Annotated in this window: 57 protein-coding genes, 2 tRNA genes, 4 pseudogenes and 1 riboswitch (1 of these 64 running past the window's edge); of the genes and pseudogenes, 40 read left to right on the top strand and 23 right to left on the bottom strand. The window is 41.7% G+C overall.

Annotated features, from left to right (window positions below; all coding sequences use genetic code 11):
• The 4 genes from V6D41_RS18880 to V6D41_RS18865 all read left to right on the top strand — a co-directional run.
• Positions 1-10, top strand: the 3' portion of a protein-coding gene (locus V6D41_RS18880; protein ID WP_442893085.1) for an ArsR/SmtB family transcription factor. 305 nt of this gene lie to the left of the window's left edge; 10 of the gene's 315 nt are visible here — the last part of the coding sequence; the start codon falls outside the window, past its left edge; it ends in the stop codon at positions 8-10.
• Between the two features lie 12 nt (positions 11-22).
• A complete protein-coding gene (locus tag V6D41_RS18875) occupies positions 23-1,321 on the top strand; it encodes an arsenic transporter (RefSeq protein WP_333519298.1) in 1,299 nt (432 codons plus the stop codon).
• 24 nt (positions 1,322-1,345) lie between these two features.
• Entirely contained in the window at positions 1,346-1,771 is a 426-nt protein-coding gene (gene arsC / locus V6D41_RS18870) for an arsenate reductase (thioredoxin) (protein WP_333519297.1), read from the top strand.
• Between the two features lie 187 nt (positions 1,772-1,958).
• A complete protein-coding gene (locus V6D41_RS18865; RefSeq protein WP_333519296.1) occupies positions 1,959-2,741 on the top strand; it encodes a GNAT family N-acetyltransferase in 783 nt (260 codons plus the stop codon).
• A gap of 71 nt (positions 2,742-2,812) precedes the next feature.
• On the opposite strand, the pseudogene V6D41_RS18860 reads toward V6D41_RS18865, so the two are convergent.
• Both V6D41_RS18860 and V6D41_RS18855 read right to left on the bottom strand, forming a co-directional pair.
• Positions 2,813-3,080 (bottom strand): annotated as a pseudogene (locus V6D41_RS18860) (LytR family transcriptional regulator); the annotation flags it as partial.
• A 46-nt stretch (positions 3,081-3,126) separates the two neighbouring features.
• Positions 3,127-4,029: a DMT family transporter gene (locus tag V6D41_RS18855; protein WP_333519295.1), complete on the bottom strand. Its 903-nt coding sequence runs from the start codon at positions 4,027-4,029 to the stop codon at positions 3,127-3,129.
• Between the two features lie 133 nt (positions 4,030-4,162).
• Between V6D41_RS18855 and V6D41_RS18850 the strand changes: the two genes are divergently transcribed.
• Positions 4,163-5,611 (top strand): aminotransferase-like domain-containing protein, encoded by a 1,449-nt coding sequence (locus tag V6D41_RS18850; RefSeq protein ID WP_333519294.1) that lies wholly within the window; start codon positions 4,163-4,165, stop codon positions 5,609-5,611.
• 107 nt (positions 5,612-5,718) lie between these two features.
• Here the strand turns inward: V6D41_RS18850 and V6D41_RS18845 are convergent, their stop codons facing one another.
• Complete coding sequence (locus V6D41_RS18845; protein ID WP_333519293.1) at positions 5,719-6,342, bottom strand: flavin reductase family protein; 624 nt, start codon at positions 6,340-6,342, stop codon at positions 5,719-5,721.
• An 89-nt stretch (positions 6,343-6,431) separates the two neighbouring features.
• Here V6D41_RS18845 and V6D41_RS18840 point away from each other — a divergent pair, with 89 nt between their 5' ends.
• A complete protein-coding gene (locus V6D41_RS18840) occupies positions 6,432-7,118 on the top strand; it encodes an ArsR/SmtB family transcription factor (protein WP_333519292.1) in 687 nt (228 codons plus the stop codon).
• Between the two features lie 42 nt (positions 7,119-7,160).
• Here the strand turns inward: V6D41_RS18840 and V6D41_RS18835 are convergent, their stop codons facing one another.
• From V6D41_RS18835 to V6D41_RS18825, 3 genes are all read right to left on the bottom strand, one after another.
• Positions 7,161-7,604, bottom strand: a complete 444-nt coding sequence (locus V6D41_RS18835; protein ID WP_333519291.1) for a carboxymuconolactone decarboxylase family protein — start codon at positions 7,602-7,604, stop codon at positions 7,161-7,163.
• 85 nt (positions 7,605-7,689) lie between these two features.
• Complete coding sequence (locus V6D41_RS18830; protein ID WP_333519290.1) at positions 7,690-7,869, bottom strand: hypothetical protein; 180 nt, start codon at positions 7,867-7,869, stop codon at positions 7,690-7,692.
• On the bottom strand, positions 7,866-8,003 hold the full coding sequence (locus V6D41_RS18825; RefSeq protein ID WP_333519289.1) for a hypothetical protein: 138 nt from the start codon (positions 8,001-8,003) through the stop codon (positions 7,866-7,868). The genes V6D41_RS18830 and V6D41_RS18825 overlap by 4 nt, the downstream gene beginning before the upstream one ends.
• Before the next feature lie 272 nt (positions 8,004-8,275).
• Between V6D41_RS18825 and V6D41_RS18820 the strand changes: the two genes are divergently transcribed.
• From V6D41_RS18820 to V6D41_RS18805, 4 genes are all read left to right on the top strand, one after another.
• The gene (locus V6D41_RS18820) at positions 8,276-9,499 is read left to right on the top strand and encodes a sensor histidine kinase (RefSeq protein ID WP_333519288.1); all 1,224 of its coding nucleotides are present in this window, start codon (positions 8,276-8,278) and stop codon (positions 9,497-9,499) included.
• Positions 9,492-10,133 carry a response regulator transcription factor gene (locus V6D41_RS18815; RefSeq protein WP_333519287.1) on the top strand — a complete coding sequence of 214 codons (642 nt, stop codon included), beginning with the start codon at positions 9,492-9,494 and terminating at the stop codon, positions 10,131-10,133. Before V6D41_RS18820 ends, V6D41_RS18815 begins: the two co-directional genes overlap by 8 nt.
• A gap of 112 nt (positions 10,134-10,245) precedes the next feature.
• Entirely contained in the window at positions 10,246-12,417 is a 2,172-nt protein-coding gene (locus V6D41_RS18810; RefSeq protein ID WP_333519286.1) for an MMPL family transporter, read from the top strand.
• 135 nt (positions 12,418-12,552) lie between these two features.
• Positions 12,553-13,257 carry an HAD hydrolase-like protein gene (locus V6D41_RS18805; RefSeq protein ID WP_333519285.1) on the top strand — a complete coding sequence of 235 codons (705 nt, stop codon included), beginning with the start codon at positions 12,553-12,555 and terminating at the stop codon, positions 13,255-13,257.
• A gap of 99 nt (positions 13,258-13,356) precedes the next feature.
• Here V6D41_RS18805 and V6D41_RS18800 read toward each other — a convergent pair whose 3' ends face one another.
• Complete coding sequence (locus V6D41_RS18800; RefSeq protein ID WP_326222568.1) at positions 13,357-14,745, bottom strand: aminotransferase-like domain-containing protein; 1,389 nt, start codon at positions 14,743-14,745, stop codon at positions 13,357-13,359.
• A 141-nt stretch (positions 14,746-14,886) separates the two neighbouring features.
• On the opposite strand from V6D41_RS18800, the gene azlC reads away from it, so the two are divergent.
• The 4 genes from azlC to V6D41_RS18780 all read left to right on the top strand — a co-directional run bounded on the left by azlC (position 14,887) and on the right by V6D41_RS18780 (position 18,222).
• Entirely contained in the window at positions 14,887-15,618 is a 732-nt protein-coding gene (azlC, locus tag V6D41_RS18795; RefSeq protein ID WP_166854157.1) for an azaleucine resistance protein AzlC, read from the top strand.
• Positions 15,615-15,947 (top strand): branched-chain amino acid transporter permease, encoded by a 333-nt coding sequence (locus V6D41_RS18790; protein ID WP_072565804.1) that lies wholly within the window; start codon positions 15,615-15,617, stop codon positions 15,945-15,947. Before azlC ends, V6D41_RS18790 begins: the two co-directional genes overlap by 4 nt.
• Positions 15,948-16,301: 354 nt before the next feature.
• Positions 16,302-17,624, top strand: coding sequence for a branched-chain amino acid transport system II carrier protein (gene brnQ / locus V6D41_RS18785; RefSeq protein WP_333519284.1), 1,323 nt, complete (start codon positions 16,302-16,304; stop codon positions 17,622-17,624).
• Positions 17,625-17,775: 151 nt separating this feature from the next.
• A complete protein-coding gene (locus V6D41_RS18780) occupies positions 17,776-18,222 on the top strand; it encodes a Rok-like winged helix domain-containing protein (RefSeq protein ID WP_333519283.1) in 447 nt (148 codons plus the stop codon).
• A 360-nt stretch (positions 18,223-18,582) separates the two neighbouring features.
• Here the strand turns inward: V6D41_RS18780 and V6D41_RS18775 are convergent, their stop codons facing one another.
• The 3 genes from V6D41_RS18775 to mneP all read right to left on the bottom strand — a co-directional run bounded on the left by V6D41_RS18775 (position 18,583) and on the right by mneP (position 21,277).
• Complete coding sequence (locus V6D41_RS18775) at positions 18,583-19,272, bottom strand: DUF554 domain-containing protein (RefSeq protein WP_333519282.1); 690 nt, start codon at positions 19,270-19,272, stop codon at positions 18,583-18,585.
• A gap of 82 nt (positions 19,273-19,354) precedes the next feature.
• Positions 19,355-20,176: a MerR family transcriptional regulator gene (locus tag V6D41_RS18770; RefSeq protein WP_333519281.1), complete on the bottom strand. Its 822-nt coding sequence runs from the start codon at positions 20,174-20,176 to the stop codon at positions 19,355-19,357.
• A 207-nt stretch (positions 20,177-20,383) separates the two neighbouring features.
• Positions 20,384-21,277, bottom strand: a complete 894-nt coding sequence (mneP, locus tag V6D41_RS18765) for a manganese transporter MneP (RefSeq protein WP_333519280.1) — start codon at positions 21,275-21,277, stop codon at positions 20,384-20,386.
• Positions 21,278-21,750: 473 nt separating this feature from the next.
• Here mneP and V6D41_RS18760 point away from each other — a divergent pair, with 473 nt between their 5' ends.
• The 4 genes from V6D41_RS18760 (at position 21,751) to V6D41_RS18745 (ending at position 24,376) form a co-directional block, all read left to right on the top strand.
• The gene (locus V6D41_RS18760) at positions 21,751-22,371 is read left to right on the top strand and encodes a nitroreductase family protein (RefSeq protein ID WP_333519279.1); all 621 of its coding nucleotides are present in this window, start codon (positions 21,751-21,753) and stop codon (positions 22,369-22,371) included.
• Positions 22,372-22,397: 26 nt separating this feature from the next.
• Positions 22,398-23,336 carry a ring-cleaving dioxygenase gene (locus V6D41_RS18755; protein ID WP_333519278.1) on the top strand — a complete coding sequence of 313 codons (939 nt, stop codon included), beginning with the start codon at positions 22,398-22,400 and terminating at the stop codon, positions 23,334-23,336.
• A gap of 138 nt (positions 23,337-23,474) precedes the next feature.
• The gene (locus V6D41_RS18750) at positions 23,475-23,864 is read left to right on the top strand and encodes a DoxX family protein (RefSeq protein WP_333519277.1); all 390 of its coding nucleotides are present in this window, start codon (positions 23,475-23,477) and stop codon (positions 23,862-23,864) included.
• 173 nt (positions 23,865-24,037) lie between these two features.
• On the top strand, positions 24,038-24,376 hold the full coding sequence (locus V6D41_RS18745; RefSeq protein ID WP_333519276.1) for a thioredoxin family protein: 339 nt from the start codon (positions 24,038-24,040) through the stop codon (positions 24,374-24,376).
• Positions 24,377-24,496: 120 nt separating this feature from the next.
• On the opposite strand, the gene V6D41_RS18740 is transcribed toward V6D41_RS18745, so the two are convergent.
• Positions 24,497-24,796, bottom strand: coding sequence for an HIT domain-containing protein (locus V6D41_RS18740; RefSeq protein ID WP_333519275.1), 300 nt, complete (start codon positions 24,794-24,796; stop codon positions 24,497-24,499).
• Between the two features lie 413 nt (positions 24,797-25,209).
• On the opposite strand from V6D41_RS18740, the gene V6D41_RS18735 reads away from it, so the two are divergent.
• Positions 25,210-26,388 (top strand): MFS transporter, encoded by a 1,179-nt coding sequence (locus V6D41_RS18735; protein ID WP_333519274.1) that lies wholly within the window; start codon positions 25,210-25,212, stop codon positions 26,386-26,388.
• 22 nt (positions 26,389-26,410) lie between these two features.
• Positions 26,411-26,977: a TetR/AcrR family transcriptional regulator gene (locus tag V6D41_RS18730; RefSeq protein ID WP_333519273.1), complete on the top strand. Its 567-nt coding sequence runs from the start codon at positions 26,411-26,413 to the stop codon at positions 26,975-26,977.
• Between the two features lie 38 nt (positions 26,978-27,015).
• Here the strand turns inward: V6D41_RS18730 and vmlR are convergent, their stop codons facing one another.
• The 3 genes from vmlR to dinB form a co-directional block, all read right to left on the bottom strand.
• Positions 27,016-28,650, bottom strand: a complete 1,635-nt coding sequence (gene vmlR, locus V6D41_RS18725) for an ABC-F type ribosomal protection protein VmlR (protein WP_333519271.1) — start codon at positions 28,648-28,650, stop codon at positions 27,016-27,018.
• A gap of 328 nt (positions 28,651-28,978) precedes the next feature.
• On the bottom strand, positions 28,979-30,355 hold the full coding sequence (locus V6D41_RS18720) for an amino acid permease (RefSeq protein ID WP_087993573.1): 1,377 nt from the start codon (positions 30,353-30,355) through the stop codon (positions 28,979-28,981).
• 171 nt (positions 30,356-30,526) lie between these two features.
• Entirely contained in the window at positions 30,527-31,045 is a 519-nt protein-coding gene (gene dinB / locus V6D41_RS18715; RefSeq protein WP_333519270.1) for a damage-inducible protein DinB, read from the bottom strand.
• A gap of 164 nt (positions 31,046-31,209) precedes the next feature.
• Here dinB and V6D41_RS18710 point away from each other — a divergent pair, with 164 nt between their 5' ends.
• Together V6D41_RS18710 and V6D41_RS18705 are read left to right on the top strand one after the other, a co-directional pair.
• Positions 31,210-31,668: a MarR family transcriptional regulator gene (locus V6D41_RS18710; protein WP_333519269.1), complete on the top strand. Its 459-nt coding sequence runs from the start codon at positions 31,210-31,212 to the stop codon at positions 31,666-31,668.
• Positions 31,665-34,322, top strand: a pseudogene (locus V6D41_RS18705) (MMPL family transporter). The gene V6D41_RS18710 and the pseudogene V6D41_RS18705 overlap by 4 nt, the downstream one beginning before the upstream one ends.
• A 165-nt stretch (positions 34,323-34,487) precedes the next feature.
• Here V6D41_RS18705 and V6D41_RS18700 read toward each other — a convergent pair.
• The 3 genes from V6D41_RS18700 to V6D41_RS18690 all read right to left on the bottom strand — a co-directional run bounded on the left by V6D41_RS18700 (position 34,488) and on the right by V6D41_RS18690 (position 36,268).
• Complete coding sequence (locus V6D41_RS18700; RefSeq protein WP_333519268.1) at positions 34,488-35,117, bottom strand: nitroreductase family protein; 630 nt, start codon at positions 35,115-35,117, stop codon at positions 34,488-34,490.
• Positions 35,118-35,132: 15 nt separating this feature from the next.
• Positions 35,133-35,627, bottom strand: a complete 495-nt coding sequence (locus V6D41_RS18695; protein WP_333519267.1) for a MarR family transcriptional regulator — start codon at positions 35,625-35,627, stop codon at positions 35,133-35,135.
• A gap of 83 nt (positions 35,628-35,710) precedes the next feature.
• Positions 35,711-36,268 (bottom strand): helix-turn-helix domain-containing protein, encoded by a 558-nt coding sequence (locus tag V6D41_RS18690; RefSeq protein ID WP_333519266.1) that lies wholly within the window; start codon positions 36,266-36,268, stop codon positions 35,711-35,713.
• A 122-nt stretch (positions 36,269-36,390) separates the two neighbouring features.
• On the opposite strand from V6D41_RS18690, the gene V6D41_RS18685 reads away from it, so the two are divergent.
• The 3 genes from V6D41_RS18685 to V6D41_RS18675 all read left to right on the top strand — a co-directional run bounded on the left by V6D41_RS18685 (position 36,391) and on the right by V6D41_RS18675 (position 38,834).
• Entirely contained in the window at positions 36,391-37,116 is a 726-nt protein-coding gene (locus V6D41_RS18685) for an AzlC family ABC transporter permease (RefSeq protein ID WP_148964502.1), read from the top strand.
• On the top strand, positions 37,113-37,436 hold the full coding sequence (locus V6D41_RS18680; RefSeq protein WP_333519265.1) for an AzlD domain-containing protein: 324 nt from the start codon (positions 37,113-37,115) through the stop codon (positions 37,434-37,436). Before V6D41_RS18685 ends, V6D41_RS18680 begins: the two co-directional genes overlap by 4 nt.
• A gap of 189 nt (positions 37,437-37,625) precedes the next feature.
• Entirely contained in the window at positions 37,626-38,834 is a 1,209-nt protein-coding gene (locus tag V6D41_RS18675) for an MFS transporter (protein WP_333519264.1), read from the top strand.
• 25 nt (positions 38,835-38,859) lie between these two features.
• Here V6D41_RS18675 and V6D41_RS18670 read toward each other — a convergent pair whose 3' ends face one another.
• Positions 38,860-39,597, bottom strand: coding sequence for a sulfite exporter TauE/SafE family protein (locus tag V6D41_RS18670; RefSeq protein WP_087993582.1), 738 nt, complete (start codon positions 39,595-39,597; stop codon positions 38,860-38,862).
• Between the two features lie 248 nt (positions 39,598-39,845).
• Here V6D41_RS18670 and V6D41_RS18665 point away from each other — a divergent pair, with 248 nt between their 5' ends.
• The 3 genes from V6D41_RS18665 to V6D41_RS18655 all read left to right on the top strand — a co-directional run bounded on the left by V6D41_RS18665 (position 39,846) and on the right by V6D41_RS18655 (position 43,243).
• Positions 39,846-40,520: a GntR family transcriptional regulator gene (locus V6D41_RS18665; RefSeq protein ID WP_333519263.1), complete on the top strand. Its 675-nt coding sequence runs from the start codon at positions 39,846-39,848 to the stop codon at positions 40,518-40,520.
• Positions 40,521-40,644: 124 nt separating this feature from the next.
• Positions 40,645-41,907 carry a glycoside hydrolase family 18 protein gene (locus V6D41_RS18660; protein ID WP_333519262.1) on the top strand — a complete coding sequence of 421 codons (1,263 nt, stop codon included), beginning with the start codon at positions 40,645-40,647 and terminating at the stop codon, positions 41,905-41,907.
• Positions 41,908-42,055: 148 nt separating this feature from the next.
• Entirely contained in the window at positions 42,056-43,243 is a 1,188-nt protein-coding gene (locus tag V6D41_RS18655) for a glycosyltransferase (protein ID WP_333519261.1), read from the top strand.
• 37 nt (positions 43,244-43,280) lie between these two features.
• On the opposite strand, the gene V6D41_RS18650 is transcribed toward V6D41_RS18655, so the two are convergent.
• From V6D41_RS18650 to V6D41_RS18635, 4 genes and pseudogenes are all read right to left on the bottom strand, one after another.
• Positions 43,281-43,991: a DUF4352 domain-containing protein gene (locus tag V6D41_RS18650; protein ID WP_333519260.1), complete on the bottom strand. Its 711-nt coding sequence runs from the start codon at positions 43,989-43,991 to the stop codon at positions 43,281-43,283.
• A 65-nt stretch (positions 43,992-44,056) separates the two neighbouring features.
• Entirely contained in the window at positions 44,057-45,445 is a 1,389-nt protein-coding gene (locus V6D41_RS18645; RefSeq protein WP_333519259.1) for an alkaline phosphatase, read from the bottom strand.
• 257 nt (positions 45,446-45,702) lie between these two features.
• The gene (locus tag V6D41_RS18640; protein WP_333519258.1) at positions 45,703-46,191 is read right to left on the bottom strand and encodes a DUF4944 domain-containing protein; all 489 of its coding nucleotides are present in this window, start codon (positions 46,189-46,191) and stop codon (positions 45,703-45,705) included.
• Between the two features lie 29 nt (positions 46,192-46,220).
• A pseudogene (locus V6D41_RS18635) lies at positions 46,221-46,452 on the bottom strand (GNAT family N-acetyltransferase); the annotation flags it as partial.
• A gap of 36 nt (positions 46,453-46,488) precedes the next feature.
• On the opposite strand from V6D41_RS18635, the gene V6D41_RS18630 reads away from it, so the two are divergent.
• On the top strand, positions 46,489-47,466 hold the full coding sequence (locus V6D41_RS18630) for an HD domain-containing protein (RefSeq protein ID WP_333519257.1): 978 nt from the start codon (positions 46,489-46,491) through the stop codon (positions 47,464-47,466).
• A 162-nt stretch (positions 47,467-47,628) separates the two neighbouring features.
• A pseudogene (locus V6D41_RS18625) lies at positions 47,629-48,248 on the top strand (YdhK family protein).
• A 12-nt stretch (positions 48,249-48,260) separates the two neighbouring features.
• On the opposite strand, the gene pbuE reads toward V6D41_RS18625, so the two are convergent.
• The gene (gene pbuE / locus V6D41_RS18620) at positions 48,261-49,427 is read right to left on the bottom strand and encodes a purine transporter PbuE (RefSeq protein ID WP_333519255.1); all 1,167 of its coding nucleotides are present in this window, start codon (positions 49,425-49,427) and stop codon (positions 48,261-48,263) included.
• Between the two features lie 54 nt (positions 49,428-49,481).
• Positions 49,482-49,581: riboswitch (purine riboswitch) on the bottom strand.
• Positions 49,582-49,756: 175 nt separating this feature from the next.
• On the opposite strand from pbuE, the gene V6D41_RS18615 reads away from it, so the two are divergent.
• The 10 genes from V6D41_RS18615 (at position 49,757) to V6D41_RS18570 (ending at position 57,534) form a co-directional block, all read left to right on the top strand.
• Positions 49,757-50,068, top strand: a complete 312-nt coding sequence (locus V6D41_RS18615; protein WP_333519254.1) for a PTS sugar transporter subunit IIB — start codon at positions 49,757-49,759, stop codon at positions 50,066-50,068.
• The gene (locus tag V6D41_RS18610) at positions 50,068-50,400 is read left to right on the top strand and encodes a PTS lactose/cellobiose transporter subunit IIA (RefSeq protein ID WP_333519253.1); all 333 of its coding nucleotides are present in this window, start codon (positions 50,068-50,070) and stop codon (positions 50,398-50,400) included. Before V6D41_RS18615 ends, V6D41_RS18610 begins: the two co-directional genes overlap by 1 nt.
• An 18-nt stretch (positions 50,401-50,418) precedes the next feature.
• Positions 50,419-51,747 carry a PTS cellobiose transporter subunit IIC gene (gene celB, locus V6D41_RS18605; RefSeq protein WP_148964488.1) on the top strand — a complete coding sequence of 443 codons (1,329 nt, stop codon included), beginning with the start codon at positions 50,419-50,421 and terminating at the stop codon, positions 51,745-51,747.
• A gap of 17 nt (positions 51,748-51,764) precedes the next feature.
• Positions 51,765-53,162, top strand: a complete 1,398-nt coding sequence (gene gmuD / locus V6D41_RS18600; protein ID WP_333519252.1) for a 6-phospho-beta-glucosidase GmuD — start codon at positions 51,765-51,767, stop codon at positions 53,160-53,162.
• Between the two features lie 138 nt (positions 53,163-53,300).
• On the top strand, positions 53,301-54,014 hold the full coding sequence (gene gmuR, locus V6D41_RS18595; RefSeq protein WP_148964486.1) for a transcriptional regulator GmuR: 714 nt from the start codon (positions 53,301-53,303) through the stop codon (positions 54,012-54,014).
• A gap of 28 nt (positions 54,015-54,042) precedes the next feature.
• A complete protein-coding gene (locus tag V6D41_RS18590; RefSeq protein WP_333519251.1) occupies positions 54,043-54,942 on the top strand; it encodes an ROK family protein in 900 nt (299 codons plus the stop codon).
• The gene (manA, locus tag V6D41_RS18585; protein WP_333519250.1) at positions 54,939-55,886 is read left to right on the top strand and encodes a mannose-6-phosphate isomerase, class I; all 948 of its coding nucleotides are present in this window, start codon (positions 54,939-54,941) and stop codon (positions 55,884-55,886) included. The genes V6D41_RS18590 and manA overlap by 4 nt, the downstream gene beginning before the upstream one ends.
• Positions 55,887-55,903: 17 nt before the next feature.
• Positions 55,904-56,992 (top strand): glycoside hydrolase family 26 protein, encoded by a 1,089-nt coding sequence (locus V6D41_RS18580; RefSeq protein WP_333519249.1) that lies wholly within the window; start codon positions 55,904-55,906, stop codon positions 56,990-56,992.
• A gap of 377 nt (positions 56,993-57,369) precedes the next feature.
• Positions 57,370-57,446 (top strand) — tRNA-Arg (locus V6D41_RS18575).
• Positions 57,447-57,460: 14 nt separating this feature from the next.
• A tRNA-Gly gene (locus V6D41_RS18570) sits at positions 57,461-57,534 on the top strand.
• The last annotated feature ends 137 nt before the right edge of the window (positions 57,535-57,671 follow it).

Below are 57,671 nucleotides of genomic sequence, written 5' to 3'. Positions count from 1 at the left end.
TTGCCAATAAGGAGGTATTAGATTGACTTCAGTCATTTTGGCGTTATCCATATTTTTATTAACTTTAGTATTGGTCATATGGCAGCCGAGAAACTTGTCTATCGGGTGGTCAGCCTGTGGAGGAGCTGTTTTGGCTCTAATAGCCGGAGTTGTCAATTTTCATGATGTGTTAACTGTGACAGGTATTGTTTGGAATGCGACATTGGCTTTTGTGGCCATCATTATTATATCGTTAATCCTTGATAACATCGGTTTCTTTGAATGGGCAGCGCTTCATATGGCAAAGGCTGCAAAAGGAAACGGTGTGCGCATGTTCATTTATGTATCTATATTAGGAGCTATCGTCGCCGCATTATTTGCAAACGACGGTGCCGCCCTTATATTGACACCGATTGTATTAGCGATGGTCAGAGCATTACATTTCAATGAAAAATTAGTTTTTCCTTTTATCATTGCCAGCGGGTTTATTGCAGATACGACTTCGCTTCCGTTAGTTGTGAGCAATTTGGTCAACATCGTTTCAGCGGACTATTTTGATATTACATTTATTGATTATGCATCCAGAATGATTGTCCCTAACTTGTTCTCATTACTGGCGAGTATCATTGTGCTTTACCTTTTCTTCAGAAAAAGCATACCAAAACGTTATGATTTGACTGAGGTTAAAAGACCTGCAGAAGCAATAAAAGATCAAAATATGTTCAAACTATCATGGTATATCTTAGGACTGCTCTTAATCGGATATTTTGCAAGTGAATTTTTCTCTATTCCCGTATCAGTGGTAGCGGGCATCATTGCCATCTTTTTCTTAATTGCTGCACAAAAGAGCCCAGCCGTTCATACAAAAAAAGTGCTGAAAGGAGCGCCTTGGGCTATCGTGTTCTTTTCAATCGGCATGTACGTTGTTGTGTACGGGGTCCGTAATGCTGGATTGACAGATGTCCTTTCAGATGTGATTCAAGCCATGGCTGACCAAGGGTTGTTTGCGGGTACGATTGGAATGGGCTTTATCGCGGCGATTCTTTCTTCTGTTATGAACAACATGCCGACTGTCATGATTGATGCATTGGCTATTGCCGGCACAGATACACATGGGATGATGAGAGAAGCGCTCATATATGCAAATGTCATCGGTTCAGATTTAGGGCCTAAAATAACGCCGATTGGTTCCTTGGCGACACTATTATGGCTTCATGTCCTTTCACAAAAAGGTGTGAAGATTTCCTGGGGCACGTATTTTAAAACAGGAATCATTCTGACAATCCCAACATTATTTATTACACTTGTCGGCCTGTATATTTGGCTGATGATCATCCATTAATGTTTCAAAAAGGAGAAGATAAACATGTCAAAGAAAACGATTTACTTTTTATGCACTGGAAACTCTTGCCGCAGTCAAATGGCTGAAGGGTGGGGGAAAAAATACCTTGGAGACAAGTGGAACGTGTACAGCGCAGGAATCGAGGCTCATGGATTAAATCCTAATGCTGTCAAAGCGATGAAAGAAGCAGGGATTGATATCTCCAATCAAACCTCGGATATGATTGATCCGAACATTTTAAACAATGCTGATTTGGTTGTTACTCTCTGTGGTGATGCAGCTGACAAATGTCCAATGACGCCTCCGCATGTAAAACGTGAGCATTGGGGATTTGATGATCCGGCAAAAGCACAAGGAACAGACGAAGAAAAATGGGCGTTTTTCCAAAGAGTGCGTGATGAAATTGGCGAGCGCTTAAAACAGTTTGCTGAAACAGGGAATGAGAAATAGATATACTAAGCGTGTATTGTTCAACAGGTGTCTGCGAGCTAAGTGCAGACACCTGTTTTTTGGTTTAACTTGACTGTGATCCGTGAACTGTCCGCTTTAAAAGGAAAGTTATTTAGCTTGTGACAGAGGAAAATTGATTTTGTAAACAGAATCATGAAGGAGACGCTGTTTTAAAGGAGTTGTCAGTTTGCAGAAGTTAACAAAAGAAAAATATAACGGCTTAACAACATTGTTTGATAAAACATTTTGCCCCACATTTGTTTATTCAATATTAGAACAAACCATTCGGGGTGTTGTTTATGTAGATGACCAAACATTCCCTAGATCGTTTTTAATAGGGACTGAATCAGGAATTTATTTTATTGCAGGAGACCAAGGGAATCGAGCTTTTAATGATTTCATTGCAGGCTTTTATGAAGAACAAATGAAATCAACAAAAAGATTTACCCTGTTTTCTTCTAATGATATATGGGATAAAGTAATGAAAACAATGCTGAAAGGCGATTTGAATCAAATGAAAAGAGTGGCATTTTCTTTTCAGCAAGAACCTTCTAAAACGGCTATGGAACTTCCAAAGGGCCTTGTATTGAAAAGAATAGATGAAGATGTCATTTCAAACAGCACAGAATTTAACAGAGCTTATTATGATGAGTATTGGGATTCTGTTTCATATTTTTCTTCAAAAGGCTTTGGGTTTGCCGTATTACATGGCAATCATGTTGTGAGTGAGTGTACCTCTATATTTTATGGACGTAATCGTGCAGAAATGGATATCTATACACTTGAAGATTACAGAGGCATGGGTTTAGCTTACTGTGTGGGAAATGAGTTTATAGATTTTTGTCTGAAAAATGGAATGGTGCCTAGTTGGGATTGTGATGTTAACAACAAATCCTCCTTTAGTTTAGCAGCAAAACTAGGCTTTAAGGCAATGACCGAATACTCTATTTTCTATTCTGGAAAATCGTAAAAACATGATCTGAAAAAAGAGAGAAGAGATAAGCACTTTTCTCTACCTGAGTGAGCGGTTATGAATTTATTTTAAGGTTCCAGATGTAATTGCCGGCGAAGTTTTTTCGATAAGTCCTTTCTGTTTTCAACAGTGACAACATGATACCATAAGTGATCTATTTTTTTTATCCTCACCTTTTATTTCGATCTGTTTTACATGTTGAACGGCTTTTTTATAAGAATGTTGAATATCGATCATGTTATCCAATGTGAAGTTCGTTTGAATATTTTTCTCTAATGCGGTCAAAATTCCTTGATCGTTTTTTAATGATTTTAATTGTGCGCCTTCGTGAATAATTCGTTTTCGCGCTCAAAGAAGATACCAAATGTTGGCGGTATCTTCTTTATTTGTGTCTAAGAGTGTTTCGATACCATTTCATTTGATTTGATTTTAAATAGGTGAAACACACCCCGCCGACTGTAACCACTCCGCCTAGCAGAGAAATAAAGGCGGGGATTTCACCTATCCACATCCAAGAAATAATCAAGGCTAAAGCCGGTGTGGAGTAAAGTGAAAGGGTTGCTTCTGAAACGCCGACGACCGAAGTGACATACGCTAGTGCGAAGTATGGAATAACCGTGGGCAATAATCCTAAATAAATAATCGACAATGTTGCGCTCATGGAAGCGTTTATTATTTCCCCGCCTAAGCCTGGCAGAAACATAAGCATAGGTAATGTTCCGCCCCAAATGGTGAATGTTACGAATGGAATAAAACCATATTTTTTTATATAACGGGGTTGAAAAACGAAGTAAATACTCTCCGAAAAAGCTGCCAGCAGAATAAAAAGTATACCTTTCATTGAATATGTATAGTCTCCTGCCCCCAATGCAATCAATGACACACCTAACAAACTGATGATAGAGCCAATCCATTTCGCATATCCAAAATGCTCTCTAAAAAACAGGCGGGATAACATGGTGGAAAAGATTGGTGCAGTGGTGACGAGTAAGCTGGCAACTCCGGCACTAACTGTTTTTTCACCGATATTCAGCAAAGTGTGATAGAGTGCAAAACCTAAAATCCCTAAAAGAAAAATGACAGGAATGTCTTTCATGTCAGGCAAGCGCATCTTAGTCAAAACAGCAAAAAGCAATAATGCCATAGAGCCGATTAACAAACGAAATAAAGCAAGGTGTTCGGGTGTGTAACCTTCTAAGCCTGCGCGAATTCCCGGGAAAGCTGATGCCCACAAACCGATCATCAGACTGTTAGATATGATCATTTGAACTGTTTTCTTTCTCATTATTTCCACTCCTCTTTACAAAAGCCAACCAGTTATTTAATGTGTTTTTATACTAATAAAGATTAGGTGATATGGCTTCAACCACTTAGACGGATTTTAACCCAACCAATTTAGTTGTAAGGAGACTACTTTTATGAGCTTTCCAGTAGAAAATAAGATAAAAAAGCTTCCTAAGTACAGACAAATCGTTCATTTTATCAAAGAGAAAATAGGGAATGGAGAGTGGCCGATTGGAAGCAAGATTCCAAGCCAGCGCAAGCTTGCAAAAGACTTTTACGTGAATCGAAGCACGGTCATTACGGCCTTAGAGGAATTAATGGCAGATGGGTTAATCGAAGGCAGAATGGGGAAAGGCACAGTTGTTATCAACAATACATGGACACTACTAGCTAAGAATTCTGCTCCTGATTGGGATCAATATGTAACCTCTGGAATTCAGCAGCCTAGCCAAAAAATCGTGCAAGAGATAAACCAATCAGAATCAAATACGGACCTTATACAGCTCAGTAAAGGCGAGCTTTCAACTGAAATTTTCCCTTTAACTGCTATGAAAGAGATGATGGGTAAGGTATCACAAAACATGGAAGCATTCGGATATGAGGAACCAAAAGGATATTTTCCGTTGCGAGAGGCATTAAGCAACTATTTAAGAACCTTTGGAATCAATGCCTCCCCTTCTTCTATTCTGATTGTGTCGGGAGCATTGCAAGCTCTACAACTGATATCAATAGGGCTTTTACAAAGAGGATCAACCGTTTATCTTGATCAGCCATCCTACCTTTATTCATTACACGTATTTCAATCAGCTGGCATGAAACTGACTGGACTTCCTATGGATAATGAGGGACTTTTGCCGGGAAATCTTCAGATGACAAGAGGGGAACGGGAAAGGGCTATATTATATACAAATCCTTGTTTTCATAATCCGACCGGTATTTTAATGTCAAAAAAGCGGCGGGAAGAAATCCTTGCGGCAAGTGGGAATACACAGCTTCCCATGATTGAAGATGACATTTATCGTGAGTTATGGATAGATGAAGTTCCGCCCTATCCTATCAAAACAATAGATAAAAATGGACATGTGCTATACATAGGCAGTTTATCGAAAACGTTAAGTCCGGGCTTGAGGATTGGATGGATCGTCGGTCCGGAACCCGTGATTGAACGTTTATCCGATATTAAAATGCAAACAGATTACGGATCTAGTTCGTTATCCCAGCGAGTAGCGGCAGAGTGGTTTACATCGGGCCAATACCAGCAGCATTTAGAAAAGGTCAGAAAGCAATTAAAGGTGAGAAGGGATTTGGCCTTGAGTGCATTAGAAACCCATTTGAAGGATGTTGCGACATGGAACATCCCAAAGGGAGGATTCTTTGTCTGGATAAAAATATTGCCTCCAATATCAATGAAATCACTTTATACGAAAGCTTTATCAAAAGGGATTCTTCTCAATCTCGGCAGTATCTATGCTCAGGAAAAAGGGAATTATGTTCGCTTATCATATGCTTATGCATCTCTTGATGACCTTCAAAAGGGGATTTATGAGTTGGGTTTGATGATCAAGAAGTTGGCAAGTAAATAAACTTTATAGCCTTAAATGGATGTTTCACTAAAAAAGAGACCAAGCCTAATAATAGCTTGATCTGATAATCATAAGTCATGGCTCGGTCTCTAAAAAGGTAAAAATGGTCATGTTTCTGAACGAAAGGTTTTTCCTATTTCTCTTCCTAATCCAAAATAATGTCTGAAATTATAGATAAGAGGACTCCATTTTGAAGGGTCGATATGATTTTCGTTCAATATGATACTTTCCTCGGCATGAAAATGTAATGCCTGCGTCTCTACAATCGCAAAAGATGGTTCATATTCGGGTGTTCGAATATGCTTTACTTCGGCTTCAATTTGAATAGGGCATTCTTTAATGCGTGTTGGGGATACTGTCTTTGATTGTAAAGGTGATAACCCTGCTGATTCGTATTTTTCTTTTTGATATGTAAACCCGAGCTGTTTCTTCAAAGGCGGTATATTCTTTTTTCCGCTATAAGAAGAAATTCTTTCAACATTTCCCCATAATTCCGGGCCGGGCAAGTTTATAACACATTCTTTGTGTCTTTCCAAATTTTCAATAGCTTTTCCCCCTAGGCCTACTCCAAGGACAATATAGTTTCCCAGAGCCCAAGAAGAAGACATAGGACTAATATTAGTTGTACCATCCTCATTCAATGTCGTAAGAAGTAATGTTGAGGTACCATAATACATGATTTTTGGTTTGATTTCTTTAAAATGAAGAGTGTCTTGTTTTTCAATGTCCAACGCTTATTCCTCCTTGTCATCATTACATTCATATTGTAAAGGTTTAACATTTCAACTATCATCGAAATATGAATGTAAGGAGGAAAAGCATGAATCCTAATATCGCAAAAATCTCTTCGTTGTTATCTGATCCCTCGCGTTCTTCCATTCTTCTCACCCTAATGGATGGAAGGATACACCCTGCGGGAGAGCTTGCATATCTTGCTAACATTAAACCTCAAACCGCAAGTTTTCACCTGAAAAAATTGCTCGAAGAAGAACTGATCAGCGTAGAGAAGCATGGAAGACATAGGTATTACAGATTGTCTGACTCAGATGCAGCAAACGTGATTGAGCAATTGCTTCTGATTGCCCCTAAAGCCAAAGTCACATCTTTAAAAGATTCAAAGGAAAAAAGCAACTTGCATTTTGCCCGCACCTGTTATGATCATCTGGCGGGTTATGTAGGCGTACAAATGACAAATTCACTAGTTGAGCAGGGAATAATAAAAAAAGTCGATTTAAACTTTGAGGTGACTTCAGAGGGTTCTTTGTTCTTTTCAAATTTAGGCATCAACGAAGAGCAGCAGCGAAACAAGAGGAGAGCATTTGCACGCTGCTGTTTGGATTGGAGTGAGCGGCAGCATCATATTGCAGGAGCTTTAGGAAACGCTCTATTGCTGCGCATGTTAGAAGAAGAATGGATTGTTCGTATGCCGAAAACAAGAGCGATTAGGATGACACAAAGCGGCAGAACCGCATTTGAAAAGTACTTTAAAGTGAATATTAGAGAATGAGAAAAAAGGAGTAAGATTCATTAAAAGTCTTACTCCTTCTTATTATCTTGAAGTTGCTTGATTCCCCATTGCAATAGAAATTCGATTCCAACTGTTTATTTGATTGATGATGAGAACAAGGTCAACATATTGCTTTTCATCATAATGTTCCCGTACTCTATCATATAACTCGTCAGGAACCCTTTTAGAAGAAATGAGCGTGATGTGTTCAGATAGTTCAAGCGCTGCTTTCTCTGCAGGTGAATAAAAATCACATTCACTCCAAGCAAGTAAACAGTAGATTCGCTGTTCAGTTTCGCCCATTTTACGAGCATCGGAAGTATGTATATCTATGCAGAAAGCACAGCCGTTTATTTGAGAAACCCTGATTTTCATTAGCTCTCTCGTAGTTCGGTTAATTGAAGATTGTTTCGTATATTTCTCCATATCCATCATCAACTTCATACCTGCAGGAGCAACATCATAGTAGGACACTCTTTGATTCATAAGGTAAAACTCCCTTCTTTAAGATACTTAGATTGTATCCCGATCTTGATGATTTTTCCAATGTGCTTTTTGTATGGCATCCATTTCAATATTTTTTGGCAAGAAGCTGCTTTGAATAAAAATAAGGATAGCCAACAATGATGAGTGGAGCTGCTAATGCAAGGAGTTTCCATGAGCCTGAGTGACTGTCTCTACTAACTCCAATGAATATACAAGTGCCGATGAGAAAGTATAATAAAGCAACTAAGAACCAATACATATTCATTCCTCTTTTTCTTTACACGTGTTCTTGGATTGACTATTTTTGTCTTTCATATCGCTAAAACGAGGGCATTGCACTTTCTCAGTCCGGATTCCTTTTCTTTTTAATGATAAAATGGTGAGATTAATTGATTTCAAGATGATCATTCCTTCAATGAATAGTGACTTCCCCATTATTTTAAATGTAAATTTGGAAAGCGGAAACGTACTTAAAGGCAGAACGCTTATGTACGTTTGGGCAATGCTTATATGTTGAGAACATCAAATGGGTCACTTGCATCTAGGTATTGTCGGGTTCCCTGCCTTTCTATAAAATAATTGGATAAATGTTTGTGTTTTACGTTCAAATAAATGGGTTCGATTTTTATTAGTCTCTATTCGGTTAAACTGTTAAAGGAAGTGGATGAGGTTTGTGGATAAGGAATCCTTTCAAAGATAAATACTACGCACATGATAGGCGGGCATTAAATATGCTTGCGCTCAGAGTGCCGGGTCTGGCTTTTATTCTCATGATCTATGTAGCCTCTATCGTGCTGCAATTTCTTAATGGGAGCTGGTCCATTTTATTGCTTCATGTGTTTACAGTATTGACCGCCATTTTTGCTTTGCTGCATTGGCATTCATATCGCTGGGTTAAGAAAAGGGTCATTCTCTATTTTGTGCTGCAAGGTTTGATCACTTTTACACTGGCTAATGTGATGACTGGCTTCTTAGTGCTGATCATCATTGGCCTTTATGCATTTTTGATTGGACAGATTATCGGAATGGCAGACAGAAGAAAGACTTCCCTCATCCTTTATTTATTGTTACTGCTGTTAATCAATGTAGGATATCAGATTCACAAAGGTGAATATTTGCATTTTCTTGTCATTGCCGTACCTATTATGATCGTGATTATGACTTATGCCGCTACATTATTTGCCCAAGTCGATGAAAAGATAAAAGCGCAGCTGACTCTTGAAAGGCTGGAGCTGGCTCATCAGCAGGTCGAACAGCTGACGCTGCAAAACGAGAGACAGCGTATGGCACGGGACTTACACGATACGCTCGCTCAAGGGCTGGTCAGTTTAAATATGCAGCTGGATGCGATTCATGTTCATCTCACGAAAGGCAATACAGAGAGAGCAAAAGAAATCATCCAACAATCGATGAAAAGAGTGAGGGGTACATTAGCGGACGCGCGTTCAGCGATTGACGATCTGCGCAGCAAATCAGAAGAAATCGGTTTTCTAAAAGAAAGAATTACCTCACTAATGGATCATTTTCAAGAGTCGACAGGCATGGGTGGTTTTTTAAACTACAGATTACAGCAGGTGTTAGACGTTCGTACAGCTGAAAACTGTTATTACATTATTGGAGAATGTATAACGAATGCAGCAAAGCATGCTGAAGCAGAATCGATTTCGGTATCCATTTGGGATGATGATAAGAGGAGGCTCCATTTAACTGTCAAGGACAATGGCAAAGGATTTGATGTTGAAAAGAGCAAGAAAAAGAGAGGACATTACGGGCTTCTTGGCATAGAAGAACGCGTCAGAGCAATGAATGGCCAATTCAATATAAAGAGTACAAAATCAAAAGGAACACAAATTGAGATCACTGTACCAATTCAGGGAGAGATGCAGGATGAATAAGGTTTTAATCGTTGATGACCATCTTGTCGTGAGGGAAGGTCTGAAGCTTTTAATTGAAACGAATGATGACTATACTATCATAGGAGAGGCGGAAAATGGCAAAGCGGCAGTCCGGCTTGCAGATGAATGTAAACCGGATATCATTCTCATGGATTTGTATATGCCGGAGATGAGCGGGTTAGAAGCCATTAAACAAATAAAAGAAAAACACGACATCCCCATCATTATTTTGACTACGTATAATGAAGATCACTTAATGATCGAAGGAATTGAATTAGGAGCGAAAGGATATCTATTGAAGGATACGAGTTCAGAAACCCTTTTTCATACAATGGATACAGCAATAAGAGGAAACGTGCTGTTGCAGCCTGATATCTTAAAACGTCTGCAAGAAATTCAATTGGAGCGGATGAAGAAGCAGAGCAGTGATACGCAGCTGACAGAAAAGGAAGTCATTGTTTTAAAAGCAATTGCTAAAGGCCTTAAAAGCAAAGCGATCGCCTTTGATTTGGGCGTCTCTGAGCGAACCGTAAAGTCTAGATTAACGTCCATTTACAATAAATTAGGCGCGAATTCAAGAACTGAAGCAGTGACGATTGCCATGCAGAGAGGTATTCTGACATTAGAAAAATAACTTCAAATTTGAAATTTGCCCAAACGTACATGCCCGAATGTACGTTTTTTTTATTTCGTTGTCATCTACAATGAGAAAGAATGATCAAGCACTGTGTTGAAAGGAGATTATCATGTCAAGAATGTTATATAAATTAGGAGGATGGGTTGCTCGCAATCGCATAAAAGTCATATGTGCGTGGATCGTTGTGTTAGTTGCTTCGATAGGCCTTGCAATCACGTTAAAACCAAGTTTTTCTGAGGATATGTCCATACCTGACACACCTTCGGAAAAAGCGATGGATGTCATTAATATAGAATTTCCTCACGGCCCTGATAAAGGGAGCATACGGGTCATTTTCGGAGCTGAAGATGGAGAGAAACTTACTGCAACATCAGCGAAAAAAACAATAGAAAATACGTTCAAGGAAATCAATAAAGATGATTCCGTTGACTCGATTGCGAGTCCTTTTGTTACAGGAACAATCGCGAAAGATGGCACAGTTGCCTATGCCGATATCAAGTATAAATCTTCAGCAGATGATATCAAAGATTACTCTATCAAACACTTAAAAGACAGTTTGAAAGTGGCTGATGATGAGGGACTACAGACTGAGTTAAGCGGAGATGTACCGGGAGCCGAAATGGAGATAGGCGGAGTATCTGAAATTGTCGGCATTATCTTGGCTTTTGTCGTTTTAGCCATTACATTCGGGTCTTTATTGATAGCTGGTTTGCCGATTTTAACTGCACTGATTGGATTAGGTGTAAGTATTGGACTGGTGTTGATTGGGACACAAGTATTTGATATTGCTTCCGTCAGTCTTTCATTAGCCGGAATGATTGGCCTTGCGGTTGGGATTGATTATGCTTTATTTATTTTTATGAAGCACCGACAGTTTTTAGGCGAAGGTATTCAAAAAAATGAATCCATTGCGAGAGCTACAGGAACAGCTGGGAGTGCAGTTGTTTTTGCGGGGCTTACGGTTATCGTCGCACTTTGCGGATTGACTGTCGTTAACATTCCTTTTATGTCTGCAATGGGGCTGACAGCAGGGCTTAGTGTATTGTTGGCTGTTCTCGCTTCAATCACGCTTGTGCCTGCCGTTTTGTCGATAGCGGGGAAACGGATGGTTCCGAAGTCAAATAAGAAAAAAGAAAAACAAAGCGCTGAAACAAATGTCTGGGGACGCTTTGTCACAAAAAATCCTATCATGCTAAGTGTATGCAGCATTCTTATTTTGCTCGTCATTAGTATCCCGTCTATACATTTGGAGCTGGGCTTGCCTGATGCAGGGATGAAAGCGAAGGATAATCCAGATCGCCGGGCTTATGACTTGCTTGCCGATGGTTTTGGAGAAGGATTTAATGGTCAATTAACAATCGTAGCGGATGCCACAAGTGTGACAGGAAATAAGGCGGAAGCATTCACAGATGCAGTGAAAGAAATTAAGGAACTAGACCATGTAGCGAGTGTCACTCCTGCAATGCCTAATAAAGAAGGGAACTTTGCCATCATTACGGTAGTTCCTGTAACAGGTCCAAATGATGTAACAACGAAGGATTTGGTAAAGGATGTACGCAGCTTATCAGACAAAAATGGGGTTGATTTGCTCGTTACTGGATCGACTGCAGTGAATATTGATATTTCTGATCGCCTTAATGATGCGATACCGGTATTTGCTGTACTCATTGTTGGTTTTGCGTTTATATTGCTGACAATCGTATTCCGTTCGCTGCTTGTGCCGCTTGTTGCGGTTGCAGGTTTCATATTGACGATGACAGCGACTCTTGGAATCTGTGTATTTGTCTTACAAGACGGGAATCTCATCGACTTTTTCAAAATACCTGAAAAAGGGCCGATACTCGCGTTCCTGCCGATTTTATCCATTGGGATTCTGTTTGGATTAGCAATGGATTATCAAGTGTTCCTTGTAAGCAGAATGCGTGAAGAATATGTGAAAACAAAAAATCCGGTACAAGCGATTCACGCTGGATTAAAACACAGCGGTCCTGTTGTCACCGCAGCCGGCCTGATCATGATATTCGTTTTTGCAGGATTTATCTTTGCTGGTGAAGCTTCTATTAAAGCAAACGGATTGGCTCTTTCCTTTGGTGTGCTCTTTGATGCATTTATTGTACGGATGACACTGATTCCAAGTGTCATGAAGCTGATGGGGAATGCAGCTTGGTATTTGCCAAAATGGCTAGACAAGATCATTCCGAATGTGGACATAGAAGGACATCAACTCACGAAGGAAATTCAGCCAGAAATAGATCATGAACAAAAGAAACAAATCATTTAATAGAAAAAGCAGATCTTTTTATGATCTGCTTTTTTGCTTAACGTTTATTCCCTGCAGGCTGTAGGCGATTCTATAGCTTTCAATGTGGTAGTATTTAGAAGGTGAAGCCAGTGCAGTTAAAAAGGAGAATATGTTATGATGCAATCGCTCATTTTCGATATGGATGGAACTTTGTTTCAAACTGATCAAATTTTAGAATTATCATTAGATGATGCTTTTGATTATTTAAGGTCACTGGGCAAATGGGATACGGTCACCCCTATTGAGAAATACAGGGAGATCATGGGTGTTCCTTTACCTGAAGTATGGAAGATTTTATTGCCGCATCACTCAAATGAGATAAGAGAAAAGGTGGATGCTTATTTTTTAGAAAGGTTAATAGCTAATATCAATCATGGGAAAGGCGCATTATATCCTCATGTTGAAGAGATGTTCAGTTATTTGAAAAACAACAATTATTCAATTTTTATAGCCAGTAATGGCTTAATAGAATATCTAAAAGCAATTGTGAGTTTTTATCAATTGGACAGGTGGGTCACTGAAACATTTAGTATTCAACAAATACATACACTGAATAAAGGTGATTTAGTTAATTCTATTGTGCAAAAGTACGGCTTTCAACATGCAGCAGTTGTCGGAGACCGTCTATCTGACATAAATGCGGCTAAAGATAATGGTTTGCTGGCAATTGGATGCCATTTTGATTTTGCAAAGGAAGAGGAACTTGCTCAAGCTGACTTTGTCATACATGATTTAATAGAGCTGAAAACATTATTGCGCGAAATGAAAATAGTGGGAAAGAATGCAGGCACCACTGACTATGCGGATTCTGAAAACTAAATATTTAAAGCCATTTCTATGAGTTTCAAAAAAACATACCAAGCGTATGGTATGTTTTTTTGGATAAAGCATTCATTCTAGCAATGTTCGATGATTCAATTAGCCGAGATAATGTTTCAATCTCTCTAAACCCATTCTCAACTCGTCTAATGAATCTGTTGAAGAAAGCGCAACACGCAAATACTTATGAGGAGTGGCAGAACCGCTCAGAAAACGATCGGAATGAAATGCACGGATTCCATGTTTCTTCAAATCTGTTTCTAGCTGTAACGCATCGGCATAATCATTGATGGAAAGCCACCGATAAAAGCTGAGAGGATGTCCGTTCAGCTCTTGTTCAGGAAAAAATTCTGCAAACATATTATTAGCTGACTGGGCAAGCTGTTTTTTTTGAGAAACAATATTGTGCGCTTTTCCTGATAAGATAAGCTCTGTTATCACCTCTGCATCAAAAGAAGACGTTTTTACATTAATATTGAACATCGCCTGATGAATTTTCTCGCGTAAGGCATCCCCATAGACCATATAGGCCACTCTTAATCCTGAACAGATTGACTTAGAGGTGCTGCAAATATATACGCTTTGTTCGGGAAGCAAATTGAACATGGGCTCTTGGTAATCAGAGATCAAGCCTGCGGTCATAAACGCATGAATATCGTCCTCAATCAATAGTAAACGATGCTTGCCGATGACTGCCGCGATTTCTTTCTTTCTAGCATTCGACATCATGACAGTAGTTGGGTTACAGCAAGAGGGCATCAGAAAAATGCCATGAATGTTGAGTTGAGTACATTGCTTTTCTAGTTCGTCCGGCAGCATTCCATACTCATCTCCGGGGATTGGCACTAGCTGAATGTGGTGCATTTTTGCAAGTTCGATAAAGTTTGAATACGTGTATAAGTCAGTGGCAATTCGATTCCCTGGCTCAAACAGCGCGGCCAATGAAATGGCCAGCGCATTTTGGGCACCGGAAACAATTGAGATATGGTCTTGATCAGTTTGAATGCCAAACGATTTCATCCAGTTTAGCCCCGCAGTTTTTTGATGAGGAATGCCTGTTGGATCATTGTAATTAAGTAACTGTTCTACGTAATGTTTACTCGCAACCTGTTGAATCACCTCAGATACAATTTGATTGGTTTCTTCAAAAGAGGCGATTAAACCAAGATCGATACAGTTGGTGATTTTATCTTTAGAAATCGTAATTGAACGAGCGGCACTAGGAGAAACAAAGGTTCCCTTTCCAGTGACCGCATAAATCAGCCCCTTCACCTCACACACTTTATAGGCTCGGGTAATTGTAGTGAAGTTTAAGTCAAGAAAGTCAGCCAATTCTCGCTGCGGGGGGAGCTTTGTACCCGGTGCTAAAAAACCGTTTTTGATATCGTGTTCAAGCAGTGCGGCGATTGATTCATAAAAAGGCCGCTTTAATGCCTTTCTTTCAGGCTTCCAAGACATTGGGTAATTGTCGAATGAATTGACTGGCATAATCCACCTCTATTGTCTAAATTCCCGCGAATGGTTTCTAAAGGAGTGCAGCAGGTTTCTCTATCATTATACAAAGGATAATTGTAATCCATACAATTATCTTGTTTGTTGTATGGATTTTATATGGTACTTTAAGATAAAATGTTGCAAGGTGTGAATTTTATGACAAAAAGAAATCAAATAGGGGCTGCATTTCGTTCGGCTTTCCCGTATACGATTCCGATTTTTGCCGGATTTTTATTTTTGGGAATTGCGTATGGAATCTTTATGCATTCTTTAGGGTTTAGTGCAATTTATCCAATCATCATGAGTTTTATTATATTTGCAGGATCGATGGAGTTTGTTGCCGCCCATTTTTTGCTGGGCGCGTTCAACCCGATGAATGCTCTTTTTTTGACGTTAATGGTAAATGCCCGGCATTTGTTTTATGGGATTTCCATGTTGGATAAGTACAGAGGGACTGGAAAGAAAAAACTTTATCTGATTTTCGGAATGTGTGATGAATCATTTTCTATCAATTATACCGCTAATGTTCCAGCGAATGTTGATAAGGGCTGGTTTATGTTTTTTGTGACGCTGCTTAATCATTTATATTGGGTCGCAGGAGCAGCGATAGGAGGTATTTTTGGATCGTATGTGAAGTTTAATACTGAAGGGCTTGATTTTGTGATGACCGCCCTCTTTATTGTGATCTTCATAGAACAGTGGATGAAAGAGAAAAAACACCACAGTGCTCTCGCAGGACTTGGGCTTTCTGCTGCCAGTCTTATGATTTTTGGAGGAGACCATTTTATTATTCCTGCTATGCTTGCCATTTTAGGGATACTTACTGTTCTGAGAAAACCATTAGAGAAAGCTGAGGTTTCGGTATGACGATGAGTATAACGCAGCAAATCATTACCGTTGCGATGGTCGTGCTGGGCACAATGCTGACACGGTTTCTTCCATTCATGATTTTCCCGTCTGGCAAACCGACACCGAAATATGTACAATTTCTAGGGAGAGTGCTGCCATCAGCCGTAATCGGGCTTCTGGTTATTTATTGTTTTAAAGATGTGAGCCTACTTTCTGGAAGCCATGGCATCCCTGAATTGATTGGGGCAGCTGCCGTTGCACTTCTTCACTTTTGGAAGAAGAATATGCTTCTTTCTATAGCGGGGGGAACCGTTGTCTATATGGTTCTGGTACAATTGGTTTTTTGAACGATTTAGGCTTGTGAAAATCAAAGGGGAATGGTGAATAAGAAAATGGAGAAGTATCAAATCTATGAACATGCGCAGTCGTCAATTTATTCAGCCGGCTAAACCCGGGGTCCTGTGACAGAGCGAAGATGCAATGATTGCACAGGATTCTATCGAACAAGAATCTCGCATGGCAAAAGTCTGAACCCAGCTATGGGAGCCTATCGAAATGATCATGATTTTATTGAACTTGATAAAAATATGTAAAACTGGCACAAGCTTATGATTTTAGAGTCAACGCCGTGCCAATGCAAATAGCAGCTGCAATGTTTGCTGGTCATTTAAAAAAGTATTTACGGTAATCGGAGGATTTATATGTCAAAGAAAGTTTCTTCTTCCTATGTCATCATTATAGGATTAATGCTATTTGCATTGTTTTTTGGAGCAGGAAATCTCATTTTCCCGCCTATGCTAGGTCAAATGGCTGGAACAAATGTATGGATCGCCAATGCTGGCTTCTTAGTGACAGGAGTTGGCTTGCCATTGCTGGCAATGACAGCATTTGTTTTTTCAGGTAAACATAACTTACAATCGCTAGCCAGCCGTGTGCATCCAGTGTTTGGAATCGTGTTTACGACGATGCTCTATCTGGCAATCGGGCCTTTTTTCGCAATCCCAAGATCCGGGAACGTATCGTTTGAAATTGGAGTGAAACCTTTTTTATCAGACGATGCAGGCCCTGTTTCATTGATCATATTTACAATTTTATTTTTCACGGTTGCATGTCTGTTATCACTCAACCCTACAAAAATCATTGATGTAGTCGGAAAATTTTTAACGCCAATTAAATTGACATTTATCGGATTGCTTGTAGTGGTAGCTGTTGTTCATCCAATCGGAACAATCCAAGCACCATCAAAAGGGTATACATCACATGTGTTTTTTAAAGGCTTTCAGGAAGGGTACCTGACTCTGGATGCCCTCGTAGCGTTTGTTTTTGGAATCATCATTGTGAAGGCAATTAAAGAACAAGGTGCTGCCACCAAAAAACAGCTGGTCATAATTTGTGCAAAAGCAACTGCGATTGCTGCGACACTCTTAGCTCTTATCTATACTGCCCTTTCATATATGGGAGCCTCCAGTGTTGAAAAGCTGGGGCTTTTAGAAAATGGAGCCGAGGTTTTGGCTAATGTTTCATCCTATTATTTTGGATCCTATGGTTCCGTCTTTTTAGGCTTAATGATCACAGTCGCATGTCTGACAACAAGTGTCGGACTGATCACAGCATGCTCTTCCTTTTTTCATGAATTATTTCCGAACATTTCGTATAAAAAAATTGCTGTGATCCTAGCGGTGTTTAGTGCGCTTGTCGCAAATATAGGGTTAACACAGCTCATTAAAGTGTCCATGCCTGTCTTAATGACGATGTATCCAATCGCGATTTCCTTAATCTTTTTAACGTTTTTACATTCTGTATTTAAAGGGAAGGCTGAAGTATATCAGGGCAGTTTACTGTTCACGTTTATCATTAGCCTTTTTGACGGTTTGAATGAAGCTGGGGTGAAAATTGAAGTAGTGAATCGCGTTTTCACTCAGATTCTTCCTATGTACAGCATAGGGCTCGGATGGCTCATTCCAGCTATTATAGGGGGAATAGGCGGCTATATACTAAGTATGTTCCGAACAAAAAAATCGTGATAAGCGCTGCTATAAAACGAATAAAGGATTAACAGCGCACTCATCTTCACTATTTTGATTTCCCTGGTCAGGGTACTAAAGAGTTGGACGATCACTCAGATCTGCAGGTGGAATAAAGCTCTTGTCCGCCTGCTTAATTGGGGGGAAGAAGATGGCTGATCAAAGAGAAGCTTTGTGTTTGAGATTAGCAGAAATAGATAAACATGAAATGTCGATACTTCGTGAGTTCCAGTTAGAACGGGAGAAAATCTTTTCAAGCTTACGAGCATTAGAACAGTCTAATATAGAAAAGAAGCGCCCATCTCAAGTCGCGCTCATTGAACAAACAGTAAATGATCTAAAGACATATCATATCACATCAAAACCAATCCAGCGGAAAAAAAGAAGACAGGGCAGAGCTGAATCAAAAGCCTCTCGTGAAGCAGCGTTAAACATTTTAAAGCAGCAGGATAAACCAATAAGCAGTATGGAACTGAAAAGAAAGATTGAGATGGAAACTGGTGCACACATTTCTAATATGACATCATTTATGAATACTTTAATGAAAATGCACCCAGAGGTGAAAAAACCATACAGAGGACAGTATCGAATGATTTAATTCTTGTGAGGTATTCGGCTTCTGGTTCCGGTGACTGAGCATAATCTGTCTGATGCCGGTCGCATAATAAGACATCCTTGCTATTGCGAATGTAGAACGGGGGCTAAGGCAGTGGCATGGAATTCAGGAACGTTTTAAAGCACATAAAGTGATTTCTTTTGTTGTAAGAATTACAGGCCATTTTCATCATGATACCAAGGGTTATCTTACCTTGGTATTTTTTGTGCGCGTGTTGTGAAGCGAGCTGCTGTCCGAAAACTGCCGCATTAGGGTTGGTTTGTGTCGCAAAATAGAGCCTCTTTAGAGATTCTATTTTGCGGCATTGTCCCCTTCCTTGAAGCGTGTGTTTGAAGATCGCCATTAAAACCGCAATCCAAATAAATGAATGATGTAAATGACAATAGGCGGGATCAACAGGGAGGGCAGCAGATTCAGGGTTTTAAATTTCTTGATTCCCAGAATGCTTAACCCTGAGCTGAGGATGAGTATGCCTCCCACAATTGTGATTTCGTTTATAAGGTCTGTATTGATTGCGCTCTCCATTACTTTAGCAAATAAAAAGATGGAGCCCTGCCAGGCAAATAACACAATGGCAGCCGCTGCTATTCCAAAACCAAATGTCGAAGCGAGCACAATGGAGGTAATCCCATCTAACATACCGTTTGTCAGGAGGTACGTATAATTTTCATTCAGCGCCGCTTCAACAGGGCCCAATATTGACAGTGAACCTATACAAAATAATAAGATCGCAGTTGATAAACCTTCCGCTAAATTGCTTTTAGAGAATTTGTTCACCAGCTTGTTGAACCGCAACTCCAGATTGATGCTCTGGCCAAGCAAACCTCCAAGGGCTAAACTCACAATAAAAAGAATGGGGTATTTACTATCAGGTAAATGCTGTGTAATCGCGTTGATCCCCAGCGCGACTGCAGCGAATCCCATTGCCTGCATCAGGATATTCTGGTATTCATCTTTAATGCCTTTTTTGAATATCCCGCCAATTATGCTTCCCGCAATGATCATAACTGTGTTAAAAATGGTTCCAAACATAAGCTTTCTCCTCCAATAACGATTCCTGCATAAAAAATAAACCCTCAAGTTAGTAGAGAGTCAAGGGATATTGAAAACATATTCATGAGATTGATTTGATTGGCAGCAGGATTTCAGTCACATAGTTGTCTAGATTATTCGTAATTCCATAATCAATGAGTGTAATTTCAATTGAGTCGGCTGCTACCTCATAATGATGTTCTTTCATGTATGCCAGCAACTTTTTGTAATAGGGTTCGGCTTCTGGATGTGATCCTTTAAACCTCATTTGCAGATATTCTCTTGAAGGAAAAATGGTTTCTGATGAAGTGTTTTCACTTTCATCTTCCAGGATCATGAATATACTGGAATATTTGTCAAACTGATTTGCTTTTACATGTGCTGCTGAAATGGATAAACCGATCTTGCCTATAAAGATATCCTCGTTTACATTCAGGCGGGTTCTCAATTCTGCTAATGAATGTTCGATATCATGGCCGAGAATATACTCATGCTGTAAATAAGCCACACGTAAGGGGGGAAGTTTGATTTTTGAAATGTGATCTAACGGCGTGTGAACGGCATCTTCTATTTGGATGATGCGGCGGGAGATCTTTTTCTCAATGCGTTCCAATTCTCTCTTTTTGCGATCAATTTCAGTCTGCTGGCTTTTCAGTATATGAATCAGAGTGTTTGTATTTTGAGAATTATAAAAGTGAAGAAGTTTATTGATTGGCAGGCCTAAAGCCCTCAAATACTTGATGGTATCCAGCCGCTCAAACTGTTGGGTGGAATAGTATCTATAGTTTGTTTGCTCGTCTTTATATTCCGGTTTCAAAAGACCGATTTCATCATAATACCTAAGAGCAGAGATTTTCACATTGAATAACTTTGAAACTTCTCCAATTGAAAAAAATTTCTTCATTCTATCAACCTTCCTGTTCTTTGATTGGTGAACTCTTTATATATAACCCACATTATATATGATGGCAGAGGCCTAAAGGTAAAGTTTGCGGCAAAATCAGGTTAGGGGCTGAGGATAGATATCAATCCGATATATTGTATGGTTGAAATTCAAAAAAGGCTGTCGAGAAAACCTCGCCAGCCTGGCTCCTTTATGAAAGAAGCTTTTCTATTCTTCAAAATAAGGATTCACATGGATGAGCACTTCTTCCACATCTGGAAACTGTCTTTTGATTTCATTTCGGATTTCGCGGGCAATATCGTGTCCCTGCTTAATCGTCAAATCATGATCTAAAGATAAACGGACATCAAGCAATTTATAGTGGCCATGTTCTCTCGCGCGGATTCTATCGATTCGTTTTACTTGATCACATTCAAAAATAACCTCTTTATATTCCACTATCAGCTTGGGATCAACACTTTTCTCCATGAGAACATCAACAGACGGCCTGATTAATTCCATTGAAATTTTAAAAATGAGGTAAGCCACGATTGCACTGGCAATTGCATCGGCGTACAACAGATAGGTCCATCCGCGGGTGTTTCCGATAATCGCCAATAGGACGCCGATAAAAGCGGCGAGAGAGGCAACGATATCGCCTTTATGATCGTATGCAATCGCTATAATCGCTTTACTGTTCCATTTTTTCCCCTGCTTTATGGAATAACGATATAGGATCTCCTTAGCCACGTACGAAATCAAAGCTGCAAACAACGCGCTGTATTGTGGAACGCTTGGCCCTTCAACAAAGGATAGAATTGCTTCTATTAGGATATAAACGGATACGATCACTAAGATAATTCCTACAATAGCCTCACTGATGACCTCAGCTTTTCCATGACCAAACGGATGGTCTTGATCAGGCGGTTTATTGGAAATGCCGATCACTGCCAGGACAGCAATCGAAGCAACGACATCCGCAGCGGAATGTATACCGTCTGCAAAAACGGCTTCACTGTCGCCTATAAGGCCAAAAAAGACCTTTCCGGCCATTAAGATCAGATTGGCTATTAATGCAATCAAAGCAACTTTTTTGCTTATTTGTTCTCTTTCACTTGCCATTTTTTCCTCCTGTAAAACTACACAAAAAATAGGAGTGCTTGTTATTCACTCTCCGTACCCTTTCTTGTGAAATCACTTTGCTTATCATATCAACTGAATTTCGAGTGGGTCTATAGCAACGTTGTTTCCTATTTACTAATAAATAAGGTGACAGAAAAAAAGTTGGAGCAGGGCTAAAAGCTAACAGAGCAAACCAATGAGGCTGTGATTATCATCAATTAAAATTTTGATTCAGTGAAAAATTTCCACCTGTTTTTAAAAAACCTGTTGACATTAGACCATCCGTATTTTATTATTATCTCATATTCAAGATATTTTAATTCGAGATAAAATATTAACAATCAAGTGCAAACCTGAGTGTTGTTGAATAATGAAGAGATGTCACAAGCATTGTCTGTTCTTTTAAATGATATGCAATGTGTTTTTTTATAAAATAATATCTCGAATTCGAGATATAAAGGAGTGTATCGTAAATGGCTGAATTTTCACAGCTAGTCCATGAAAGAAGATCTGCAAGCAACTTCCTTCCAGATCATCCAATCACAAAAGAAGAACTCAATGAGATGTTTGAATTGGTTTCATTGGCTCCATCGGCTTTTAATTTACAGCATACAAAATATGTGACGGTTCTAGACCCGGATGTAAAAGAAAAGCTGAAGCAGGCGGCAAACGGACAATATAAAGTGGTTAGCTCATCTGCGGTTCTTTTGGTATTGGGGGATAAGCAGGCATATCAGCAAGCTGCTGACATCTATGAAGGATTAAAGGTATTGGGGGTATTAAATAAGCAGGAGTATGATCACATGGTTCAAGACACCGTTTCGTTTTATGAAAACAGGGGAGAACCATTTAAGAGAGATGAGGCGATAAGGAATGCTTCACTTTCTGCGATGATGTTTATGCTCAGTGCTAAGGAAAAAGGCTGGGACACCTGCCCTATGATCGGGTTTGATGCTGAAGCCGTGAAACAGATTTTGAATATAGATGATCAATTTGAAGTTGTCATGATGATGACAATTGGGAAAGAAAAAACAGAGAGCAGAAGGCCGCGCGGCTACCGGAAGCCTGTGAATGAGTTTGTTGAGTATATGTAAATGAACGTTTAAAGGAGCGGATAAAATTGGCTAAAAAAACGATGGGAATACATCATATTACAGCAATTGTCGGTCACCCTCAAGAGAACGCAGATTTCTACGCAGGAGTGCTGGGGCTTCGATTGGTCAAGAAAACCGTCAATTTTGATGATCCAGGTACGTATCATCTTTATTTTGGGAATGAAGGCGGGAAACCGGGAACCATCATCACCTTCTTCCCGTGGGCGGGGGCCCGCCGAGGCATCATTGGAGACGGTCAAGTAGGCGTGACTTCTTACGTCGTGCCGAAGGGGGCTATGGCTTTTTGGGAAAAGAGACTTGAAAAATTCAACGTTCCATACACAAAAATCGAGCGCTTTGGAGAACAATATGTAGAATTTGATGATCCGCACGGCCTGCACTTAGAAATCGTGGAAAGAGAAGAAGGAGAAGTTAATACTTGGACTTTTGGAGATGTAACACGTGATGTTGCCATCAAAGGTTTCGGAGGTGCAACCCTGTTATCAGCACAACCTGACAAAACAGGTGAACTGTTAGAAAACATCATGGGGATGGAACGAGTCGGCAAGGAAGGAGACTTCATTCGTTATCGTTCTGCCGGTGATATCGGAAATGTGATTGACCTTAAAGTAACGCCTATTGGCCGCGGACAAATGGGAGCCGGTACGGTGCATCACATTGCTTGGCGGGCTAACGATGACGAAGATCAATTAGATTGGCAAAGATATATTGCGTCTCACGGATATGGTGTAACTCCTGTTCGGGATAGAAACTATTTTAATGCCATTTACTTCAGAGAACATGGAGAAATCCTGTTTGAAATCGCAACTGATCCTCCGGGCTTTGCACATGATGAATCACAAGAAACAATGGGCGGAAAATTGATGCTGCCTGTGCAATATGAACCGCATCGCACACAAATTGAACAAGGGCTGCTGCCGTTTGAAGTGAGAGAGTTAGATTGATTTTAATGAATGCTGGCGCATGAAGAAAAATAAAAAGACATATAGTCAATAGATGATTGCTGGACGGTACTGGAGGCAAGAAATCAGACTGCTGCCTTTCAGCACATCATGTTACATCAAAAATAAGGAGAGATAAAAATGGAAGATGCAGGACTTTTGCTTATTCGTATTATGATTGGTGTGGTGTTTCTGTTTTATGGATCACAAAAATTATTCGGCTGGTTTGGCGGATACGGGATTAAAGGAACCGGACAATGGTTCGAGTCAATTGGGGTTAAACCAGGTAACGTCGCGGCCGCTTTATCAGGTCTTGGGGAATTAGTAAGCGGAATTCTATTTATTTTAGGTGTATTCCTCCCGCTTGGAGCTGCTATCATCACGATTATTATGTTAGGTGCCATCGTAAAAGTCCATGGACCGAAAGGATTTGCGAATGGCGCAGGCGGTTTTGAATATAACTTGGTACTGATTGCAGTCTCCATCGGGGTTGCACTCATCGGTTCAGGGGCTTACGCTTTGCATTTTTAATACGAAAATATCTAAGAACAGTTACTGGCAAGCGGTAACTGTTCTTTTGTTTTGCTATGCAGGTACTCTGTAAAGCAAAAAAGCGGATATTATAACTATAAATGTGTATAGTGAATGATACATAGCGATGAGCCTTGGTTATGAAAGATAGGCCAAGTTGAAGGAGGAATTTGATGAAAGAGATGACAGAATTACATTCATTAGATTCTATAGAGAATTTTATCAAACAGCATCAATTCAGTTTTATCTATATATCTAGACCCGGCTGTACAGTATGTCACGCTGTTCTGCCGCAGCTCAGAACATTATTGGATCAGTTCCCAAATATCAAGTTGGGACATATCAATGCTGACGATGTAGAAGAGGTCGCCGGCAGATTTTCAGTCTTCACTGTCCCTGTGTTACTTTTGTTCATCGATGGGACTGAGTTTTTGAGAGAAGCCCGTTTTGTTCATTTTGAACAGCTTGAAGAAAGGCTGAAAAGGGTTTATCGGTTATATGAAGATGAATAAATTGTTTATGCAAGCCCCATCTCTATCAGAAGATGGGCTATGCCATGACCAATATACGTATGCGGAAACAGCTGAACTGATCCCAGCCGCTTACTTGAGCGGTTCTCCGAACACAATATGTCAATGTAAATGTTTAGAGTCCTGATAAGCACCTAAGTTGGTGATCACACGGCATGCGCCTTTTTCTTCCGTCACCATGGAAGCGACCTTTTGAATGACATCCATTAATTCAAGAAGTAAGTCATGATCGGACTCTTCCAAGGTGATCAACGAAGAGATATGTCTCTTGGGAACAGCTACAATATGAACCGGATAAAAAGGCTTTGTATGATAGTAAGCCAATACGTTATCCGTCTCTATTACCTTATTCACTTTCGTTTTGCCGCTAAATACCTCATCGCAATAAAAGTCTTCAGTCATATGATCCATCCTCACTTTGTTTTATTATTATTTCTTCTATCTCCTTCCTACATTCACCTTTTTAAATGACTTTGAATTTTGGTTCGTTAGCCCAAGGTTTTTTTGATGTATGAAATACCCATGGTGGCAGCCGGTACTAACTCTTTACTCAGACATTAAAAACATTAGGATCATGGGAAGGTATGAAAGGACAACGTTTGTTGTTCTTTTTTCATGTCGTTATTTAAAAATGGCCACAGTCTATGGAGATCGTGTGGACCAATAAAATCGATTTAAACGAATCTGACCTATGTCAGTTCTTTCGGAAGATTAATATCTATTTTTTATGTGTTACCAGTTTACAATCTGACTATAGTCAGATAAAGTGGGTGTGATTAAAATAAATCGATCAACAGAAAAAGGAGAAGAAGCTCATGGAGTTACAGGCGGAAAAAATACACACTGCAAAAATGTGGTCCTTATCATTTATTTTTGTCACGCTTTCAAATGCATTTTTATTTATGGTGTTTGAAATGTTATTGCCGACATTGCCTTTGTTTGTTACTGCTTTAGGGGGTGGTGCAAAGCAAGTCGGGTTGGTTACAGGTATTTTTATGATATCTGCCATTGCCATACGTCCTTTTGCAGGGGTTTTGGCTAAACGATTTAACAAAAAATATTTACTTATATTTGGAATTGTGATCAGTGCCGGCTCAACCGGTGCATATTATCTTGCGTCAGATGTGAGTGTTCTATTGCTCATTCGCTTCATACATGGTGCCGGTTTTGGATTAGCAACTACTTATTTTGCGACGATTGCCGCAGAAATTATTCCGAAGGAGCGCCGAGGTGAGGGGATTGGATATTTTGGGGTAGGCGAAACGATTGCGGTTTCGATTGGACCGATGATTGGTATCGTGGCACTGGAGCTTTATGATTTTCAGCGACTTTTTCTAGGCGGGATGTCTATTCTATTACTGGCTGTGCTAATGGCTGTATTTGTCCGGAGGCGGTCTGAAGGAAAAGACACGGCTGAAAAGGGAATGGTAAAGGTCAAGGTGTTAGAAAAACGTGTGTTGTTTCCTTCGTTTCTCATATTATTAGTCGGGATTGCTGCATCTGCGATCATGTCCTTCTTTTCACTCTATGCGCTGGAAAAGGGTTTCCGAAGTGTCGGAATGTTTTTCTTTCTGATTGCGGCAGCCAGTTTTTTTATACGCCTGATCTCTGGGAAAATGTTTGACCGGTTTGGAGAGGCTGCTATCCTTATCCCCGCCTCAATTTTCTCTTTAGCAGGGCTATCCATACTGTATCTTGCCCAAACCGATGCTATGTTTTTTGCTGCGGCGATATGTTACGGGTTTGGATTTGGTTCAATATTTCCGGCTATCCAGACATGGTGTATTAATCTTGTTCAAGAGCATGAACATGAGGATGCTATGGGGACATTCTTTAATTTTTTTGATATGGGAATTGGCGGAGGCTCGTTGTTATTAGGTGTAGTGGCAACGATCTATTCTTATCGGGAGATTTATATCGTTTCCATTTTGGTGTACCTGCTGTTTCTTTTATTATATATTTTATTTATCTGTTCCAAGAGAAAACGGATTTAAATAATTAGGGGAGGGCAGAACAGTGACCCGTGAGAATATAAAACGCACAGCCGTTCGCCAATTTAATGAGCTTGGCTACGAGGGAGTAAAAATGGCGCATATTGCAAAAGAATTGGGGATTCGGAAACAATCTCTGTCCTACCATTTCTCGTCAAAAAAGGATCTGTTGATGGAAGTATACCCCGAGATTGTTGAAGAAGAAGTAGCGTTTATCAATGATTTTTTTGAATCCCGAAAGCATATGCCAGCCAAAAATCTTATATATGCTTTTTTAAAAGAAACACAGGCGCGCTTTCATGCCATGCCCAATGTAGCCTTTTTGCAGGCGATGTCGTTTAAGGCTCCTGTTGAAGTAAGTGATTTTATTTCAGCCCAGTACCTGCTGTTTCTGCATGCTTTGAAAAGCCGAGTTGCACTTGTTTTTAAAGAAGAGGGCACCACCTGTCCGCCCGAAAAGTGTGCGATAGCCTTTATCACTCTTTTCGATGGGCTGAACATTCAGCTGGTTTACGAGAATAAACAATCATTTGAGCGATCTTTAGAGATTTCCTTCGATATTTTTTGGCAAGGGCTGAAGGCGAAAACTTGAAAATACCAAGGGCGAACAGCCCTTGGTATCCCTTAACGTTATTGATCCAGCTCTTTCATTCGTTTCGTAAGTTCATTGAAAGCCTGATCAAGCTCTTTGTATCCTTTATCATTTGGCGCCATAAAACTGATCTTTCCCAGCACTTCTTGTCTTTCTGTCTCAAGCTTTAAACGAAGTTCTTCTCGGTCATTTCTTTCTAATGGAGCGTCATTCAATTGCTTTTCGATGCCATTGTCCGAGATGACGAGTTTACTGTTGGTTGTTTTTTCGAGAAAGTATCGGTCATGTGACACCGCCAGCAATGTGCCGCTGTAGTGTGACAGTGTTTTTTCCAGCTGTTCGCGTGACGGCAGGTCGAGATGGTTTGTCGGCTCATCTAAAATCAACACGTCTTTTTCCTCCAGGATATAAGCCATCAGTTTAATCTTTACACGCTCGCCCATACTCATATGCTTGATCGGCTCAGTCCATTGGGAAGCTGTAAAACCTAAGTGCTTCATCAGATTTTGAACGTGTCCCCTTGCTTCGTATGTTTCATTTTCAAATAACTCTTCCGGTGTTTGTTCTAAAGGCAAATCAAACACCTCCTGCGTTAAATAGCCGATGTTTGCAGACGGCGACACCCATACACTCCCCTCAGCTGTTTCCTGTCCCAGAATGATTTTCAGTAATGTCGTTTTTCCGCTGCCATTGGGGCCTATGATCGCAACCTTTTCACCGTGCTGAATTGTAAAATGTGCGTTTTTAAAGAGTAGCCTTTCGCCAAAAGCCTTCGTTACATGCTGAACTTCTAAAAAATGTTTTCCCGTTTTATGGGTTGTATCAATTGAAAAGTGTACATGATATTCCGGCTCAACGGGTTCCGCTTTTGCTTTTTCCAGCTCTTGTTCAAGCCGCTTCCGCTTGGATTTCATTTGGGCATCCGTACGCTTCGCTTTTACACGGTGATATTCTTTAAATCCTTCCTTTTTCGTCGATTGGGCGTGGGCTTTTTCCGACCATGAAGCCAGCTCATTCATTTGTGCTTCAATTCGTTCAACCATTTTTTGCTGCTTTTCATATTCACGCTGCTGGGTGAGTCTTTTCTTTTCCCGGAACTTCATATACCCAGAGTAATTTCCTTTGAATTCAATCAGCGATTGAGCTTCGAGAGACCATATTTTTGTTGCGGATTCGTCTAAAAAATAACGATCGTGAGAAACAAGAATCACAGTGCCTCTATAACTTTTCAGCTGTTGAATGAGAAATTGCAGGCTTTTTTCATCAAGGTGGTTTGTCGGTTCATCTAACAGTAAAAGATCTGCATCCTCTGAAAATCCTTTTGCCAGCCGTGCTTTCAGTTTTTCGCCGCCGCTTAATTGATGGAAATCTCGAACGGGCACACACCATTTCTCCAGTAATTTCTTTTCGGCAGGCGTCTGATTCGCAAAGGAATACGACGCGGTTTCCTGTTCTACCAGCGTCATTTTTAAATCCTGCCGAATTCTTCGGATTTGTCCTTGTGCAGGGGCTAAGTCATTGTGAATGAGGTGAAGCAGCGTCGATTTCCCAGCGCCATTTTTGCCGATAATCCCAATGATATCTCCTTGATGAACACTGGCATTTACGTTTTTAAAAACAGTCAGATTCATCACTTCATAGCTGACATTTGTTAATGTTACGATCTCTTTCATTCATATCCCTCGCTTTAAAGGGAGAATCAAAAAATCCTCCCAAATGTGTTGGAAGGATTAGCCGCGCCTGTGCATGATCAAATAAGCTATTGTTCATAAATAGCAGTGTCATCTATATAGAAAATGGGCAGACTAATCCTATTTTTTCTGATTTGAAATATTGATTTCAAACGGTAAAAATAAGATTAGTTAATCATTGTCCACCCATCATCCCTTCTTGTTTTGATTACACACACTATAGCATAACTTCAAATTCGAAAGCAAAGGCCATTTGGGATATTTTTCATCAAAAAACTCCTGCTCATTATTGAGGCAGGAGCTGCGAATCTTATTGATGCTTTGCTTTTCTCACTTTATAAACCACAATCAGCAAAATAAACCAAACCGGCGTAATAAATAAGGAAATTCGAGTATCCTGAGCTAATGCTAAAACAACAATGATAAACGCCAGAAACGCAAGAATCAGGTAGTTTGAAAACGGATAAAGCGGAAGCTTAAACTTATTTGTTTTCGCTAATTCAGGTCTTGTTTTCCGGTATTTCATATGGCAGATGACCGTAATACCCCAAATGTAGATAAAACAGACGGTTGAAATGCTTGTGATCAGGGTGAATACGCCTTCTGGCATGATGTAGTTTAGCGTGACACCGATTAAAATCACGATAGCTGAAAAGAACAACGCATTTCTGGGTACTTTACGCGGAGTTAGTTTCGCCATTGATTCAGGCGCATTGTTATCTTTAGCCAAGGAATAGATCATACGGCTTGTACTGAACACAGCGCTGTTACATGCTGAAGCAGCGGATGTCAACACAACAAAGTTAATAATACTTGCTGCCGCGACGATGCCGACCGCGACAAATACCTGTACGAATGGGCTTTCGCTAGGATTGATAACATTCCAAGGATAGATGCTCATAATGACAAGAAGAGCACCGATATAGAAAAGCAGCACCCGGATAGGGATATTGTTGATCGCCTTAGGGATGACTTTTTCAGGGTTCTCTGTTTCACCGGCTGTAAGTCCGACCAGCTCAATGCCGACAAAGGCAAACACAACCATCTGGAACGAGAGGATAAACCCGTGCATTCCATTCGGGAACATACCTCCGTGGCTCCAGAGATTTGTGAAACTGGAGGCTCCTGAGCTAGTGGGAAACCCTTTGAAGATCATCACAAGACCGATAGCGATCAGCGCCAAAATGGCAATGACTTTAATTAAAGCAAACCAAAATTCTAATTCTCCAAAAAGCTTGACAGTTGCCAGGTTCATAATCATTAAAACAATCAGAGCGATTAAGCCGGGCACCCATTGCGGCACACCCGGGAGCCAATATTGAGTGTAAAGCCCGACGGCTGTCAGATCTGCCATCGCGATAGAAATCCAGCAGAACCAGTATGTCCAGCCGGTGATAAAGGCTGCCATATCACCTAAATAGTCTTGTACAAAATCAACAAAAGAGTGATAGTTCAAATTCGATAACAGCAGTTCACCCAGAGATCGCATAATTAAAAAGCAAATGATTCCTGTGATCAAGTAGGCAAATAAAATCGACGGGCCGGCAAAATGAATTGATTTTCCTGAGCCGAGAAATAACCCCGTCCCAATAGCACCGCCGATGGCGATGAGCTGGATGTGCCTGTTTTTTAAGCCTCTCTCCAAGGTTTGCTGATTTATATTATCTTTCGTCATATCGTCTGTCACTTTGTGTGTTCCTCCATTGAAAATTGTTTTGAGTCAGCAATACGTTTTTAATGATTATTATAACACTAAAATTTCTATCTTTTTTACTATAAAGGTAAATGAAAAGAAATTTTAATGTTTTTTGAAAAAATTCATAATAAAAGCGGCTCCATTTAGTGAGCCGCAGTCGTTTTATGCCATTTCTGTTTTTTTCAAATACAGGTAGAGCCCATAATCTGTCGGAGCGGATGCATATCCTGCCTGCCGCAGCATTGCTGTGATATTGCCGCGGTGGTATGTCCCGTGATTAACAACGTGAGGAACCAGCTCGGAAACAGTCGTTTCCATGATTCCGGCGGAGGGGTTTTGAATCTGGAGAGGTTTATCGATCTGTTCGTTTTGCCGTAAACATAATGTGTAGCGCTCGGATAACTCCAGAAACAGGGCTTCCATCTCCTCGATTTCTTTTGCCTCTGTCTGGTCTTTAAGCTGTTCAGCTAACGCCAAAGCAGCGCTCATACTTTGGCCGGAAAATACTTCAATCCAGCCGAGATCAGAGAGGTAGACATGAGATATGACATGAGATATCGACGGAAACACACTTTGAATGTCTTGGCGATAGACCTCTTTTGGAAGCTCTTTTAACCGATTGAATATTTGCTGATTGGCCCATACGTTATATTCATACAATTTTAATGATAAATCTGACACGTGAATCTCCCCTTCCATGTTTATAACGTCCATTATACACGAACGAACGTTCTTGCGGAGGTGCGTGAATAAAATAGGTTGACAGACATAGTTTAGAGGAATAAACTAATTGGCATTGATCATATAGTTTAGAGGGATAAACTATAGTGAGGAGGGGGAAGACGTTGAATGAACAAAAGCTGTGTCAGGCGATAAACCTGTTTGTGGAAGTATTACTTGAGGGGACAGAGTTTGTGCATCGTGAAATCAATCAGGATGTCTTCAAGCATATCTCAAGAGAACAGGCGGATCTGTTGAAAATTTTAAAAGTAAAGGGCTCAACTTCTCCCGGCAGCCTTGCTATGTATCAAAACGTACATAAGAGCGCGATTTCGAACAGACTGAAAAAGCTGCTTGAAAAGGGATTTGTTGAATGGGAGGACTGTCCGGCAAAAAGTGATAAGCGTTCTAAGCTTATTCACATCACAGCCAGCGGTGAAAACATCCTGGAAAAATTAGATTCAGCCATCTTTAACGCTCTTAAAGAGCTAATCGATGATATAGATGAGGAACACTTAAACTCTATCATAGAGATATTCACCATTCTAAAAAGCAAATTTAAAGGAGGAGATCCTGCCGAATGAGAGCAATCATCAAATTCAAGTGGGCGATTGCAGCCTTTATATTAGCACTTACCGTGATACTGAGTTTGTTTTCTCCGAACGTAACGGAGCTGGCCAATCAAAAGGGGCAGGCCCAGCTTCCCGCTGATGCTGTTTCAGAAAAAGCAAATGCCATTTTAAAACAAGCGGGAGAAGACACTAATTCGATCAGTATGGTTCTTACATTAGACCACGCTTTGAAGAAAGAAACAGAAGATCAGCTCCGCACAATGATCGATAAAATCAAAAAGATCGACGGTGTAGAAGATGTAACGTCTCCTCTTACAGCGGAAAAAGAAGTCAAAGACCAACTAATCTCGAAAGACAAGAAAACCATCCTCGTTCCTGTCACGATTACAGGTTCTGATAAAAAGGCGGAAAAAATCGCGGATGACATGTATAAAATCGTTCCTGATGATTTGACGGCATATATGACGGGAGCCTCCCTCATCAATCAGGATTTCGCCCACAGTTCAGAGGAAGGGCTCAAGAAAACGGAAGTGATCACAGTCTGCTTGATCATCGGCTTACTGCTGATCGTGTTCCGCTCTGTTGTGACGCCTTTTATCCCGATTGTGGTGGTCGGGTTTTCATATCTGATCAGTCAATCCATATTGGGCATTCTTGTGTACAATGTTGATTTTCCTATCTCGACGTTTACGCAAACCTTCTTAGTCGCCATTCTGTTCGGCATCGGAACAGATTACTGCATACTGCTTCTGACCCGATTCCGTGAAGAATTGGCAAATGGACATGACAAAAAAGAAGCGGCGCTAATCGCTTATCGTACAGGGGGAAAAACCTTATTTATCAGCGGATTTGCGGTATTGATCGGGTTTTCTGCCTTAGGCTTTGCGAAGTTTGCGATTTTCCAATCAGCAGTAGGAGTCGCAGTCGGTGTGGGAATTTTAATGATCATCCTCTACACACTGCTGCCATTATTTATGGTGACACTGGGTGAAAAGTTATTCTGGCCTTCTAAGAAAGTGCTGTCGCACAGTGATAATAAATTATGGGCGTTTCTCGGCAGACATTCGGTTGTTCGTCCGTTTCTGTTTATTGTCATCACGGTGATCATCACGCTTCCGTTCATCTTGACCTATGATGACCAGATTTCATTCGATTCGACTGCAGAGATCAGCAGCGATTATAAATCAATAAAAGCTCTTGAGGCCATCAAAGATGGATTCGGTGAAGGGAAAGCGTTCCCGATCAATGTTGTCGTGAAAGGAGACAAAGAACTCACAACAGCTGATACAATCCCTTATCTCGGAAATGTCAGCAAAGCGATTGAGAAAGTCGATCATGTGGACTCTGTCATGACCATCACGCAGCCGACTGGTGAAAAAATCAAAGATTTATATATTGATAAACAGCTAGGCTTGGTTTCAGACGGGCTGGATAAGGCGGGTAAAGGAATTGCCGATGTCCAGAGCGGTTTAACGGATATAGAAAACGGAATGAATCAAATGGCGGGGCAAACGGGCTCAGCCTCAAATAGCAGCTCCGGCGGTTCACTGGGCGATGCGGCAGACGGTTTAGACAAAATCAATCAGCAGCTGCAACTTGTGAGCAAACAGATTTCCCAAACCGGCAATACCGCACAGACCGTACAGCAGCTTACGGCAATCAGCGGACAGCTTGGACAGATTCAAACCGGTCTTGAACAAGCGGACCAGCAGCTCTCAGGCCAGAAGGCACAAGCCGGAACGCTGACAGAAAGCCTGAAGAAGCTGGCTGCAGGCGTGAAGAGCGCAAATGATGGCCTGACGAAAATCACTGACGGCATAACAGCTTCCAGTGATATGTTAGAGGATATGAGCAAAAGCTCAACCGTAAGGGATACAGGCATATTCATTCCTGATCAAGTCATGAAAGATAAAGACTTTAAGAAGTCAATTGACCAATATTCATTTGCAGATGGCAAAGGCGTACAATTAAGCGTCGTCCTGGACTCTAATCCTTATTCAGAACAGGCCATTACAACAATGAACCAAATCAAAAAAGCTGTAGCAAACGAAGTTGACGGCACTCCTCTCGAGGACGCACAGATCGTATACGGCGGTGTCACGAGTGTGAATGCGGACTTAAAAGAGCTGTCCACAACGGACTTCTCCAGAACAATGGTGATTATGATTATAGGTCTGTTTATTGTATTAACCATTTTATTCCGCTCGATGATCATGCCGATTTATATGATCGCGTCATTGCTGCTGACATACTATACGTCGATCTCCATAACAGAATTGATTTTTGTGAACGGCCTGGGAAATGCCGGCGTCAGTTGGGCAGTACCGTTCTTCAGCTTTGTCATCTTGATCGCGTTAGGCGTAGATTATTAGATCTTCTTGCTTGACCGATTTAAGGAAGAGGTGCACCTTGGCATTGAACAAGGTGTCATCAGATCAATGAGCAAAATGGGATCCGTCATCATTACGGCGGCCATTATTTTGGCCGGCACGTTCGCGGCGATGATGCCCTCGGGCGTCAATACGCTGATGCAGGTGGCAAGTGTTATCATTATCGGGCTGCTGCTTTACGGCCTTGTCATTCTTCCGCTCTTTATGCCGGCAATCATCGTGACCTTTGGAGAAGGAAACTGGTGGCCGTTTGGCAGGAAGAAAATCAAAGAATAACCGAGAAAAGAGTGATGACCATTCATCACTCTTTTTTTGCATGACTGATGACTAGAAAATATCATGGGTTTACTGCAAACGTGTTAACCCCAAAATAGCCGGTCCGTATAAACGGCGGTTTTGTTTAAAATAAAAAGAGCCCGGAATATTCCTGGGCTCTTTGTTTTATTTCCATTCTGCAATTGTATCAATCGGCAGACGGTAGGAAGCATAGCCTTCGTCTGCTGCTTTTCCGATAGAAAGAAGCATGACCGGTACATAACGTTCTTTATCTAATCCGAATGTTTCCGCGATGTTTTCTTTATCGTATCCGCCGATCGGGTTTGTATCGTAGCCGTGCGCGCGTGCAGTCAGCATCAGCTGCATCGAAACAAGCCCTCCGTCAATCAGGATTGTTTCGCGGTTCACTTGCGCCGGAAGCTTTTCAAAATGAGCTGTCAGCGCTGCGATTTGTCTGTCTTTTACCTCTTGCGGCATATAACCGAGTTCCACTGCTTTTGAATAGATTTCTTCTAAATAATCAGCATTGTTCATGTCTGCAAATACGGCGATGACAGCAGATGATGTTGTGACTTGCGTTTGGTTAAAGCTTGCAAGCGGTGCGAGCTTTTCTATTCCTTCAGGGCTGTCGATGACGAGAAAACGCCATGGCTGTGCGTTTACAGAAGATGGCGCAGTTGTTGCTTCCTCTAAGATTTCTGTCATCTCCTCTTTGCTGATTTTCACCGTCGGATCATAGTTGCGAATGGAACGGCGGCCTTTCATAATCTCCATAAAATCGTTTGTTTTGATCATGTTGATACACTCCTCTTAAGCTTCGATATTGTCTATGTTGTGACGCATACGCGCCAGCACATCAATGAGCAGGCGGCGTTCGTCTGCACTTACATTTGCGAGCATTTCCTTTATGAAACGCTCCTTTTCTTTCTTAGAAGACTCGATCCGCTCTCTTCCTTGATCTGTTAACCGAACAAGGGTGATGCGGTTGTCTTCAGGCTTGCGCCGTCTTGAGACCATGCCTTTGGCTTCCAGCTGTTTTAGGTGTCTAGTGACGGCGGCGCTATCAATATTGACTTTCTTTTGAAGGTCGCTTTGACTAATCTCATCTGCGTGATAAAGCAATGTCAGCAATTCCAAACGAGATTGGCTGATGCCCGTGCATGCCTCGAACTTCACGCCAATCACCTTGTTCACGCCTTGCAGCTGATATAAAATCTCGGCTTCCTCTGAACAAAATGACGCCAAAACCCATCCCTTCTTTCTTGTCAACATAATTAATTGATATATCAATGATTGACTTGTCAATTAATATACTATGATTGATTTCAACTTGCAAGTCATTTGCATATTTGAAAAAACCCCCCGTGTATGTGAAGGGAGGTTTTGTGTTATTCTTGCGGCTCTGGATAAAACATCAGCAGAAAAAAGCTGGCCATTTCTTCGGAAGAATTGATGTAGCTGTGCGGGGTTGATCCTGTAAATTGCAGGGCGTCTCCTGAAGCGAGCATGTGCTCCTGCCCCTGAAGATTAACCGTTAATTCGCCTTCTTTAATGAAAAGGTACTCTTCACCTAAATGTGTTTTTGCTTCATGGATACATCCAGGTTTCAGATCAACAACGTAAATTTCAAACTTTGTTTCAGGATTGTAGGGGAAAAAAGGGTAGACGCTGTAGTTTTCTTCATTATCTGTAACAGGTTCAATATCCCTCAGATTAATTTTTCTAACTATCGGCTTGTCTTCTTTCAGAAATACAGAAAAGGAGACTTGAAGCCCGTTTGCGATCTTCCATAGTGTAGTGACAGTCGGGGTGGACTTTCCTTTTTCGATTTGTCCGAGCATCGCTTTGCTGACACCCGTTAATTCAGAAACTTGATCAAGAGTCAGGTTTCTGTTTTTTCTAAGTTTGACCAGATTCATTGCAATAATGGCTTGGATATCATCCATACATGTATCTCCTTACGTCCATATTCGATTTCATTATAACATAGGGAAGTCTGTTATCACATTCTGTTGTCGGTTATAACATACGTGTGTATAATATGTTAGACGAAGAGGAGGAGGACAGAATGATATCTGAAAAAGAAATGACTCATGCAAAAACTGACGAGCCAACATTCCTGCAGGGATTTCAAGATTGTGTTCCGACGCTGATCGGTTACATCAGTGTAGGCTTGGCTCTCGGAATCGTTGGGGTTGCGTCGCATTTAAGCGTAATGGAGATTGTGTTAATGTCAGGATTGGTTTTTGCAGGCGGCGCCCAGTTCATTATGTGTGCGTTGTTAGCGGCGAACAGCCCGATGTCCGCCATTATTCTGACTACGTTTATTGTGAATTTGCGGAATTTTCTATTAAGCGCCGCGCTTGCTCCTCATTTTTCAAAGTATTCACTGGCGAAAAATGTAGGTATCGGCATGATGGTGACAGATGAATCGTTCGGTGTCGCTTCAAATAAGATTGTCAAAAACGAGCCGATTAACGATCGCTGGATGTTCGGTTTAAATCTTACAGCATATGCGTGCTGGGTGCTGTCTTGTGTGGCGGGGGCTGTTTTTGGCAAGTGGATTACCGATCCGGAATCGTTCGGACTGGATTTTGCGGTGACGGCTATGTTTTTAGCGCTGCTGGTTCTTCAACTGGAACATGTTGTGCCGGCGAAGCTTAAACATTATGTATCACTCATGATCTATATGGTGATTGCCATGGTTGTTTTTTCTTTCTTTATGCCGTCTCATCTTGCGGTCATCATATCAACGGTTATCGTAGCCACAATCGGGGTGGTGACGGATAAATGAGTGTCAATACATACATCTTGATGGTGATTATCGGCTGTGCGCTGGTCACGATGATTCCCCGCGTCATTCCCTTTTTAGTTGTTCGGAATATCACTTTGCCGGAGCCCATGCTCAAGTGGCTTTCCTATGTGCCGGTCTGTATATTGACAGCACTTGTCGTAAAGGATTGTATGATTCAGTCAAATGATACTCTTCAATTGAATTGGCCCGCAGCCGTTATCTTGATCCCGACTCTTTTGATTGCGATGAAAACGAAAAGCTTATCCATTACTGTGATCACCGGCGTTCTTCTTATGGCGGGTTTGCGATTATGGGCATAAAACAAGAGGATCGGCACTTACTTGATCAGGGCAGAAGACCCTGATTTTTTTGTGTCTTTCGTTCAAGCTTTAAGCGGCTTTCACAGACTGAAAGTTATGATACAATATACTAATGTTTTTATAGCTTCAATCTATCGTTGAAGTTGACATCTTACATAAGGGACTAGGTTGAAGGGAAGGTTTGATAACATGCTGCAAAACCCAACTGGAAAAGAACGCTTGGCATTGGCGTTTCTGCTCGGCATGCTTGCTATATTGGGCCCGCTTAATATCGATATGTATTTGCCAAGTTTTCCTGAAATCGCGAATGATTTATCAGCAAGCGCTTCACTTGTACAGTTAAGTTTAACAGCCTGTCTGGTCGGGCTTACCATCGGCCAGCTGATTGTAGGGCCGGTCAGTGATGCGCAGGGAAGACGGAAACCGCTATTAATCTGTATTTTTTTATTTGCGTTATCTTCTCTGTTTTGTGCGCTGTCGCCCAATATTGCAACATTAGTGGCTGCGCGTTTTTTACAGGGGTTCACCGCTTCAGCAGGGCTTGTGCTGTCTCGCGCCATCGTCCGCGATGTGTTTACCGGAAGAGAGCTTTCTAAATTTTTCTCACTGTTAATGGTCATTACAGCAGTTGCGCCAATGGTAGCACCTATGACAGGCGGCGCCATTTTGCTTTTGCCATTTGCAACGTGGCATACGATTTTTCACGTGTTAACGATCATCGGATTTTTACTTGTTCTTTTGATTGCATTTAGACTAAAAGAAACGCTGCCGCCGGAAAAAAGGATTCCAAGCTCAATCGGAACATCTGTCAAAACGATGGGCAGCCTGCTGAGGGATCGGTCCTTTATGGGGTACGCGTTAACTGTTGGGTTTATACATGGAGGAAGCTTTGCATATGTGTCCGGTACGCCATTTGTATACCAGGGTATTTACGGGGTGTCGCCGCAGGTGTTTAGTATTCTTTTTGGCATTAACGGCCTGGCGATTATATCGGGCAGCTTTATGATCGGGCGCTTTGGCGGAATCATCCATGAAAAAAAACTGCTTCGCATAGCGGTCATTACAGCTATGATTGCGACGGCTGTGCTTTTGACTATGACCATGATTCACGGCCCTCTGGCCACATTAGTCATATCCATCTTCATTTACATGATTACAATTGGCATGGTTTTGACCAGCACGTTTACGCTGGCCATGGAGAAGCAGGGGCACCGAGCCGGAAGCGCAAGCGCGCTGCTCGGCATGCTGCCGCTTCTCCTCGGATCGATCGTCTCCCCGCTTGTAGGCATTAATGAAACGACTGCCATTCCAATGGGAGCGATCATGTTTGTGACAGCGGTCATCGGCTCTCTGGCGTTTTTTGGATTAACGAAAGAACGAGCGGAGCAAAAAACCTGACATGGCGTCAGGTTTTTTGTTTTAGTTAGAATAATAACAGCAGGCCCGCAATCGCCGGAGTCAAGAAGATGGCCGATTTCAGAACCACCTTTGGCATAAGGTTGGTGAATTTCGCACCTACATAGGCACCGCACATCGTGCCGACCAAGACTTTGATCAGCAGTATATAATCGACAAAACCTTCTGTAATGTATCCGATTCCTCCACCTACAGCGAGGGGAATGATCACAAGCATCGTCGTTCCGACAGAATGGCGAATAGACAGGTTCAGCATGATCATTAAACCGATTTGAATAAAAGGCGCCGACCCGATGCCGAATGTGCCGGAAAGAACGCCGGAAACAATTCCTAAGATGACCGCTCTCGTATACGTTGAAAGATGGCTCTGATTCATTTGAGCCTTCTCTTTTAAAAGAAACAATCTGATTAAAATGAGAATCGCTGATAAAAACAACATTCCCGCCGTCAAATAATGAAGCAAATCAGCCGGAATGAACGATGTCAGTTTGGCGCCGAAAAATGAGCCGACCGCAGCAAAGCATCCGACTATTAAGCCGATTTTCATTTGAATGTTGCCTTCACGATAGTGGCTGTACGCCCCTGATAAGCTGGTGAAAGCCATCCCGGCGAGGGAAGTGCCTAAAGCCGTATGAATAGGAACATGGAAAAGAAGAGTTAAAAGTGCAATGACAAAGCCTGCACCCCCGGCACCAATAAAGCCTAAAATAATCCCGAGAAGAAACATAACAAGAATAATGAGCATATTTTTTCCTCCATTGAAAAATTCTAAAAATGTAATAAGTGCTATTCTGGCGGAGGTATGGTGTTCTATTGACGATGAAAAAACATGCCGATTTTTCAGTTGCCAGTAGTCCGTCGACCGTCGTTCAGCAAACATATCGTACCCCGAATTCTGAGATTTGACAAGGCAGTTTATTGCTTCCCATTACCATCTGTTATATGATTTTCATGAAGAAAAGCCCATGAATATATTCAAAAGAGGTATTATATATGGACGATTTTAAATTAGACAAACCGACTCCTTACTACCTGCAATTTTATAACCAGCTGAAAAAAATGATCTTCAACGGAACTTTTAAGCCGGGGCAACGGATAAACGAAACCCAGCTGGCGAAAAGCTTTGGTGTCAGCCGCTCTCCAATAAGGGAAGCCATGCGGCTGCTTGAGAAAGACGGTTTGTTAAAAGCAGATGACCGAAATGGATTTTCTATTACGTCGTTAACGGCAAAAGATGTAGATGAGATTTATAAAATCAGAATTCCGCTGGAGCAGCTGGCAGTTGAGTTAGTCATAAACGAAGCGGATGAGGAAGAGCTTGCTATTCTTGAAAAACAGCTTGAAGAAACAGAAAAAGCCATTCACAACGGAATGGAAGATACGGAAATCATCAGTTTAAATCAAAAGTTTCATGAGCTGCTTGTCGATTTTAGCCATAACAGACATTTGAAAAATTTGCTTGAGCATGTAAATGATCTGATTCACTTTTGCAGAATCCTTAATTATACTGGCGACCACCGTGCAGAAACGATACTGAGTGAACACCGCAAAATATTTGAAGAAGTGAAAAAGAAAAACAAAAAAGCAGCCAAACAGTATGTGGAGGCTCATTTCAATCATGACTGTGAGCACTTGAAGCATGTGCTTGAAGAAAGAAAAGAGAATTGATTATTGTGTGATCCGTCCCAAGGGGAATCTAGCCCCTTGGTTTTTTTGTGCTCACTAACATATATAAGGGATTATGGTAATAAGATTTTATGATAGATTGACTAACGAATAATGGGGGTTACACATGTTTATCCATATCGTCCGGCCTGGTGATTCTTTGTTTTCCATAGGCAGAAGATACGATGCTGCTGTTGATCAAATCCGGAGTGTGAATGGGTTAGACGAAACGAATATCGTGCCGGGGCAGGCTCTGCTAATCCCTCTTTATGTATATACAGTGCAGCCGGGAGACACGCTGACCGCCATTGCGGAAAAAGCGTTTGTTCCATTAGAGCGACTGCGGGCCGCAAACCCGGGCATCAGCCCAAATGCTTTACAAGTCGGAGCAAAAATAACGATCCCTTCTATCTCAAATTACATTGCGGGGACGCTGAGTTTTTATGTGCTCCGAAATCCTGATCTCGATCGGGAGTTAATTAATGACTTTGCGCCATACTCGTCTTCGATTTCGATTTTCGAATACCATATTGCACCTAACGGCGACATTGCAAACCAATTAAATGATAAGGCCGCGATCGAGACAACATGGCAAAGACGAGTCACACCGCTGGCAACGATCACGAATCTCACATCAGAAGGCTTCAGTACGGAGATCGTTCACCAAGTCTTAAACAACCCGACCGCGAGAACCAATCTGGTCAACAATATTTATTACTTAGTTTCCACAAGAGGATATGGGGGGGTGACAATCGATTTTGAACAGGTAAGCGCCGCGGATCGTGATCTATTTACCGGGTTTTTACGTCAACTGAGAGACCGCCTTCAGGCAGGAGGGTATGTGCTGACGATAGCTGTTCCGGCAAAAACAAGCGATCAGATCCCATGGCTGAGAGGCTACGATTACGGAGGGATTGGAGCAGTTGTCGATTATATGTTTATTATGGCTTATGATTGGCATCATGCAGGAAGTGAGCCGGGCCCGGTAGCGCCGATTACTGAGATCAGGAGAACCATTGAGTTTGCGATTGCGCAGGTGCCGCGCAGAAAAATCATCATCGGAGTCCCTCTCTATGGGTACGACTGGATCATCCCGTACCAGCCGGGAACTGTTGCTTCAGCCATTTCAAATCAAAACGCAATCGAAAGAGCGATGAGGTATCAAACGCCGATCCAATATTCAGCCGAATATCAATCACCTTTTTACCGGTACAGTGATGAAGAAGGGCGGACGCATGAGGTATGGTTTGAAGATGTCAGAAGCATGAGCCGGAAAATGCTGATCGTCCGGGAATACGGATTGCAAGCTATAGGCGCTTGGCAGTTAACCTTGGGTTTCACGCCAGGCCCATGGCTTTTGCGGAAATTTTTTACGATTAGAAAGGTATAAAAAAAGACACCAAAGCCAGGTGTCTTTTCGAGTTTTAGACCAGAGACGCAGAATAATTCAATCATTTGTCCCTTGCATGGCGTTCCGTCCCCATTTTACGATTAGTAGTAGTCTGATCAAACAAAGCGTGTGAGAGGGAGTAGTCAAAATGAAAACAGTATTGATTTTAAATTTCCCCGCGGAAGGCCATGTGAACCCTACTTTAGGCATCACAAAAGCATTTTCCGAAAAGGGGTATGACGTCCATTATATTTCAACTGAAAAATATAAAAAACGATTAGAAGCGGCGGGAGCAACTGTCCATCTACATCAGGATCTGCTGCGAACAACACCTATTCAAATCGCTTCACCCAATGGAATTCTTGAGTTTCTTAAAATCCATATCAAAACCTCGCTGGACATTTTACATATTGTGAAAGACTTATCTAAGAGCATTCAATTTGATTTTGTTTATTATGATAAATTCGGCGTGGGGGAATTGGTGAGGGATTTCTTAGATATTCCTGGAGTCTCTTCATCGGCTTCCTTCCTGTTTGGCGAAGAGCATCTGAAAATCCTGCCTCTGCATCCAGAATCCGGAGCGCCGCTTGAATTGGATCAAGAGTGCGAAGACCTTTTGGCAAAAATGAAAGAAACGTACAGTGTTGCCCCGAAAAACATGGTTCAATTCATGAACAATAAAGGGGAATTAAATGTAGTGTATACAAGCCGTTATTTTCAGCCGGAAAGCGATCGCTTTGGGGATGAATGTCTGTTTATCGGTCCCAGCTTTCCAAAGAGAGCGGAAAAAACAGATTTCCCGATTGAACAGTTAAAAGATGAAAAGGTCATTTATATCTCAATGGGAACTGTTCTGGACAATACGGAAGAATTCTTCAATCACTGTATAGATGCATTTTCCGGCTTTAACGGAAAAGTCGTCATCGCTGCTGGGGAAAAAGCGGATCTGACCAAATTAAAGCAGGCTCCGGAAAACTTTATCATCGCCCCGTATGTCCCTCAGCTGGAAGTGCTGGAGCAAGCTGATGTTTTTATTACACACGGCGGAATGAACAGCGTAAATGAAGGCATTCATTTCAATGTGCCTCTGGTTGTAATGCCCCATGACAAGGACCAGCCGATGGTGGCGCAGCGTCTCTCGGAACTCCATGCAGGCTATGTCATTTCTAAAGATGACGTCGATGTACAAAAATTAAAACAGGGCGTAGATGAGGTTTTGCATCACGGTCAATATACGGAAGGCATTCAAAAAATCAATCAAAGCTTCCAAGAGTGTATGGACATGGATGAAGTGATGGAGCGGATTGATGAATTGATTCGTCAAAAAACCAAATAAACAACGAACTCCCGTACCTGGTACGGGAGTTCGTTGTTTAAAACTCGATTTTGATCTTTTGAGCATCACTGATTTTCTGATGGTTGTGGTCAAAGACGTCACTTGTTGTGATTTCGATCCACTTGATCTCTTTTTCTTTCTTCTTATCATCAGCATCTTCATCATGAGCATGGCCGCTTGATGCATTTACAATAAAGCCGAGATTTCCGGACTTTTCTGCTCCGCCTTCCAATTCGCCATTCAACTCTTCAAGATAAATATCTTTGTTCCAATCAAAGGTTTCCCCTGTATTTGTTTTCATCAAGGCAATCGGCGCAACATTTATTTTTTTTGAAGATGAGTTCTTGATGTCAACGAAGACCTTAACGAAATCAAACTCTTCATCGTGTGTTAATACATGAAAATAATCAATCATGCTGTAGTCCGGGCGCAAGTGGATCAGCTTCATTTCTTTTACTGTTAACTCCATGTCGCCAATCTTATAGGTTTGATTCACTTGCTTGATATTCTTTAAAACAGCCTTTCCCTTGTCATCAGAAAACGTTTGGCCCGCCTTCATCAAAGATCGGTCATCGGTGACTTGTGAATTGGGCTGATAATCATCTCTGCTGTCTTTTTGAGATGACGTGCTTTGCGGTGTGGCTTTTACCGCTTGCTCCTCGCCCGCATTTTGTGTTTCTGTATTGACGTTTGATGAGCAGCCCGCAAGCATGACGATAAAAACAGCAATCGAAATAATTCCTCTCATCATGATTCCTCCATTAAAAAGAGAGCCCGTTACTTCATACAAGCAACGGGGCACCTTGTATTCTTTTACTTATCGTTAATCTTAATCTTGTATTGTAAAGCGCTGAAAACTTTTTTAGCGATTTCAGTATTATCAATTTGGCCTGCAAAATCCTCGCTTGACGGTCCGTACGCGTAGACGGGAACATCTTCACCGGTATGTCCGCCTGTCGTCCATCCAGTGTGGGAGCGTTTATTGAAAATCTCCTCAATCGCGTTATCGATTTCAAGTACTTCTTTCGTTTTTGCGGCTTTTTTAACAGATTGAATTTCTGATTTAGTTAAAGCCAATTTCTTTTGGTCAATATACGTTTTTAATGTTTGTTCAACACCTGCGCCGTCAGCGATTTTTTCTGCCATAAAATCAGGTGTGCGCTTTGCGGCTTTAATAGGTTCACTGAACCAGTTGTAGATGCCGTCCGCACCGATTGAGTATCCGCCTGTGGAGTGGTCAGCCGTTGCGACAACCAATGTGTGCTTTTCTTTTTTGGCGAAATCAATAGCTGCCTTAAAAGCTTGTTCAAAGTCTTCCATCTCACTCATGGCGGCGACGATATCATTGTCATGTCCCGCCCAGTCAATCTGGCTGCCTTCCACCATGAGGAAGAAACCGTCTTTATCCCTGCTTAATTTTTTAATCGCAGTGTTTGTCATATCTTTTAATGAAGGGATATCCTTCGTACGGTCCATCATTTTAGGCAGGCCGCCGTCAGCGAATAGGCCGAGAACTTGGCTATCTTTATTTTTAAGCATGCTCTTGCGGTTATCCACATAGCTGTAACCCGCTTTTTTGAATTCCTTGATTAAATTGCGGTCCTTGCGGTCAAAATTGCTTTTTCCTCCGCCAAGAAGCACATCAATTTTGTGCTTGCCGTTTACCATTTCATCAAAATAATCATCGGCAATCGAATTCATGTTTTTCCGGCTGTGATCGTGGGAACCGAAAGAGGCGGGAGTGGCGTGTGTAATTTCTGAAGTCGCCACAAGGCCTGTTGATTTTCCTTTTTCTTTCGCTGCTTCAAGAACCGTCTTGACCTCTGACCCGTCGTTATCCACCGCAATAGCATTGTTATATGTTTTCACTCCAGCTGACATAGCCGTGGCCGCAGCTGCAGAATCTGTTACGTTTTGTTCTGGATCTTCAGGGTAAGTCGTTTGCTGGCCGACAAGGTATTGATCAAAAGCGGTAGGCTCTACAAACTTTGTCTTTTTATTATCCTTTAAGTAACGATAAGCGGACGTATACGACACACCCATTCCATCACCAATCAGTACGATCACATTCTTAATCTCGTCTTGATTCCCCTTTTTCTTTTCCTTGGCGCTGGCTTCAGGCACACTGCCGCCGGCTAAGCTGCTGAACGCAATACATGATAAAACTGCGATAGGCAGTAATTTCTTCGGGAATTTTTTCAACTGGATAACCTCCTAAAATATATGATCTCAATGACAACCCCATTATATTTTTAAAGTGTTAAGCAAGTATTAATCGATTATAAAGATTGGATTTACAAGAATAAGAGAGTGGGGGACAATGGGGTCCTTCAGGCTGAGTGAGGATGAGCATATAGAAAAGCTGGATGCCCGCGGGGACAAGGGGGATCAAGAGACTGGGAGATATGACAATTTGCAAAAAGAAAAGCAGGGACCTCTATGAGAATCCTTGCTTTTATTTAATGATCAAACAAGGTCTTTTCATTAAGGGAAAACTGACTCGCAGTATAATGATCACCTTGCTTCCATTTCACTTCAACCGTAATATCATGGCCTTCAAACTCATGTGCATCTAATCGCTCCAAAAAAGAAACGGACTTCTCTTTTGCGCTTCCATCGCGGGAAGTGCCGCCAGAATAATCTCGGATGGGGATTTCTGTATCAAAATTCAGCAGAACCTCATCATCTTTTTTTACAATCAGAGATTCCACATAAGTGTTGTCAGCTTTAGCCGTATCACCGATCCAATAAAGATTGCCGCTGTATTCGTTAAGGGCATCTTCATTTTTGGTAAAAACAGCTTCCCAATTCCGATCTTTGCTTTCTCCCCGCCAATTCGGATATTCCAATCGCACATGATGAATAAGCTGATAGGAAAAAAAGATCAAACAGAAAACCAATAATAGGGATGCCGCGAAAATGAGAGGGTATTTATAATGACTGGACATAATAAACTCCTATTCGTTTAATTAATTACCTATGAAAAAAGCATTTCATCCCGGATCAAAATCCCGTTTTCTTCGGTTTGAGCCGCCTCGCTTTTTCAACTGCGTTTGGAAACAATGCGGCAAATTGATAGCCCCTCTTTTGATAAAATGCCATCGGGTACATTATCGTTCGTTGTGATAAGCTTTAGACATCTTTTCAACCTGCAGCAGTAAAGCTGAGCCGATCCCATTCTTTTCAATAATATTATCTAAATATACAATATATAACAATAAGAAAATAAATATTGAGGTGACGGTATGGAAATCAATGATGTCATTTACGGGCGGCACCATATAGACGGAGTGCTGGAAGAGCTTATCAAAAGCGCGCCGATGCAACGATTAAAAGGAATCTATCAAGGCGGAGCAAGCTTTTTAGTCAATAAAAAGTGGAATGTGACCCGGTATGAGCACTCCATCGGCGTGATGCTCCTCATCAAAAAGCTTGGAGGAACAATAGAGGAACAGATTGCAGGCCTGCTCCACGATGTGTCACACACCGTTTTTTCCCATGTAATCGATGTTGTATTTAAAAATGAAGACGAAGATTATCATGAAAACATCTTTCAACAAGTCATTGTCCACTCTGAGATCCCGGGAATTCTAAAAAAACACGGTTATGATGCCGAAGAACTTTTAACAGACGACACGAGATGGACATTGCTGGAACAGCCCGCTCCGGAGCTTTGTGCCGATCGGATAGACTATACGCTGCGCGACATGTACCGATATGGACACATTAGTCTGCTCGAAGCGCAAAGCTTTTTGGATCATCTTATTGTGAGAAACGGAAGGACGTTTCCGGATGGTATCGAAGCCGCCGAATGGTTTGTCGGGGTGTATTACATGGAAGTGATTGATTTCTTTTTGAATCCTGTGAATGTATATGGCTATGAATACTTAGCAAGAACGTTGAAGGCTGCGCTGCGGCACAATATCATATCCGCAGAAGATCTGCTAAAAACGGATCAAGAGGTACTCCACATTCTGCATGCATCAAAACATGAAGAAGTAATCAGCTTGCTTAAACATATTCATCCCGGCATCCAAGTAAAAGAAGATGACATCCAGTACGATTTCCATCAAAAGAAGAAAATGCGTCTCATCGATCCATCCATTTTTCATGAAGATGAATGGATCAAAGCCTCAGACGTTTCTGAAAAGGTGAGAAAGATGGGGAAGGCGGCTTATCAAAAAGCAAAAAAAGGTGTGTATATAAAAGTGTTGCATCACTAGTTGCCGCGTGACAGCGGCTTTTTTCATGTTTGGCTATGTAAATCAAGGGGAATAGGACAAACTGTGGGATCGTTTTATGAGAATATCAGCGTATTTACATACCATTCGGGGGTATAGTATTATCGAAAGGACATATTTGCTTGCAGTTAGTTATTCGTTTTATTGTCTGCTGGCAAAAATAACAGTAAAAAATGAAGCAAAGGAGAATGAACATGAAACTCTCTAAAAAAGCACTGGGAATCCTGATGTTATCTCTTGTTTTTGTTTTATCAGCATGCGGCAATAACAATAGCACAGAAGAAAATAAACATGAAAATCATTCAGATCCATCATCACATGAAGAAATGGACCATTCCGGATCAGCTGACGTACCAGAGGGATTACAGGAATCTAAAAATCCGAAATATAAAGTAGGCAGCCAAGTGATCATCAATGCATCTCATATGAAAGGCATGAAAGGTGCCGAAGCTACAGTGACAGGCGCCTATGACACAACGGCGTATGTTGTCTCTTACACTCCGACAAACGGAGGACAGCGTGTAGATCATCACAAATGGGTGATCCAAGAAGAGATCAAAGATGCGGGAGAGAAAACTTTAAACCCCGGAGATCAGGTGATCTTAGAGGCTTCTCATATGAAAGGCATGAAGGGAGCAACAGCCGAGATCGACTCCGCCGAAAAAACAACCGTATACATGGTTGACTATACATCGACAACTAGCGGTGAAAAAGTGAAAAACCACAAATGGGTCACCGAAGACGAGCTTTCAGCTAAATCATAAAAAATCCTCCTTTTACAAGGAGGATTTTTTTGCTGTCTGGACAGGTCTTGTTAAAGAAATTAAGGCAAACAGGACAGCGATAATGACAATCGATCCGCCGCACCAGGCCGTTGAGACAACACTACCCGTCTGACCCAAAACAACACCGCCAATGGCTGAGCCAAGGGCGATTCCGACTTGGAGGGCAGACGTATTAAAGCTTTGCTGAATGTCAGACGAATCTGGCGCAATTTCTATCAAATAGCTTTGCTGAGCCGGGGCGAGGCTCCAGCTCAGAAGTCCCCAAATCACCATGACAGGCAAAAAGAAAATCATCGACGATGTTGACAGCGGCAGTAAGAACATAATGATGGCGAAGGAACCGGTCACCAGCAAAATGCTCTTAAACGAACCAAGCCGGTCAGAAAGCGCTCCTCCGAAAGGACCTCCGCACACAGCAGATATCCCGAAAAGGAAATAACAAATGCTGACCCAGAAAGAGCCCAGGTGAAGAGTTTCTTCTAAAAACGGCGCAAAGTAGGCGTATAGCGTGTAGTGCCCCGCTAAAGTAAACATCGTGACAAGGTGTGAACTCGCGATTTTCAGATTGCCAATCGTCTTGAGCTGGTCTCGGAAAGGTATCATTTTTTCCGTCGGTATCTTTTCAAAGAAGATTGAAATAACCAGCATGGAGACTAGCGCCAAAAGTCCAATGCCAAGGAACAAAATGCGCCATCCGAAGGAATCGCTGATTAAGATTCCGAGCGGTACGCCTAATGCGATAGCAGAACTGAATCCCATAAAAATAATGCCGATTGCGCGCGCTCTGTATTCAGGCGCTACAATTTTCGGGGCAATCGTTAAAGAAAGCACAACAATCAGCCCCGTACTCATCGCAGCCAATACCCTTGACACCATCAGTGTTGCAAAATTAGGGCTGAAATAGGCCACAAGATTGCTAAGGAAGAAAACAAATAAGGAAATTAAATATAAACGCTTCCGCTCAATCTTCGCAGTCAATGCCAAAAGCAGCGGGCCTGACACTGCATAGCCAAGCGCAAACACACTGATCAGCTGCCCGGCTGAGACAATGGAAATGTCTAAATCATTTGCGATCTGAGGAAGAATTCCTCCCACAATTAACTCAACCAATCCGACTGCAATCGTAGAAGCTGCAAGCAGGAAAACTTTAAAATTCATAACAAACTCCTTTACTTAAATGTTTTGACAAATAAAAAAATCCTGATTACAAAAAATGTCATAAACAAATTTTGTAATCAGGATTTTACGGTTCCTGGTAGACACCCTCAAACCATATTATTGAGGTTATACAAGTGATCATAGCTATTTAATTGATTCGTTTCCGTGATGAGTGTACCACATTATGAATGAATCTTCCATAGAAAATTTTACAAAGCGGTGAACCGGACGAGTATATGATTATATTTATTTTTTAAAAGTATAGACATTTAAATATAAATGACTATAATAACAATTGTAAGCGTTTTAATCACAAGGGGGGATAGCAGTTGAAAAAAATATTACTTGCGTGCAGTTCAGGAATGTCCACCAGTTTATTGGTGACAAAAATGAAGGAATACGCACAATCCATCGAAGAGGAAGCGGAGATTTGGGCTGTCGGCCAAGATAAGGCGAAAGAAGACATGAGAAAAGCGGATGCCGTTTTGATCGGTCCGCAAATGAGCTTTCTGAAAAGCGAACTGCAAAAAGAGGCGGATCAATACAATATTCGAGTTGAAGTTATTGACATGATGGCCTACGGAATGGCAGATGGCAAAAAAGCGTATGAGCAGGCAGTGTCATTAATGGAGAATCAATAATGGAACACATAAAAATCACGGATTTAACAGACGAACAAATCAGTTTTCAGCTTATCCTGCACAGCGGGAATGCCCGCAGCTGCATCATACAATCATTGCGCGCCTACAAGGAAGGGAACAAGGAAGAGGCGGATGCCCTCATTGCCAAGGCGGAGCAGGATTTATCCGCGGCCCATGACATTCACTTTCAAATGATACAGAAAGAATCAGGCGGGGAAGCGGCGGATTTCTCCTTGCTGCTCATGCATGCGGAGGATCATCTGATGTCAACATTGACCATGAAAGAATTAGTGAAAGAACTGCTTGATCTCTTTCAAACAAAGAATCTATAAAAAATCGGGGTGGATAGGGTGTTCGAGAAAATCAGCCAATTCCTTGTTCCAATTGCAGGGAGGTTAAACAATAACCGCTATTTGCAAGTGCTGCGAGATGCGTTTATGCTGGCCTTCCCGCTTACGATATTCGGGTCCATTTTTGTGGTGTTAACGAACTTGCCGTTCTTAAACAAAATTATGAATGGGTCAATGCTCACATCGTTTCAGTCTCAATTCGGCATTGCCTCCACGGCGACTATGGGCATTATGTCTGTCTTTGTCGTGTTCGGGATAGGCTATTACCTGTCAAAAAGCTATCAAGTCGAAGCCGTATTTGGGGGCGCGATCGCTTTGGTGTCCTTTTTGCTCTTAACGCCTTTTATCGTTCAACCGGAAACAGGGGATGCCATTACAGGGGTTATCCCGGTCGATCGTCTCGGTGCAAAAGGGATGTTTCTTGGTATGATTACGGCATTTCTTTCTGCTGAAGTCTACAGAAGAATCGTTCAAAAAAACCTGACGATCAAAATGCCTGCGGGTGTTCCTCCTGCGGTAGCAAAATCATTCGCCGCACTTATTCCGGCATTTATTACATTGACCGTATTTTTGCTGATTAACGTTCTGGTGACGCAACTATTTAAAACAAATATGCACGACGTCATTTATCATGCGATTCAGGCTCCGCTTGTCGGACTTGGAAGCGGTATTATTCCGACGCTGATTGCCGTGTTTTTCATTCAAATCCTTTGGTTTTTCGGGCTGCACGGACAGATTATTATCAACTCCGTGATGGACCCGATTTGGAATACACTGCAGGTAGAAAACCTTTCTGCTTATACGGCGGGAAAAGAAATCCCTCATATTATTTCAAAGCCGTTTATGGAGATTTATACAGTAGGGATGGGCGGAACTGGGATGACGCTTGCGATTGTCTTTACCATTCTCATATTCATGAAAAGCAGACAGATGAAACAAGTATCAAAACTTGGCCTTGCTCCCGGTATTTTTAACGTAAACGAACCAATTATCTTCGGGCTTCCGATTGTCATGAATCCGATCATTATTGTGCCTTGGGTTTTGGCGCCGATGGTTGTTACGCTCGTCACCTATCTGGCCATGTCAGCGGGTCTCGTTCCGCCTCCGACTGGTGTTACAGTGCCGTGGACGGTTCCTTTATTCATTAATGGCATCATGGCGACGAACTCGATCATGGGGGGCGTGATGCAGCTTGTCAATCTGCTGATTGTCTTCGTGATTTGGTTTCCGTTCCTAAAAGCAATGGATAAATTAAATCTGGCAAAAGAAAAAGAACAGGCTGTACAGGAAACAGCTGCTCAGCAAAATGATAACAGTATCAAAATGTGACATAAGGGGAGAGAGACTTGGCACAAACAGAACAATATCGTTTTCCAAAAGATTTTTGGTGGGGGTCATCCGCTTCAGCAACACAAACGGAGGGTGCCGCCGATAGAGACGGAAAAGGGCAGAATATATGGGATTACTGGTTTGAAAAAGAACCGCATCGTTTTTTTGATCATGTAGGGCCCGCAGCGACATCTCAATTTTACGACAATTATAAAGAAGATATCATGCTGATGAAGGAGCTTGGCCACAACTCGTTCCGGATGTCGATTTCCTGGTCGCGTTTAATACCGGATGGAACAGGAGAGGTCAATGCCAAAGCTGAAGATTTCTATAAGAGAGTCATTGATGAGCTGATCGCTAACGGAATAGAGCCTTTTGTCAATTTGTTTCATTTCGATATGCCGATGGAGCTTCAAAAAATCGGTGGCTGGGTAAACAGAGAAACGGTTGACGCTTATGAAAACTATGCGAGAACGTGTTTTCGTTTGTTCGGAGACCGGGTGAAAAAATGGTTCACGCATAATGAACCGATCGTCCCCGTAGAAGGCGGATACTTATATGATTTCCATTATCCAAACAAGGTCGATTTTAAAGAGGCTGTCCAGGTCGGTTTTCATACGATGCTATCGAGTGCACGTGCGATTCAGGCTTACAAGGAGATGAAGCAGGACGGAAAAATCGGCATCATTTTAAATTTGACACCGTCCTATCCGAGAAGCAGCCATCCGGCGGATGTGAAAGCGGGAGAAATAGCAGACGCGTTTTTTAACAGATCCTTTTTAGACCCATCTGTCAAAGGAGAATTTCCAAAAGAGCTGGTTGACATTTTAAAGAGCGAAGGCTTTGTTCCTGATTATAAGAAAGAAGATCTTGAGGTCATCAAACACAATACGGTTGATCTGTTGGGGGTGAATTATTACCAGCCGAGACGTGTAAAAGCAAAAGAACATCTTCCGAACCCCGACTCTCCTTTTTTGCCGGACAGGTATTTTGATCCTTACGTCATGCCGGGCCGCAAAATGAATCCGCATCGTGGCTGGGAGATCTACGAAAAAGGCGTTTATGATATTTTGATCAATCTAAAAGAAAACTACGGGAACATCGAGTGCTTTATCTCTGAAAACGGCATGGGGGTTGAAGGCGAGGAACGCTTCAGGGATGAGCAAGGTATCATTCTAGATAATTACCGGATTGAATTTATAAAAGAACACCTTAAATGGATTCACCGCGCCATACAGGAAGGGTCAAACGTAAAAGGCTATCACCTATGGACGTTTATGGACAACTGGTCTTGGACCAATGCTTATAAAAACCGATATGGGTTTGTATCAGTCAATCTCGAGAAAGACGGGGAAAGGACCATCAAAAAAAGCGGAAAATGGTTCAAGGAGATTGCTGAGCAAAACGGTTTCTAAATTTACAGATCTTCCGGCAATCATCATGATGATTAGAGTCCACGGCCAGCCGCAACATTGATGAAATAGGGAAAAAAACTTATGATATCCGTAAAAGCTTATGTGATATCAAACTCTAACAGCTGCCGGAGGATACCAATGAATAAATACGAAATCATTGCAAATGAAATGAGAAATAGAATCAAAAATAACGTCTATCCGATCGATCAGCCGATTCCCGATGAAGTATCTCTTGCGAAAGAGTTCAACTCAAGCCGCATGACGATGAAAAGAGCTTTGGATAATTTAGTTGCCGAAGGGCTGCTGTTCAGAAAACGAGGGCATGGCACGTTTATTATTCAATCAGCGATACAGGATGACCATGTCCATGTGGTCAGCAATGAAATCCTCGGATTGACCAACTTGCTGAAAGATAAGAAAATCAAAAGCAAGGTCATTCAGTTTGAAGTGCAATTTCCCACAGAGGAAGTGGCCGCCCATTTGTCTATTGATCAGAAAACACCTGTTTATTATGTCGTACGGCTGCGGATTGTAGAGGGAGAGCCCTATGTATTGGAAAAAACATATATGCCGACTCATTTAATACCAGGTATTAATGACGATGTCCTTCATGATTCGATCTACAACCACATCACAAACGAGCTGCAGCTCAAAATCGCCGGAACACACCGGAAAATCAGAGCCTGCAAATCTGATCATATTGACCAGCAGCATCTGGGCTGCAAAAAGGATGATCCAATTCTGGAAGTCGAACATGTGGGCTTCTTAGATAACGGCATTCCATTTGAATATTCCTTTTCCCGTCATCGGCATGACAAATTTGTCGTCACTTCGGTAAACATACGGCGCTGATCGCGGAGATAACAAGGAGGCCATCTGCATGCTTGGCGGTATTGAAGCAGGCGGCACAAAGTTTGTTTGTGCCGTCGGTAAAGAAGATGGAACGATCATTGACCGAGTTGAGATCCCTACAACGATGCCGGATGAAACGATAGAGAAAGTCATTCAATATTTTCGCCAATTCTCATTACAGGCTATCGGCATCGGTTCCTTTGGCCCTGTTGATACCGATAAAACCAGTAAAACATACGGAACCATTATGGCCACGCCGAAAGACGGATGGAGACACTATCCCTTTTTGCAAACCGTTAAAAATGAAATGAAAATCCCAGTCGGATTTCATACGGATGTCAACGCTGCGGCGCTGGGTGAATTCCTTTTCGGTGAAGCGAAGGGTCTAGACAGCTGCCTGTATATAACGATTGGAACTGGCATTGGTGCAGGAGCAATTGTAGAGGGCCGGCTCCTTCAGGGGCTGTCACATCCAGAGATGGGCCATATTTATATCCGGCGGCACCCGGATGATGTATACCAAGGGAAGTGCCTGTATCATAAGGATTGCTTTGAAGGCCTGGCTTCTGGTCCCGCCATAGAAGCGCGCTGGGGAAAAAAAGCTGCTGATTTATCTGATATCAATCAAGTCTGGGAACTGGAAGGGTACTATATTGCCCAAGCGCTGGCTCAGTATATTTTGATCCTTGCACCTAAAAAAATCATTCTTGGCGGCGGCGTCATGAATCAGAAACAAGTGTTTCCTTATATTTATCAATATGTTCCGAAAATCATGAACAGCTACTTTGATTTTTCTGAATTATCGGAAAGTATAAGTGATTATATTGTATCTCCACGTTTAGGCGGTAACGCTGGAATCATCGGCACGTTTGTTTTAGCGGATCAGGCCTTACAAGAAGCATCAGCATCCGGGGAGGTGCGGTCATGAAGCACCCTTTATTTTTGGAGCCTGTCTTTAAAGAAAGAATATGGGGAGGAACAAAGATTCGTGACGCTTTCGGCTACGCGATCCCCTCGGAAAAAACAGGTGAGTGCTGGGCCGTTTCTGCACATGCCCATGGCTCGTCGGCTGTTAAAAACGGCCCGCTGGCAGGAAAGACACTTGACCAAGTATGGCACGATCATCCGGAGATTTTCGGTTTTCCAGATGGAAAGGTGTTTCCGCTGCTGGTAAAGCTGCTGGACGCCAATATGGATCTCTCCGTGCAAGTACATCCTGATGATGATTATGCGATACTGCACGAAAACGGCGATCTCGGCAAAACGGAGTGCTGGTATATTATTGATTGCAAAGATGACGCCGAAATAATTTTGGGCCATCACGCAAGCACAAAGGAAGAGTTCAAACAAAGAATGGAAAGCGGCGATTGGCATGGGCTGCTGAGACGCCTCAAAATCAAGCCTGGAGATTTCTTTTATGTCCCAAGCGGTACGCTCCATGCTTTATGTGAGGGAACCCTTATCCTTGAAATCCAGCAAAACTCTGATACAACGTATCGCGTTTACGATTATGACCGCTGCGATGATAAAGGCCAAAAAAGAACTCTCCATATAGAAAAAGCCATGGAAGTCATAACGATACCGCATATTGATACAGTGCATACACCGGCAGTGAAAGAAGTCGGTAATGCCGTAATTACTGTTTATGTACAATCGGAAGATTTCTCCGTGTACAAATGGAAGATTGGCGGCCGAGCTGTTTTTCCTTCTCATCAAACCTATTTGCTGGGGAGTGTCCTGAATGGATCAGGCCGAATCGTAAATAATGATATTCAGTATGAGTGTAATGCAAGCTCACACTTTATTCTGCCTGCGCATTTTGGCGAGTTTTCAATAGAAGGAACGTGTGAGTTGATAATATCTCATCCTTAATGAATGGGGGAATTGCATTGTTTAAGAAACATACGATTTGTTTGCTCATCTTATTTTTACTTGTGTCTGCTGCTTTGGCGAAACCAATTGAAGCGCATACTGTGCCGCCTGTTAATCCTAATGCACAGCAGACAACAAAAGAAGTAATGAATTGGCTTGCGCATCTGCCGAATCGAACAGAAAACAGAGCCCTTTCCGGAGCGTTTGGAGGCTATAGTCATGACACATTCTCTATGACTGAAGCTGAAAGAATTCGAAACGCTTCCGGACAATCACCTGCTATTTATGGCTGTGATTATGCCAGAGGATGGCTTGAAACTGCAAATATTGAAGATTCGATAGATGTAAGCTGCAACAGAGATCTGCTATCGTATTGGAAAAGCGGGGGAATTCCGCAAATCAGTCTGCACCTGGCGAATCCGGCTTTTCAATCAGGACATTTTAAAACATCAATTACAAACGATCAATATAAAAAAATATTAGATTCTTCAACAGCGGAAGGGAAGCGGCTGAATGCCATGCTCAGCAAAATTGCTGACGGACTTCAAGAACTGGAGAACCAAGGCGTGCCTGTTCTGTTCAGGCCGCTGCATGAAATGAACGGTGAATGGTTTTGGTGGGGACTTACATCATATAATCAAAAGGATAATGAAAGAATCTCCCTCTATAAACAGCTCTATAAAAAAATCTATCATTATATGACCGACACAAGAGGACTTGACCATTTGCTTTGGGTTTACGCCCCCGATGCCAACCGAGATTTTAAAACCGATTTCTACCCGGGTGCGTCTTACGTGGATATTGTCGGATTAGATGCGTATTTTCAAGATGCCTATTCGATTAACGGATACGATCAGCTAACGGCGCTTAACAAACCATTCGCCTTTACAGAAGTTGGCCCTCAAACAGCAAACGGTAGCTTTGATTACAGCCTGTTGATCAATGCAATAAAACAAAAATATCCTAAAACCATTTACTTTCTGGCATGGAATGATGAGTGGAGCCCAGCTGCAAACAAGGGTGCTTCAGCTTTATATAACGACAGCTGGACACTTAATAAGGGAGAGATATGGAACGGTGATTCTTTAACGCCTATTGTTGAATGAAAAGGAAGCATTGTACACTTAAGAAGGTGCTCATGAATGTCTTGAGCATCTTCACACCCTGATCAGGCATTCATATCAGTATTTGTAAGATCAGATAAAGTATACACATGACAAAGCGTAAAAGAATGAAATAAAAAAATATAGAAAAGGTGTTGACCGAATAAAATACACATGGTATATTATTAAACGTCGCTGATGAACAGCACACAACAACACGAAAAACAAAAAAAGTTTTTCTAAGGTGTTTACAAGTTTTGAAAAACGTGTATAATAAGTGAAGTCGAATTAAAAAAAGATTCGATTAGCGAAAAAACATTATTAAAAAACTTCTTGACTTCAACATCAAATGATAGTATGATAGTTAAGTCGCTTGATAAGCGCCCGTAGCTCAATTGGATAGAGCGTTTGACTACGGATCAAAAGGTTAGGGGTTCGACTCCTCTCGGGCGCGCCATTATAAAATACCACGCGGGTGTAGTTTAGTGGTAAAACCTCAGCCTTCCAAGCTGATGTCGTGAGTTCGATTCTCATCACCCGCTCCATTATTGAATGATCTTTGAAAACTAAACAAGACAAAACGTACCTGTTAATTCATTTTTTATAAATCGCACAGCAATGTGCGTAGTCAGTCAAACTGGGCCTGCACGATGCAGGTCACACAGGTGACACCTGTGATCCA

It is taken from the genome of Bacillus sp. 0102A, assembly GCF_036765155.1.
Lineage (GTDB): Bacteria > Bacillota > Bacilli > Bacillales > Bacillaceae > Bacillus > Bacillus subtilis_G.
This window is presented reverse-complemented; position numbering and strand designations above follow the sequence as displayed.

Coding starts and splice junctions, on each gene's coding strand:
- V6D41_RS18745 (WP_333519276.1), top strand. CDS start 24,038: ATGAAAGAGATGACAGAATTACATTCATTAGATTCTATAGAGAATTTT.
- azlC (WP_166854157.1), top strand. CDS start 14,887: ATGTTGCAAGGTGTGAATTTTATGACAAAAAGAAATCAAATAGGGGCT.
- V6D41_RS18790 (WP_072565804.1), top strand. CDS start 15,615: ATGACGATGAGTATAACGCAGCAAATCATTACCGTTGCGATGGTCGTG.
- V6D41_RS18775 (WP_333519282.1), bottom strand. CDS start 19,272: ATGTTTGGAACCATTTTTAACACAGTTATGATCATTGCGGGAAGCATA.
- V6D41_RS18640 (WP_333519258.1), bottom strand. CDS start 46,191: ATGTCCAGTCATTATAAATACCCTCTCATTTTCGCGGCATCCCTATTA.
- V6D41_RS18670 (WP_087993582.1), bottom strand. CDS start 39,597: ATGCTCATTATTCTTGTTATGTTTCTTCTCGGGATTATTTTAGGCTTT.
- V6D41_RS18630 (WP_333519257.1), top strand. CDS start 46,489: ATGGAAATCAATGATGTCATTTACGGGCGGCACCATATAGACGGAGTG.
- V6D41_RS18700 (WP_333519268.1), bottom strand. CDS start 35,117: ATGATCAAAACAAACGATTTTATGGAGATTATGAAAGGCCGCCGTTCC.
- V6D41_RS18770 (WP_333519281.1), bottom strand. CDS start 20,176: ATGAAGAAATTTTTTTCAATTGGAGAAGTTTCAAAGTTATTCAATGTG.
- V6D41_RS18610 (WP_333519253.1), top strand. CDS start 50,068: ATGGAACACATAAAAATCACGGATTTAACAGACGAACAAATCAGTTTT.
- V6D41_RS18740 (WP_333519275.1), bottom strand. CDS start 24,796: ATGACTGAAGACTTTTATTGCGATGAGGTATTTAGCGGCAAAACGAAA.
- V6D41_RS18735 (WP_333519274.1), top strand. CDS start 25,210: ATGGAGTTACAGGCGGAAAAAATACACACTGCAAAAATGTGGTCCTTA.
- brnQ (WP_333519284.1), top strand. CDS start 16,302: ATGTCAAAGAAAGTTTCTTCTTCCTATGTCATCATTATAGGATTAATG.
- V6D41_RS18675 (WP_333519264.1), top strand. CDS start 37,626: ATGCTGCAAAACCCAACTGGAAAAGAACGCTTGGCATTGGCGTTTCTG.
- V6D41_RS18815 (WP_333519287.1), top strand. CDS start 9,492: ATGAATAAGGTTTTAATCGTTGATGACCATCTTGTCGTGAGGGAAGGT.
- V6D41_RS18665 (WP_333519263.1), top strand. CDS start 39,846: ATGGACGATTTTAAATTAGACAAACCGACTCCTTACTACCTGCAATTT.
- V6D41_RS18685 (WP_148964502.1), top strand. CDS start 36,391: ATGATATCTGAAAAAGAAATGACTCATGCAAAAACTGACGAGCCAACA.
- V6D41_RS18840 (WP_333519292.1), top strand. CDS start 6,432: ATGAATCCTAATATCGCAAAAATCTCTTCGTTGTTATCTGATCCCTCG.
- gmuR (WP_148964486.1), top strand. CDS start 53,301: ATGAATAAATACGAAATCATTGCAAATGAAATGAGAAATAGAATCAAA.
- arsC (WP_333519297.1), top strand. CDS start 1,346: ATGTCAAAGAAAACGATTTACTTTTTATGCACTGGAAACTCTTGCCGC.
- V6D41_RS18650 (WP_333519260.1), bottom strand. CDS start 43,991: ATGAGAGGAATTATTTCGATTGCTGTTTTTATCGTCATGCTTGCGGGC.
- V6D41_RS18805 (WP_333519285.1), top strand. CDS start 12,553: ATGATGCAATCGCTCATTTTCGATATGGATGGAACTTTGTTTCAAACT.
- V6D41_RS18780 (WP_333519283.1), top strand. CDS start 17,776: ATGGCTGATCAAAGAGAAGCTTTGTGTTTGAGATTAGCAGAAATAGAT.
- V6D41_RS18835 (WP_333519291.1), bottom strand. CDS start 7,604: ATGAATCAAAGAGTGTCCTACTATGATGTTGCTCCTGCAGGTATGAAG.
- V6D41_RS18855 (WP_333519295.1), bottom strand. CDS start 4,029: ATGAGAAAGAAAACAGTTCAAATGATCATATCTAACAGTCTGATGATC.
- manA (WP_333519250.1), top strand. CDS start 54,939: ATGAAGCACCCTTTATTTTTGGAGCCTGTCTTTAAAGAAAGAATATGG.
- V6D41_RS18680 (WP_333519265.1), top strand. CDS start 37,113: ATGAGTGTCAATACATACATCTTGATGGTGATTATCGGCTGTGCGCTG.
- V6D41_RS18660 (WP_333519262.1), top strand. CDS start 40,645: ATGTTTATCCATATCGTCCGGCCTGGTGATTCTTTGTTTTCCATAGGC.
- vmlR (WP_333519271.1), bottom strand. CDS start 28,650: ATGAAAGAGATCGTAACATTAACAAATGTCAGCTATGAAGTGATGAAT.
- V6D41_RS18655 (WP_333519261.1), top strand. CDS start 42,056: ATGAAAACAGTATTGATTTTAAATTTCCCCGCGGAAGGCCATGTGAAC.
- V6D41_RS18850 (WP_333519294.1), top strand. CDS start 4,163: ATGAGCTTTCCAGTAGAAAATAAGATAAAAAAGCTTCCTAAGTACAGA.
- mneP (WP_333519280.1), bottom strand. CDS start 21,277: ATGGCAAGTGAAAGAGAACAAATAAGCAAAAAAGTTGCTTTGATTGCA.
- V6D41_RS18590 (WP_333519251.1), top strand. CDS start 54,043: ATGCTTGGCGGTATTGAAGCAGGCGGCACAAAGTTTGTTTGTGCCGTC.
- V6D41_RS18810 (WP_333519286.1), top strand. CDS start 10,246: ATGTCAAGAATGTTATATAAATTAGGAGGATGGGTTGCTCGCAATCGC.
- V6D41_RS18760 (WP_333519279.1), top strand. CDS start 21,751: ATGGCTGAATTTTCACAGCTAGTCCATGAAAGAAGATCTGCAAGCAAC.
- pbuE (WP_333519255.1), bottom strand. CDS start 49,427: ATGAATTTTAAAGTTTTCCTGCTTGCAGCTTCTACGATTGCAGTCGGA.
- V6D41_RS18690 (WP_333519266.1), bottom strand. CDS start 36,268: ATGGATGATATCCAAGCCATTATTGCAATGAATCTGGTCAAACTTAGA.
- V6D41_RS18830 (WP_333519290.1), bottom strand. CDS start 7,869: ATGAATATGTATTGGTTCTTAGTTGCTTTATTATACTTTCTCATCGGC.
- V6D41_RS18750 (WP_333519277.1), top strand. CDS start 23,475: ATGGAAGATGCAGGACTTTTGCTTATTCGTATTATGATTGGTGTGGTG.
- V6D41_RS18800 (WP_326222568.1), bottom strand. CDS start 14,745: ATGCCAGTCAATTCATTCGACAATTACCCAATGTCTTGGAAGCCTGAA.